The following is a 56,374-nucleotide window of genomic DNA, read 5'->3' on the forward strand; positions in this document are numbered from 1 at the left end:
TAGATTCGAGGACGTTCACACTCCACTCATCACGCGAACAGGACCACGATGCGCAGACTCCGCGCCGCAAGCCTCCTCGCCGTCGTCGCACTCGGAGCCGCCACCGCCGCTCCGATCGCCTCGGCCGCCCCTCTCGACGACGGCGTCGAGCTCACCCTGGTGTCGACGACCGACACGCACGGGCACGTCTACGACTGGGACTACTTCGCGAACGCGCCGTACCCGGCCGACGGTGCGCTCGGCCTCACCCGCGTCGCGACCGAGGTCGACCGCCTCCGCGCCGAGAAGGGCGAGGAGTCCGTGCTCGTCATGGACAACGGCGACGCGATCCAGGGCACGCCGCTCACCTACTACTACGGCCTCGGCGACGGCGCCGCGGGCGTCCTCTCCGGCGAGACGACGCACCCGATGGCCACCGCGTTCAACACCATCGGCTACGACGCGCAGGTCGTCGGCAACCACGAGTACAACTACGGGCTCGACATGCTCAGCGCGTACGAGGGCGACCTGAACGCCCCGCTGCTGGGCGCGAACGTCGTCGACGTCGCCACCGGCAAGCCGTACCACGACCCCTACACGCTGATCGAGCGCGAGATCGACGGGAAGACGGTCACCGTCGGCGTCCTCGGCCTCGTCACCCCCGGCGTCCGCGTCTGGGACAAGCAGTACGTCGACGGCGTCCTCGAGTTCCAGGACATGGTCGCCGCCGCGAAGCAGTGGGTCCCGATCGTGCAGGAGCAGGCGGACGTGGTCGTCGTCCTCGCGCACACCGGCCAGGGCACGGTGCCGGACGCCGAGTACGACGCCGCCGACCTCAACGAGGACGTCGTCAACAACATCGCGACGCAGGTCCCCGGCATCGACGTGGTCGTCGCCGGCCACAGCCACAAGGACCTGCCGCAGACGCTGTTCACCAACGTCGCCGGCGAGCAGGTGCTGGTCACCCAGCCCGAGTTCTGGGCGCAGGGCCTCACCGAGGTCACCCTGAACCTGGTGCCGGACGCCGCGGGCGGCCTCGAGGTCGACTGGTCGGCCGGGAACGCACCCGTCACGCAGCCCGTCTACGCGAAGGACATCGCCGAGGAGTCGCCCGCACTGGTCGACGCCCTCGCCGAGCAGCACGCCGCCACGATCGAGTACGTGAACACCCCCGTCGCCGACTCGGTCGAGGAGCTCTCGGCCGCGACCTCGCGCTACGAGGACACCCCGATCATCGACTTCATCAACACCGTCCAGGCCGAGACCGTCGAGACGGCTCTCGAGGGCACCGAGTGGGCCGACCTGCCGGTGATCTCGCAGGCGTCGCCGTTCTCGCGCACCGCCGTCTTCCCGAAGGGGCAGGTCAGCATCCGCGACATCGCGGGCCTGTACATCTACGAGAACACCCTCCGCGGAGTGGAGCTGACCGGAGCCGAGGTGCGCGACTACCTCGAGTTCTCGGCCCGCTACTTCGTGCAGACCGCCGAGGGCGCCGTGTTCGACCCCGAGACCGGCACCAACGCGACGACCGAGGACCGCCCCGACGGCATCCCGGACTACAACTACGACGCGATCTCGGGCCTGGACTACGTGATCGACGTCTCCCAGCCCGCCGGCTCGCGGATCCGCGGTCTCGCCCACGCCGACGGCACCCCGGTCGCCGACGACGAGCGCTTCGTGATGGCGGTCAACAACTACCGCCAGAGCGGCGGAGGCGCCTACCCGGCCGTCGCGCAGGCACCGCTCGTCTACGACGAGCGTCTCGAGATCCGCCAGCTCCTCATCGACTGGTCGACCGCCCGCGGCGTGATCGACCAGGCCGACTTCTACGACCCCAACTGGTCGCTGACGACGGAGCCCGCCGCCGAGGTCCCGGTCACCCCGGCGCCGACCCAGCCCGGCACCCCGACGGAGCAGCCCACCACCGCTCCGTCGCCGCACCCCACCACCACGGCGGCCCCCGTCGCGGGAGGCTCCGGCCCGGGCTCGCTCGCGAACACCGGCGCCGACGCGGCCGGCCTGATCGGCGGAGCCCTCGTGCTGCTGCTGTCGGGTCTCGCGCTGGTCGTCGCGCGACGCCGCCTCGCGGCCTAGCCGAGCAGGGCACGGGCGGCGGTCGGCGGGGTCTCCCGCCGGCCGCCGCCCGTCGTTCCGGAGGATCGCGGGACGATCGGGCCGCGGACCGGCGGCTCAGTCCCCGCGGCGTCGCGACCGGCGGGCCCGCCAGGCCGAGAACGCCCCGGTCGACCAGAGCGCCCAGACCACCAGCAGGGGCTGGAAGACGAGCCGCACCGCGCGCGCCGCGTCCGTCTCGAGGCCGAACGCCGGCGTCCGCGTCACCAGCTGCGAGATGTTCCCCGGGAAGACCGCGACGAAGAACGCGGCCACCACGACTCCCACGATCACGCGCCACCGCACGAGCACGACGAGCGCGAGTCCGAGCGCGATCTCGACGACGCCCGACGCGACGACCACCAGGTCCGGGTCGGCCGGCAGCCACGGCGGGACCTGCGCCTGGAAGGCCTGACGCGCGACCGTCAGGTGCGCCGTGCCGGCCGTGACGAGCACCAGGCCCAGGAGGATGCGGGCGAGAGTGCGCGGAACGGAGCGGCGTCCTCCGTCGGGCGCTGTGGCGGCGGTCATGCCCCCAGTCTGCGCTCGGAGCCCGCTCGCGCCGACCGCGCGCGCGTTCCGGCGGCGCCCCGTATCCTCGTTACCGCCCCGTCCGCAGACCGTGAAACGAGTTCCATGAGCACCCTGCCCCGCCTGATGGCCTTCGACCTCGACGACACCCTCGCCGCCTCGAAGTCCCCCGTCGACCCGGCGATGGCCGACCTCTTCGTGAAGCTGCTCCAGGCCACCGAGGTGTGCATCATCTCGGGCGGCCAGATCGGCCAGTTCCGGATGCAGGTGCTCGACCGCCTCGAGGGCGCCGACCCCGAGGTGCTCGCGAAGCTGCACCTCATGCCCACCTGCGGCACGCAGTACTACCGGTACGAGAACGGCGACTGGGCGCAGATCTACGCCGAGAACCTCACCGAGGACGAGAAGTCGCGCGCGCTCGCCGCCGTCGAGGAGAAGGCGAAGGAGCTCGGCTACTGGGAGTCCGAGACCTGGGGCCCGATCCTCGAGGACCGCGACTCGCAGATCACCTTCTCGGCCCTCGGCCAGTCCGCGCCCGTCGAGGTCAAGCAGGCCTGGGACCCGGACGGCGAGAAGAAGAACACCCTCCGTGAGGCCGTGCAGGCCGTGCTCCCCGACCTCGAGGTGCGCTCCGGCGGCTCGACGTCGGTCGACATCACCCGCAAGGGCATCGACAAGGCGTACGGGATGAACAAGCTCACCGAGCTGACGGGCATCCCTCTCGACGACATGATCTTCGTCGGCGACCGCCTCGACCCCGACGGCAACGACTACCCCGTCAAGGCGATGGGCGTCGAGTGCTTCGCCGTCGAGGGCTGGCACGACACCGCCGCGTACCTCCGCTCCTACGGCCTGTAGCCGCTCCGCGAGCGACGTTCCGGGATCCCCTGCTGCGGCGGGGGATTCCGTGCATCCGGGGGTCGTCGCAGGCCTCGGGCGCTGGACGTCGTGGGCGGTGCGCGTCCAGCTGCCGTCAGGCGTCGGCGCCCCCTCGCGGGTCCTGTGCACCCGCCAGGCGCTGCGCAGGCGGGCACCGTCAGGCGTCCGGTGCTCCGTTTGGGCCTCGGGCACAGCGCGTCCATGCTCGGCCGGTTCGGGAGTCTGCGCGTCCGGGTCCTCGTGTCCCGGCCGCTGTCAGACGTCCTCGTTCAGCGATCCGGACGCCGTGCCGTCGAGGGCGAGGCGGAGCCGTTTCGGCAGGTTCGCGACCACGATCGCGTGCGACTCCTCGATGAGCTCGAGCACCAGCTCGGGCTCCACGGTCCCGCCGGCCTCGACGGTGACCCAGTGCTTCTTGTTCAGGTGGTAGCCGGGCTCGATCCCGTCGACCCCCGCGACCAGGTGCACCACGTTCTCGGGCAGCGCCTTCACGCTCACGACCGGCCGCCCGAACCGCTCCGACTCGAGCGCGAACACCTTCCCCGCGACCTTCCACACCCGGATCCCCTCCCCGAACGGGAATCCCGCCTCCGCTCCCGGAAGCCCCTCGAGAAGCCGCTCCACCGCCCCGCCGTCCATCCCCCCATCCTGCCGCAGCCCTCACGCGCCGCCGAGATCACCCGCCACCCGAGGCCGGCCTCGCGCCGAACGCACGTCCTACGTCCAGGGCCCGAAGCGGCTCGCGCCGAAGGCACGGCCCGACCCTCCAGCACCCGCACCACGCTCGCGCCGCAACCACGGCCCGACTCCTCCCCCCGACCAGGCTCGCGCCGCAGGCACGGCCCCCGCACTCCCCCCGACCAGGCTCGTGCCGCAGGCACGGCCCCTCGCTCAAGCCCCCCACGGCCGCTCGTGCCCCCGGCACGGCGCCCCGCGCTCGTGCCGCAGGCACGGCGCCCACCCCACCAGCACAGGGCTAGGCGGCGTCCGGGTGCGGTTCTGGCAAGGCGGAGGAGGAAGCCGTAGCGGCGTTACGGCGCCCGACGACAACGCCGCCAGAACCGCACCCGGGCGCCGCCTAGTCGTTGCCGAGGATGATGATGGCGGCGGTAGGGGGTAACGCGTCCTCGTGGTACCGCTCGATCTCCTCGATGGCGATCGGGTCGGCCTGCTGGAGGAACTGGGTGAGGCGGGTGACCTCCTCGGTCTCGCCGAGGGAGTCGGCGGCGCGGCGGAGGGCGTAGAGGGAGAGCAGGAATCCGCGGTTGGGTCCGTGGCGCCAGGGGATGGGGCCCTGGCCGCGCCAGCCGGCTCCGCGGAGGAGGTCGAGGCCGCGGTGGTAGCCGACGCGGGCGTAGGCGTAGGAGGGGAGGGCCGCGTCGATGCCCCAGACGCTGTCGGCGAGCAGTGCCCAGGCCAGCGGGGAGCGCGGGTGGGCGGCGGCGAGGGCGGCGAATTCGACGGCTCCCGGGTTCGCGTGCTTCGCGAGGGCCGCGGTGACCGCGGGCTCGTCGGGGAGGAGGGTCGGTTCGGGGCCCAGCAGGTTCTCGCCACTCATGCCTCCCAGGCTATCCCGCTCGCGGCTGTGCGGGTCCGGGGTCCGGCCGTCCGGCGCACGGCGGTCGTCCCTCCACAGGGGCGTCAGCGGAGGGAGCCGGGCGGTTCGCCGGTCGTCGCCGTCGTGCGCGGGGGTGCCGCCGATAGCATCGACCCATGGCGACGAACCGCAGTGAAGTCGAGGCCTGGCTCACGGACATGGACGGCGTGCTGGTGCACGAGAACAAGGCGCTCCCCGGCGCGCCCGAGCTGATCCAGGAGTGGACCGATTCGGGCACGCCGTTCCTGGTGCTGACGAACAACTCGATCTTCACGCCGCGGGATCTGGCGGCGCGGCTGCGCGGGTCGGGGCTGCACGTGCCGGAGGAGCGGATCTGGACGAGCGCTCTGGCGACGGCGGACTTCTGCGCGTCGCAGAAGCCGGGCGGGAGCGCGTTCGTGATCGGCGAGGCGGGGATCACCACCGCGCTGCACGAGGCGGGCTTCATCATGACGGAGACGGCGCCGGACTACGTGGTCGTGGGCGAGACCCGCAATTACAGCTTCGAGGCGATCACGAAGGCGATCCGCCTGATCGTCGCGGGTGCGCGCTTCATCGTCACCAATCCCGATGCGACGGGGCCGAGCGCCGAGGGCGTGCTCCCGGCGACGGGGGCGATCGCGGCGCTCATCACGAAGGCGACGGGCAAGGATCCGTACGTCGTCGGCAAGCCGAATCCGATGATGTTCCGCTCGGCGATGAACAAGATCGGCGCGCACAGCGAGAACACCGGGATGATCGGCGACCGGATGGACACCGACATCGTCGCGGGCATCGAGGCGGGCCTGCACACCGTGCTGGTGCTGACGGGGATCAGCGACGAGGCCGAGATCGAGCGCTATCCGTTCCGCCCGGACGAGGTGCTGAGCGGGGTGCACGAGCTCCTGTCGTCGGAGCCGCTGGAGTCGGAGTTCCCGCCGGATTCAGCGGTCTGAGTCCCGGCGGCCCGGCAGCGGGCCGGGCGCCGGTTCCTGACACGGCACCGCGGCTCGCGGGGGGTCAGAAGCGGACGTGCTGCAGCACCCAGGCGTGCATCGCGACGGCTGCCGCCGCCGAGGCGTTGATCGACCGGGTCGAGCCGAACTGCGTGATCTCGAGCACGGCCTCCGAGGCGGCGATCGCCTCCTCCGAGAGGCCGGGTCCCTCCTGCCCGAACAGCAGGAGGCAGCGCTCGGGGAGCCGGTAGGTCTCGAGCGGAACGCAGCCGGGGACGTTGTCGACGGCGAGGAGGGGCACGTCCGCCTCCCCGGCCCACTGCACGAGGTCGGCCACCGTCTCGTGGTGCTGGACGTGCTGGTAGCGGTCGGTGACCATCGCGCCGCGCTTGTTCCAGCGCCGCCGGCCGACGATGTGGACGCCTTCCGCGCCGAACGCATTGGCGCTGCGGACGATCGAGCCGATGTTCATGTCGTGCTGCCAGTTCTCGATCGCGACGTGGAACGGGTGCCGCGTGCGGTCGAGCTCCGCGACGATCGCGTCCATCCGCCAGTAGCGGAAGCGGTCGACCACGTTGCGCGCGTCGCCGCGCTCCAGCAGCTCCGGGTCGAGGCGGTCGTCCTCGGGCCACTCCCCCTGCCAGGGGCCGACGCCGTTCGTGGTGAGCTCCACGGAGGCGGTGGGTCCGGTCGCGGGGGTCGCCTCGTTCTCCTGCACGACGAGCGATCCTACTGGGCGCTCCGCGGCTCGGCCGGGTGCACCGGGCCGGTGCCCGGCGGCATCCTCCGAGGCCCGAGCGACGGCGCGCGTCAGGCCGCGGGAGTGCCGGCGAGGGAGCCGGTCAGCTCGCCGCCGCCCGCCCGGTCGACGAAGCAGTAGTAGCTGCGCTCGCCCGCGTCCCACTGCTCCTGTGTGACGGGGAACGCACCGGCGACCTGCACGTCGCCGTAGGTCTCGGCCGCGGCGACGTCCACGACGCCCTGCGCCTGGCAGAGCGAGGAGACGGTGACGGCCAGGGCGTCCTGGCCGGGGAACGCCGCGTCTGTCAGCTCCGCGGTGGCGACGAGCTGGGCGGAGTGAGCTCCCGCGCAGTCCACGACGGTGAACTCCTCCGCCCAGACGGAGTCGAAGGGCTCGACGCACTCGCCGCCGAGGAGCGCGCTCCAGGCCCAGGTGCCGACGGGCAGCGGTCCGACGGTAGGAAGGGTCGCGGTCGGCGTGGGCGAGGGGGTCGGCTCCGCCGTGGGCGTCTCGCTGACGACCGGGGCGGCCTGCGGCTCGGCCCGGCCGCCGGCGCTCCCGACGGCGATGCCGATCGCGAAGAGCCCGGCGAGGAGGATCACCGCACCCGCAGCGATCAGGCCGATCAGGAGCCGGCGTCGGCTGAGCGTGCGCCATGCGGGCGCTCCGGCGGGCGCCGAGTCGCGCTCGCGGCTCTCGGGTCGGGACCGGGCGGAGCGGCGCTTCCGTGGCGGAGCGGCGTTGACGTGGGCGGCCGCGGGAGCGGTGCGGAAGGGCGCGGGCGCGGCGCGGTCGGCGGGCTCGGCGGCCGGCTCGAGGTTCCACGAGTAGGCGCCGGCGGTCTCGCGCCACAGCTCCTCGTCGCCGCCGTCCTCGTCGGGCTCGTCCTGCGGAGCGACGACCTGCTCCCACACGGGCGGCTGGTCCCAGTCCCCGCGCGGGTCGGGCCACTCGTAGACGGCGGGCGGAGTCGGCTCGCGCGGAGTCGGCGGGGTGGCGCCGACCGGGCGTCCGTCGGCGGGGGAGGGGACGCCGGAGCGGCCCGCCGGGTCGACGTCGGTCGAGGATCCGGCATCGGGCTCGTCGTCCGGCCGGTGCGCGCTGCGCAGTCCGGCGGGGGCGGTCGGCAGGTCGGCGGGAGGGTCGGTGTGCGGCAGGACCGGGCGCACGGAGTCCGCCCCGCGGCGGTGCACCTCGGTGCGGCCGGCATCGGTGGAGGCGTCGGAGCCGGAGCCGTCGGCGTTGTCGTCGCGGAGGGGGGCGAAGAACGCGTCGAAGGCGTCCTCGTCGGAGTCGTCCTCGTCGGAGGCACTCGTCTCGCGGGCAGTCGTCCCACCGGCACCCGCCTCGCGGACACCCGTCTCGCGGGCACCCGTCTCGCGGGCACTCGCCTCGCGGGCACCCGCCTCGTGCACTCCCATGGCGCGGGCTCCCGTGTCGGAGACTCCCGTGTCGTCGCCCGGAGAGCTCCGTCCCTCGGCGGAGACGCCGTCGCGGTCGGAGGAGCGCTCCGGCTCCACGACCGTTCCGCGGTCGGCGTCGGCGTCCTGCTCCTCCACCCGAGCGGAGTCGTCCGCGGGGTTCGGGAGGTCGCCGTCGGCCTCCTCGGCGGCGGGCGTCGCGCTCAGCACGGGCTCCCCCGGCCACAGGCCGACCGGAGCGGCAGGGGCACGGCGCGGCGCAGTGTCGGAGTCGCGGTCGCTCGAAGACGGTCCGGCCGCGTCGGCGGAGGAGGCCGACTCGCTCGCAACGCTCCGCTCCTCCGCTGACGCGTGGGCCTCGTCGGCTGCGGACTCAGCAGGACCGGACGTCCGCTCCGCGCGCGACTCCTCCACGGGAGGGACGGGGCGGGGCGAATCGAAGATGCTCTTCAGGCGGCCGCCGCTGAGCTGCTGCAGCAGCCACTCGCTGCTGCCGACGGGACGCTCCGGCTCGGGTCGCTCCGGCTCGGGTCGCTCCGGCTCGGAGGTCTCCGATCCGGCAGGCTCGGGCTCGCGGCCCTCCGGCTCGCGGCCCTCGGACCCGCGGCGCTCCGGCTCCGGGTGCTCGCTGCCTCCCGGGCCCCCGCCGCGTCCCCCCTCGTCGACCATCAGCTCAGGCCGAGGTCGGCCAGACCGATCGCGGCGAAGTACGGGTAGCCGGCGTCCTCGATGATCTCGCGGGCACCGGTCGCGCGGTCGACGACGACGGCGACTCCTGCGATCTCGGCGCCGACCTCGAGCAGGGCCTCGATCGCCTTCAGCGGCGAGCCGCCGGTGGTGGACGTGTCCTCGACGACGACGACGCGCTTGCCCTCGAGGTCGGGGCCCTCGACCTGCCGGCCGCGGCCGTGGTCCTTGGGCTCCTTGCGCACGACGAACGCGTCGTAGGCGAGACCGCGGGCGGCGCCCTGGTGGAGGATCGCGGCGGCGATCGGGTCGGCTCCCATGGTGAGGCCGCCGACGGCGTCGACGCGCTCGATGGGCGCGATGAGGTCGAGCATGACCTGCCCGATCAGCGGTGCGACGCGGTGGTCGAGGCTCACGCGGCGGAGGTCGACGTAGTACGACGCCTTCTTGCCGCTGGTGAGGGTGAAGTCCCCGTGGAAGACGGCGTCGGAGCCGATGTACTCGATGAGCTGCTGGCGTGCGTCGGTCACGCGCCTACTCTACGGGGCGACCCCTCCCCCGCTCGGGAGCGCGCCCGCTGCGGCGTGCTCGCCCGCCTCGTCGCCCCCTCCGCGGAACTGTGTCATGTAGAGCTCGTAGTAGGCACCGCGCTGCTTCAGGAGCGCCTCGTGCGCGCCCTGCTCGACGATCCGGCCCGACTCCATCACCAGGATGGTGTCGGCGTCGCGGATCGTGGAGAGCCGGTGCGCGATGACGAACGAGGTCCGGTCGGTGCGGAGCGCGTTCATCGCATGCTGCACGAGCAGCTCCGTGCGGGTGTCGACCGAGGAGGTGGCCTCGTCGAGGATCAGCAGCGACGGGTTCGCGAGGAACGCGCGCGCGATCGTGATCAGCTGCCGCTCGCCGGCCGAGACGCTGCCGCCGTCGGCGTCCAGCACCGTGTCGTAGCCGTCGGGCAGCTGGCGCACGAAGCGGTCGACCATGGTGGCCTTCGCCGCGTCGACGATCTCCTCGTCGGTCGCGTCCAACCGCCCGTAGCGGATGTTCTCGCGGATGGTGCCCTGGAAGAGCCACGCGTCCTGCAGCACCATGCCCACGCGCGAGCGCAGATCGCCGCGCGCGAGGCTCGTGATGTCGACGCCGTCGAGCAGGATGCGCCCTCCGGTGAGCTCGTAGAAGCGCATGACCAGGTTGACCAGCGTGGTCTTGCCCGCCCCGGTCGGACCGACGATGGCGACCGTCTGCCCGGGCTGCGCCGAGAAGGTCAGGTCCTCGATCAGCGGCTGCTCCGGGTCGTACGAGAACGAGACGCCCTCGAACTCCACGTGGCCGTCGGTGCGCTGCGGGAGCGACGCGGTCGCCGTCTCCGGCTCCTGCTCCTCGGCGTCGAGCAGCTCGAACGTGCGCTCGGCCGAGGCGACGCCGGACTGCAGCATGTTCGCCATGCTCGCCAGCTGGGTCACCGGCTGCGTGAACTCGCGCGAGTACTGGATGAACGCGGTCGCGTCGCCGAGCGTCAGCTGACCGGAGGCGACCCGCAGGCCGCCGACCACGGCGATGAGCACGTAGGAGAGGTAGGAGACGAAGGTCATCGCGGGCATGATCATGCCCGAGACGAACTGGGCGCCGAACGAGGCGGTGTAGAGGCTGTCGTTGCGGCGGTCGAACTCCTCGAGCATCTCGCGGTCGCGGCCGAAGGCGCGGACGATCTCGAGCCCGGAGAAGGTCTCCTCGATGTGGCCGTTGAGCGCGCCCGTGTTCTTCCACTGGGCGGCGAAGAGCTTCTGGGAGCGGGCGCCGATCACTCCCGCGATCACGCCCGAGAGCGGGATCGAGATCAGCGCGATCAGCGCGAGCTGCCACGAGACGATGAACATCATCGCGGCGATGCCGATGATGGTGAGCACCGACTGCACCAGCTGCGAGAAGGCCTGCTGCAGCGCCGTCTGGATGTTGTCGACGTCGTTCGTGACGCGCGACATCACGTCGCCGCGCTGCCGGGTGTCGAAGAAGCGCAGCGGGAGGCGGTTGAGCTTGGCCTCGATGTCCTGGCGGAGGTCGAAGACCACCCGCATCACGAGGCCGTTGAGGATGTAGCCCTGCGCCCACATGAGCACCGACGCGACGACGTACATCAGCAGCACGATGATGATCAGGCGGCCGAGGACCACGAAGTCGATGCCCGCGCCGGGCACGATGTCGGTCTTGGCCAGCATGTCGGCGAAGGTGCCGTTGCCCGAGGCGCGCTGCTGCTCGATGATCTGCTCGAGAGGGACGCCGGCGGGGAGCTGGGAGCCGATCACGCCGTTGAAGATCGTGTCCATCGCCTGCCCGAGGATCTTGGGCGCGATGACGGTGAGGACGACCGACAGCGAGACCAGGGCGACCACGAGGACCATCCGGGCGCGCTCGGGGCCGAGCAGCGAGAAGAGGCGCTTGGCCGAGGGCCAGAAGTTCTGCGCCTTGCGGGCGGGCGGCCCGTCCCCGAACATGCCGCCGTCGCCCTCGCCGGGCTCGAACTCGGGCTCGGGGGAGGTCGTCTCCTCGGGGGCGGTGGTGTCGCGTGTGCGCGCCATCTCAGGACACTCCTTCGACGCTCAGCTGGGATTCGACGATCTCGCGGTAGGTCGCGTTCGTCTCGAGGAGCTCGTCGTGCGTGCCGCGGCCGACGACGCGGCCCGCGTCGAGCACGACGATCTGGTCGGCGTGGCGGATGGTCGACACCCGCTGGGCCACGATGATCACGGTCGCGTCGGTGGTGGCGTCGGCCAGCGACTCCCGCAGCCGCGCATCGGTCGCGACGTCGAGCGCCGAGAACGAGTCGTCGAACAGGTAGACCCGCGGCTTCGCGACGAGGGCGCGCGCGATGCAGAGCCGCTGGCGCTGCCCGCCGGAGACGTTGGTGCCGCCCTGCGAGACCGGCTCGTCGAGCCCGTGCTCCTTGCTCCGCACGAAGTCCTCGCCCTGGGCGATGCGCAGCGCCTCCCACAGCTCGGCGTCCGTCGCGTCGGGGCGGCCGAAGCGCAGGTTCGAGGCGATCGTCCCCGAGAAGAGGTAGGGGCGCTGGGGCACGAGCCCGATCACCTCGGCGAGCTGCGCCCGGTCGAGGGAGGGGACGGGCACGCCGTCGATCGTGACGCTGCCCTCCTGCGGGTCGAACAGGCGCGGCACGAGGCCGAGCAGGGTCGTCTTGCCGGCGCCGGTGGAGCCGACGACGGCCGTGGTGCGGCCCGGCTCCGCGACGATGTCGATGCCCGAGAGCACGGGGCGCTCGGCGCCCGGGTAGCCGAAGACGACCCCGGAGAACTCGACGCGGCCGCGCGCGGGCGTCGGGACTCCGCCCTCGGGTGTGGTGAGGCTGGTGCGGGCGTCGAGCACCTGCTGGATCCGCTCGGCGCAGACGACCGCGCGCGGGATCATCATCACCATGAAGACGCCCATCATCACGGCGGTGAGGATCTGGAGGAGGTACTGCAGGAACGCGGTGAGCGAGCCCACCTGCATCTGACCGGCGTCGACCCGCTGCCCGCCGAACCACAGCACGGCCGCGGTGGCCAGGTGCAGGATCATCATGATCGCGGGGAACATCAGCACGAAGATGTTGCCGACCTTGATCGACACCTCGGTGATCGCCGCGTTGGCCTTGCGGTACCGCTCGGACTCGAACGGCTCGCGCACGAAGGCGCGCACCACGCGGATGCCCGTGATCTGCTCGCGGAGCACGCTGTTGATCCCGTCGATCCGGTCCTGCATGAGGCGGAACAGCGGCAGCAGCAGGAACACCAGGAAGCCGACCACGACGAACAGCAGCGGCACCGACACCCAGACCAGCCAGGAGAGGCCGGCGTCCTCGCGCAGGGCGAAGACGATGCCGCCGACGCACATGATCGGCGCGGAGACCATGAAGTTGAGGGTCATCAGCACGAGCATCTGCACCTGCTGCACGTCGTTCGTGCCGCGGGTGATCAGGGTGGCCGTGCCGAAGCCGCCGACCTCGAGCCCGCTGAGCGAGTCGACGCGGCGGTAGACGTCGCGGCGCAGGTCGCGGCCGACGGACATGGCGGTGCGGGCGCCGAAGTAGACGGCTCCGATCGCCGCGGCGACCTGCACGACGCAGACGCCGAGCATGGTCATGCCGGTTCCCCAGATGAAGTCGGTGTCGCCGCGGCCGATGCCCTGGTCGATGATCTCGGCGTTGAGGCTCGGGAGGTAGAGCGCGGCGAGCGTCGCGACGAGCTGCAGCACGACGACGGCGGCCACCCAGCGCGCGTAGGGCTTCGCGTAGGCGGAGGCGAGGCGGAGCAGGATCATGGGTCCTCCGGAGGGGCGGAGCAGGAGCGGGAGGGGAGGGGACCGGGCTGGGGAGCGCGGAGCGCCGGGGAGCCCGTCGGGCCCGCACGGCGCGGGCGACGGCGGCGTCCGGACGGCGCGACGAACGGCCGGTCGGGACGGCGCTAGACAACCATCGACCACCGACACCGGTTCCGCAATCCGCCGAGGGGATGACTCCCCCGGCCCGCGGCCGCCGGGACGCGCGGAGGACGCGCAGGAGACGTGTCGGCGGCGGCTCCTACACTTCCAGGATGCGCATCGCCACCTGGAACGTGAACTCCATCCGGGCCCGCACCGGCCGCGTCGTCGACTGGCTCGTGCGCGAGGACGTGGACGTCCTCGCCATGCAGGAGCTCAAGTGCAAGCCCGAGCAGTTCCCGCACGAGGCCTTCGCCGACGCCGGCTACCACTTCGAGATGGTCGGGCTCAGCCAGTGGAACGGCGTCGGCATCGCCTCGCGCCTGCCGATGGAGGACGTGCAGATCGGCTTCCCGGGCATGCCCGGCTTCGCGAAGGAGGCGGCGGCCGACGGCTCCTACCCGCTCGAGGCCCGCGCGATCGGCGCCACGGTCGACGGCGTGCGCGTCTGGAGCCTCTACGTCCCGAACGGCCGCGCGGTCGACGACCCGCACTACCTCTACAAGCTCGAGTGGCTCGCGGCCCTCGAGGCGAGCACCCGCGAGTGGCTGGCCGCCGAGCCCGACCTGCCGCTCGCCCTGGTCGGCGACTGGAACGTCGCGCCGCTCGACAGCGACGTGGGCGACCCGAGCCTCGGCCCCGGATCCACGCACGTCTCGATCCCCGAGCGCGCCGCCTTCGCCGCCTTCGAGGACGCGGGCCTGCGCGACGTCGTCCGCCCGCTCGTGCCCGAGGGCTACACCTACTGGGACTACAAGCAGCTCCGCTTCCCGCGCAACGAGGGGCTGAGGATCGACTTCGTGCTCGGCTCCCCCGCGTTCGGCGACCTCGTCACCGGCGCCTCGATCCACCGCGACGAGCGCAAGGGCGACGCCCCGAGCGACCACGTCCCGGTGGTGGTCGACCTCGACCTCGAGACGACCCTCGACGACGACCGCCCGATGATCTTCTGAGCATGGCCTCGTCGAAGAAGAAGCGCGCGCGGGCCGAGGCCGCCTCGGCCGGCGCCTCCCGCCCCGCCGCCCGACCCGCGACGGCACGCCCTGCGACCGCCCGTCCTGCGACCGCCCGTCCCGGAGCCGCGCACGACGAGTTCCGGTCCGACGCCTACCGCTCAGTGGGCGAGATCATCGCCGCCGGGAAGCCGCGCCGGCGCCGCTGGGACCTCGTGCTCTCGATCCTCGGCTGCCTCGCCCTCGGCCTGCTCACGATCGCACTCGGCTACCTCGCCGCGATCCTCTCGGTCTTCCCCGCGCAGTGCGAGGGCCAGAACTTCGCCTGCGACTTCGACCGGATCGACTGGGGCGTCTCGATCGCGCTGATCGGGCCGCCCGCGCTGACGCTGATCGCCGTGGCCGTGACGGTCGTGCGCTACCTCGTGGGCCGACGCGCGTTCCTCGTGCCGGTCATCGGGTTCGTGCTCTGCATCGCCACCGCGTTCCTCGCCTCCTCGCTCGTGACGAGCTCGATCCCCGGCTCGGCGCTGGTCTAGCACCGACCCGGGGGCGCGTCAGCGGTCGGCGCTGGTCCAGCACCGACCCGGGGGCGCGTCAGCGGTCGGAGCGGTCGGCGCTGGTCCAGCACGGACCCGGAGGTGCGTCAACGGTCGGCGTGCTCGGCGCTGGTCCAGCACGACCCGGGGCGCCGACCGCCGGCGAGGTCAGCCGCAGGCGGGCTCGTCGTTCAGCGTGACCGCGGTGGGGTTGATCATCGGGGTCACCCGCACGGTCTGGCCGCCGAAGCCGGAGGCGTCGCCGGCGCTGAACTGCACGTCGAACGTCTCGGACTGGCCGGGCGAGAGCTGCACGGCGACCTTCGAGACGGGACGGCCGAGGTCGTCGAGGCTCTCGGGTCCGTAGCCGGTGCCGTCGGTCCACGCCGCGCTCGACACCGTGGTCCCGGGAGGGCCGTAGACGTAGATGTTGGTGACGAAGTCGCCCAGGGGGTACGCACCCCGCCCGCCGGCCGCGGCGACGTAGCCGGGCAGCGTCCGAGCGACCGCCTTCGAGATCGTGTTGGTCACGGTGACGGAGGTGGTGAAGACCGCGCCGGAGGCGGCGCACCGGCCAGAGCTCGACTGCGTGACCGCCGTGCTCAGGTAGTAGTCCATCTTCGAGCCGCCCGAGGCGTCCTGGAAGAACACTCCGGTGGTCGTGCCGTCGGTCGTCGTCTGCGGCAGGACCCCCGCGATCGGCGTGGGCGCGAGGAGCGCCTGCTCGTCGGCGTCGGAGCTGTAGGCGAGGATGCGGCTCTCGTCGACCGCCTTCACGATCGCCGGGAGCATCTTCGTGGGCTCCATCTCCCCGCCGAGGATCTTGCCCAGGACCGTCGCGCTCGCCTCCGAGAAGAACTCGTCGGTGCGCTCGGCCACGACCGACTCCGGGTAGCGGAAGTAGACCTCGTTGAGCAGGGTCGAGACGGTGTTCTCGCTCGTGAGGACCGTGCCGTCGGTGAGGGTCACCGGCCCGGTCGAGCCGAGGAGGTAGGAGAGGGCGACGGGGTCGATCGCGAGGACGCCGTCGATCCTCTGCTCGGGGAACTTCTGCGCCCAGAACTGCGAGGCGATCGAGGCGGCCGTCGGGAAGTCGGGGCGGCTGGTCGAGACGTTGAAGGTCGTCGCCATGTTCTCGCCGATGGTGTCGAGCGCGCTCTGGTCGACGGTGACGGGAGCCAGACCGCGGAAGTCGCCGCTGCCCAGCTGACGGCCGATCGAGATCGCGCCGCCGTCGACGTCGAGCTGCATCACCGACGACGCGCCGCCGCCCAGAGCCTGCGACTCCGCCAGGTTCTGGAACATCACCAGGTAGTGGCGCGGGCCGGAGGCTCCGAGGGAGTCGGGGAGGATCGCGGTGAGCGGCTCGACCTGCTCCATCGCCGCGGTCGCGGTGGCCAGCTGCGGAGTGAAGGAGTCGAGGGCCGAGGCGACCTGCGGCACCAGCGGACCGCGGTCGATGCCCTCGACGCGGGTCTGCGCCGCGTCGACGACCTCCTTGGCGACGGTGATCTTCTGCGACAGCTCGGTGATCGCCGCGAGGTCTACCCTGCCGTCGACGGGCTTGAGGATGTCGAGCGAGGTCGTGGAGAGCGGCGTGACGATCCGGCCGGAGACGTCGTCGGCGATCTCGGTCGCGGCGCGGACCGCGGACAGGTTCGGCCCGAGGACGGGCACCACCTCCATCACCCGCCACACCGGGTCCTCGGTCTCGTCGCGCGCCTCGCCGGTGAGGGTCGCGATCCGGCCCGCGGTCTCCTCCGCACCGGAGGTGTCGAACGTCGTCAGCCTGTCCGTCACCTGCGACACCAGCGGGATCGCCTCGGTCAGCTTGTCGCGGACGGTCATCGCCTTGTCGTAGGTGCGCACGCCGAGGAGCACCGCGACGACGGCGCCGATCAGCAGGACCAGGAGGACGATCAGCGTGATCCAGAGGCCGCGACGGCGGCGCGGCCTGCCGCGGGCGGAGCGGTCGGCGGACGTGGTGGTGCTCATTCGAGAGAGCCTAAGCGACGGTCGGCGGAGTGCGACCGGGCCCGCGCCACCGGCCCCGTCCCAGGACGAGGGACACGCGACGCGGATGCGCGGGCCGTCCGGCGCCTCCGCCGGGACCGAGCGGGAGGCGGGGATGCTGCTCCGCTCAGCCCAGCAGGAGGGACACCCCGATGAGCACGGGCACCGCGGCGACCGTGGTCACGAGGGCCGTGTCGCGGGCGACGGCGATGCCCCGGTCGTAGCGCGAGGCGAAGGTGAAGATGTTCTGCGCGGTCGGCAGCGCGGCGGTCACCGTCACCACGAAGAGGTGCTCGGAGTCGAGGTGGAACGCGAAGCGCCCCAGCAGCAGCGCGACCGCCGGCATCACCAGCGACTTGAGCACGGAGGCGACGACCACCTCGACCCGCGCCGGCCCCGCCTCCAGCGGCCGCTGCCCGCGCAGCGACATCCCGAAGGCGATCAGCACCAGCGGGATCGACGCGTTGCCGATGATCGAGAACGGCTGCAGCACGGGCGCGGGAAGCTCCACGCCGGTGAGGGCGACGACGAGGCCGAGGGCGGAGGCGATGATCATCGGGTTCCGCAGCGGCTGCGTGAGGATCGCGCCGACCGAGGTCCGCCCGCTCGTCGAGACGTCGAGCAGCGTCAGGATCGTCGGCGCGAGGACGATCAGCTGCAGGAGGAGCGTCGGGGCCACCCACTGCGGATCGCCCAGCACGTAGATGGCGACCGGCAGTCCGATGTTGTTGGCGTTGACGTAGGAGGAGGCCGCGGTCCCGATCACCGTCTCCGGCAGCGGGCGGGGGAAGAGCAGCCGCGAGGCCAGCACGTAGAGCAGGGCGACGGTCAGCACCGTCAGGAGCGAGACGAGCAGGAACGAGGAGAAGAGGACGGAGACGTCGGCCCGCGACAGCACGGTGAACAGCAGCGCCGGCGTCGTGACGAAGAAGGCGATCCGCGACAGGATCAGCCGGCTCTCGGGCGGGACGATCCGGAACCGCGCGATCAGGTAGCCGACCGCGATGACGACCCCGATGATCGAGAAGCCGGTGAGCACGCCCTCCACGCCGCCGCCTCCCCGCCGCGGCCCGTCCGCTGTCGCGCCTCCACCCTAGGCAGTGGCCGGGGCGTTGCAGCGCCGGCGCGACGCGCCTACGGTGTGCGGCATGCCGCATCTCGAGGTCCCCGGCGCGAGCCTCCACTGGGAGGCGGACGGCCACGCCTCCGCGCCCGCCCTGCTGCTCGTGCACGCGGGCATCGCCGACCTGCGGATGTGGGACCCGCTCGTCCCCGACCTCTCCCGCGACCGGCTGGTGGTCCGCTACGACGTCCGCGGCGCGGGCGGAACGAGCACGGAGGACGTGGAGTACGACCCGCGCCGGGACGCCCTGGACGTGCTCGACCACCTCGGCGTCGAGCGCGCGGTGGTCGTCGGCTGCTCGCGGGGCGGAACGCTCGCGCTCGACCTGGCGCTCGAGTATCCGGAGCGGGTGACCGGCCTGGTCGTGATCGCCCCGGGCCTGGCGGGCTTCGACTACCCCGCGCTGACGGCGGAGGAGGAGCGGCGCTTCGGGGAGGTCGAGGCGCTGGAGCTCGCGGGCGAGCGGGAGGCCGCGGCGATCGTCGAGGCGGAGCTCTGGGCCGTGGGTCCCGACCGCTCCGCGGACGACGTCGCTCCGGAGTTCCTCGCGCGGGTCCGGGAGCTCGCGCTCACGGGCGTCGGCCACGAGGCGGAGGCCCCCCGCCCGATCGAGCCCTCCGGGCCGGCGGGCGAGCGGCTCGGGGAGATCGCCGTGCCGACCCTCGTCGTGGCGGGCGCGCACGACCTCTCGGAGTCGCTGCCGGTCTGCGAGCACCTCGCCGCCGAGGTGGGCGGTGCCGAGCTGCACGTGCTCGAGGACGCGGCGCACCTGCCCGGCCTCGAGCACCCCGAGGAGTTCCTCGCGGTGCTGCGGCCGTGGCTGGAGCGCCACGGGATCTGATCAGGCCACGGCGGCCAGGTCGAACGCCCAGTCCACGTAGAGCTCCGGCGGCTCGCCCTGCTCGACGAGGTCGATCCGGTCGAAGCCGGCCTCGACGCAGGTCGCGCCGGCGTCCAGGTCGCTCTCCGCCACGAAGGCGTGGACGAAGCGGGGCACAGGGAACGCCGCCGCCTCCTCGAGCAGCATCCGCACGGAGTCCGCGGTGATGCCGCGGGCGTGCGGAGCGATGCTCCACGCCGCCTCGTAGGCGACGACGCCGCGCGAGCAGCCGTACCAATAGCCGATGGAGCCGACGGCGAGTCCGTCCAGCTCGACCACGTAGAAGAACGCGTCGCCGTCCGCCCAACCGCGCAGGTAGCGGTCGTGGCGCACGAGGATCTCGCTCTCGCTCTCGAGTCCGCCGCCCGCGTGCGCGAGGGTGTCGCGCAGGACGGAGGCGTCCGCCTGCGGCCAGGGGAGCAGGCGGAGGTTCTCGGGGTGGTGGTCGATGCTGGCTGTTCTCTGGTCGCTTCCGGGTTCGGGTCCCGTCACGCGCTCCGATCCTCTCTCTCAGGATGGCTCGCCGATCGAGCGCGCCGCCAGGGTGTTCGGCGCGCCTGTCCGATCGGATGTCTCCGCACTCGGGATGCGGACACGGTGTCGCCCCATCTTCGACCCGATGAGGGGAGGGAAACGGAAGCGGTGAGGAATCTAGCCCCGGACGGGGGGTGGCACCTGCACAACACCTGGGCAACCGCTGACCGCGGGGCCGGAGAGGGGCGGCGGAGACGTGCGCCCGCCCCTGCGAGATCGCCGCTTCGCTCCGCCGAGACGCAAGAAAAGCGCGCGCACGAGCCCATACGCTCGGAGTCGGAGCGCGTTCCGCTCCTGCAGCCCCGTATCACCAGCGTGAGGAGGATCACCATGTCGCAAGCCGTGCAGAGCACCGTCGTCGGAGAACCCGAGGTCGTCGAGGACCGCGTGGAGGACTCCGCCGCCTGGCTCGACCTGAAGGCCGCCGCCGCCGCGCTGCAGCCGCTCCAGTCCCAGGACGGCTCGCTCGCCGAGCCCGAGCGGCTCGAGGAGGCGCGCATGCTCGTCGAGCGGATCGTCGCCGGCGTCCGCACCCTCGCCCCCGCGTTCCCGCACGACGCCGCGTACCTCGACGCGCTGGTCGTCGACCTCGAGCGCTGGAGCGCCGGCGGCCTCGGCCTGCCCGACTTCCTCGACTCGCTCACCGCGTTCCAGCCGCAGCTCGAGCGCGTCGACGGCCGCCGCCACCTCGTCGTCTTCCCCATGTACACCCAGAACGGCAGCCGCGACCGCCACGTCGAGGCCGTCCTCGTCGAGGTCGTCTGGCCGCGGTTCGTCGCCGAGCTGGAGGCGGGGGACTACTCCAACGCCCTCTTCGTGCCCGTGCGCTTCGTCGACTTCACCGCCGGCTACGACACCGACAGCGCCGTGCTGTTCCCCGAGACGGTCGCGATGCGCTCCGTCCCGTCCTTCACCTGGGGTGCGATCTTCGCCGACCGCGAGGCGGCCCGGTTCCGCCGCGTCGTCACGGAGGCGGCCCGGATCACCCGTCTCGAGCTCCCGGAGGAGGCGCAGCGCCTGCTGGCCGACCAGCGCCTGGCGGAGGAGTCCTTCGTGATGTGGGACCTCATCCACGACCGCACCCACATGCGCGGCGACCTGCCGTTCGACCCGTTCATGATCAAGCAGCGGATGCCCTTCTTCCTCTACTCGCTGGAGGAGCTGCGGTGCGATCTCACCGCCTTCCGCGAGGCCGTCGCCATCGAGCGCCGCCTCGGCGCGCTGGACCGCCGCGACGACGAGGAGGAGGCGCTGGCCGAGCGCTCGCGCTTCGTGCAGTACGCGATCCTGTTCGACCGGCTCTTCCGCTTCCCGCTCACCGGGTCGCGGGTGCGCAACTACGACGGCCTCGGCGGCCAGCTGCTCTTCGCCTGGCTGCACCAGCACGGCGTCCTGCACTGGACCGACACCCGGCTGGCGTTCGAGTGGGACGGCGTCGCCGACGTGGTCGTCGCCCTCTCGGACGCGATCGACGAGCTCTACTGGCGCTCGATCGACCGGCCGAAGACGGCGCACTGGCTTTCCGCGCACGAGCTGATCGCGGCCACTCTCACTCCGCACCCCGCCTCCGCCTGGGCCCGCGGGCTCCCGGACGAGGTGCTGCTCGGCGCCCCGCGCGGCCTCACCGACGCGGTGCTGGACGACGAGTTCCCGCTGTCGATGTTCTACGAGGCCCTCGGGAAGAAGATGGGCGACGTCATCGCCTCGACCCGGGGCATCACCGGCCGGGACTGACGTCGTGCCCGGGAGGCGGCGGGGTGCGCTCCTCCGCCTCCCGGGGCCCCGTCCGACCGGCGTCGGTTAGCGTGGGGCGCATGCCCTCAGGTGACGGAGCCGCGGACCCGCTCGACGCGGGCTGGATCCGGCGAGCGCCGAGCCGGGCCGGATACGTGCGCGACGCGGTCACCGCGGGGATCCTGCTGGTGGCGACGATCGTCTCCGTCGCGCTGTACTCCTCGGCGGGATTCCCGGACGCGGCGCACCCCGTCGTCAGCGCCCACTGGGCCGTCCTGATGACCCTTCCCCTCGCGCTGCGCCGCCGGTTCCCCGCGAGCGTGGCGGCCGGGCTCTCCGTCGTCTACGCGCTCGGGATCGTGCTCCAGGTGCCGGAGTCGCTCTTCGGCCAGATCTGCCTGTTCCTCGCGCTCTACACGGTCGGCGCGTGGGGCCGGAACCGGCGTACGGCGCTCGTCGTCCGAGTGGCGATCGCGGTCGGGATGCTGGGCTGGCTGCTCACCACCCTCGCCACGGGCGAGTACTTCGGCAGCTCCGTGCCGGTCGACGACTCCCCCGGCCTGCTCTCGCCCTACGCGGCGGAGTCGGCCCTCGCGGTCGTGTCGAACCTGCTCTACTTCGGCAGCGCCTACGTCTTCGGCGAGGCGTCGTGGCAGTCGGCCCGCCGGCTGGAGGCGCTCGAGACGCGCACGGCCGAGCTCGACGACGAGCGGGAGCGCTCCTCGCGGCAGGCCGTGTCCTCCGAGCGGCTGCGGATCGCGCGCGAGCTGCACGACGTGGTCGCGCACCACGTCAGCGTGATGGGCGTGCAGGCGGGAGCGGCGCGGCGGGTGCTGGCGCGGGATCCGGAGCGGGCGGCGGCCTCGCTCAGCGCCATCGAGGGCGACGCGCGCTCGGCGATCGAGGAGCTGCACCGCATCCTGGTCGCGCTGCGCGCCGAGGACGCGGTCCCGAATCCGCTCACCGACGCCGCGTCCACCCGCGGCGTGGCCCAGCTCGAGGAGCTGGTCGCGGCGTCCAGCGGGTCGGGCCTGCCCACCGTCTTCCTCACCCTCGGCACGCCCCGCGAGATCCCCGCGACGGTGGGGCTCAGCCTCTACCGCATCGCGCAGGAGTCGCTCACGAACGTCCGCAAGCACGCGGGGCGCGGCGCGCACGCCGAGGTGCGCCTCCGCTACGCCCCCGACGCGGTCGAGCTCGAGATCGCCGACGACGGCGGGTCCGGCCCGCACCCGAGCGCTCCCGCCTCCTGCGGGCTGGGGCACACCGGCATGAGCGAGCGCGCGGCCGCGGTCGGCGGCTGGATCGAGATGGGGCCGAGGGGCGCGGGCTACCTCGTGCACGCCCGGGTGCCGCTGTCCCCCGTCCGGGCGAGCGTGCCGGACGCCGGCGACCCGGTACCGTCGTCGGAGACGTCGCGGGGGCGTCAGGAGCGAGCGAGCGGGGGCCGCCCATGACCGAGCACGTGCGCGTGCTGCTCGTCGACGACCAGGAGCTCGTCCGCGTGGGCTTCCGCATCATCCTCGAGTCGGAGCCGGGGATCGAGGTGGTCGGCGAGGCCCGCACCGGGCTCGAGGCCCTGCAGCGCGCCTCCGAGCTGCGCCCCGACGTGATCTGCATGGACGTGCAGATGCCCGGGCTCGACGGCCTGGCCGCGACCCGCGAGATCGTGGCCGACCCGCGCCTGTGCTCGCGGGTGCTCATCCTCACCACCTTCGACCGCGACGACTACCTCTTCGAGGCGCTCTCGGCCGGCGCCAGCGGGTTCCTGCTCAAGAACGCGTCGCCGGAGGAGCTGGTCGAGGCCGTGCAGGTGGTCGCCCGCGGCGACGCGATGCTCGCCCCCGACGTCACCCGGCGCGTGATCGAGCGGTTCGCGTCCGTGCCCGAGCGCACGCCGGCCGCCGCCGACCACTCCGGAGTGGCCGATCTGACGGACCGCGAGCGCGAGGTGCTCGTGCACCTGGCGCGGGGCTGGTCGAACGCCGAGATCGCGGCCGAGCTGTTCGTGGGCGAGGCGACCGTGAAGACGCACGTCTCGAAGATCCTGATGAAGCTCGGCGTGCGCGACCGGATCCAGGCGGTCGTGTTCGCCTACGAGCACGGGATCGCGGTGCCGGGGCGCCCCTGAGCGGTGGGCCGGGGCGGTCAGCGCCGGGGCTGGCTCGAAGCCGGGCGCGGCGGGGTGCGGCGGACGAACTCCATCCGGATCTCCGGCACGATCTTCCGGTCGAGCACGACCGTCATGTAGCGGCCGTCGACGCGGGCGCCGATCGCGACCACGTCCGGATCGGTGTCCACGCGGTAGCCGCGCAGCGCCTCCCCGTCCACGATCACCGGGACGCCGCGCACGACGTCCTCGTCGCGGAGGGCGGCGGCGACCACCGGCATCCCGCCGCGGCGGCTGCGCACGCGGCCCGGGAAGGTGTTGCGGAGCACGTCGCCCATGTGAGCCGCGAGGCGGGACTCCAGGGGCCGGCTGCGCTCGGCGGGGATCGGCACGGAGGTGCGGACCGCCTCCCAGAGCACCGGGTACCGCATCCGCGTCACCTGGTCGACCATCCACGGCGGCAGGTGGTCGTTCTCGGCGCGCTCGATCGCGCGCTTCTGCTCGGGGGACAGCGGGACGTGGTTGACGGGGTCGGCGCGGTTGCGCGGGTTCTTGTAGACCGAGTACGAGAGCGAGATCTCGACGAAGCGGCCGAGCGCCATCGTCTGCGCCGCGGCGAACTCCTCCAGCCTCGGCTGGGGCGCGAACGCGAGGACGGGATCGCCGAAGCGAGCCGCGATCTCGTCCACCCCGGGAGGGGCGGGCATGTCGCGGACAGCTCCCGTCGTGTCCATGCGCATACGTCAAGAGTGGCCTGCCTCCCAGCCGATACCAACTTCTTGACGGAGATCGGCTTTCGGGTCGTCGTCCTTTCACCTGCCCGAAACATGCGGGAGGCAGGAGGGGCGCCTCCGGGGCTCCTCCGGGGCTCCTCCGGGCGGCGGGCTGCGAAGATGGAGGGATGAGCGCTCTGCACGATCCCGACGTCCGCGGCTTCGCCTCCGACAACTACTCCGGAGTGCACGACGAGGTCCTCGCCGCGATCGCCGCGGCCAACGGAGCGCACCAGATCGCCTACGGCGAGGACGTCTACACCGAGCGCCTGCAGGAGGCGTTCCGCCGCGAGTTCGGCGAGCAGGCCCAGGCCTTCCCCGTCTTCAACGGCACGGGCGCCAACGTCACCGGCCTGCAGTCGATGCTGCCGCGGTGGGGCGCCGTCGTCTCGGCGGGCACCGCGCACATCACCTCCGACGAGGGCGGAGCGCCGGAGAAGGTCGGCGGGATCAAGATCCTCACGGTCCCCACGCCCGACGGCAAGCTGACCCCGGCGCTGGTCGACCAGGAGGCGTGGGGCTTCGGCGACGAGCACCGCGCCCAGCCGCTCGTGGTCTCGATCACCCAGTCCTCCGAGCTCGGCACCGTCTACACCCCGGAGGAGGTGCGCGCGCTCGCCGACCACGCGCACGGCCTCGGCATGCGGCTGCACATGGACGGGGCGCGCATCGCGAACGCCGCGGCCGCCCTCGGCCTGCCCCTGCGCTCCTTCACGACCGACGCAGGCGTCGACGTGCTCTCGTTCGGCGGCACCAAGAACGGCATCCTGCTCGGCGAGGCGATCGTCGTGCTCGACCCGGCGGCCTCGACCGGGCTGACCTTCCTCCGCAAGACCAACATGCAGCTGTCCTCCAAGATGCGCTTCATCTCGGCGCAGCTGCTCGCCCTGCTCGGCGACGGCGGCGAGGAGGAGCCCCTGTGGCTCCGCTCGGCCCGGCACGCGAACGCCATGGCGGCGCGCCTGCGCTCGGGGCTCGAGGAGGCGATCGCCGCCGGACGGATCACCGGGCTCGAGTTCACGCAGCAGACCCAGGCCAACGCGGTGTTCGCGACGCTGCCGCCCGGAGTCGCGGACCGGCTCCGCACCGCCTACCGCTTCTACGACTGGAACCCGGCGACCGGCGAGGTCCGCTGGGTCTGCTCCTTCGACACGACGGAGGACGACATCGACGCGTTCACGGCCGCGATCGAGCGCGAGCTGGCCGCGTGAGGGCCCGCCTCCCGCGCCTGGCGACGGTCGGCGCCGCGCTCGCCGTTCTCGTCGCGCTGACGGGCTGCACGTCGGCCGAGCGCTCGGACGTCGCGGCCACCCCGTCGGCGTCCGAGACCGCCGCTCCGACTCCCTCCGCGACTCCGACGCCCTCGCCCACGCCCACGGCCTCGACCCGCCTGGGCTGCGACTCCCTCCTCCCCGCCACGCGGGCGGCCTCGGCGCTGGGGGTCTCCCGCAGCGCTCTCGAGGGCAGCCGCGAGGTGACGACGCGCTCCTCGGGCGAGCTGATCCGCGAGGCCGCGGAGGAGAACGGCGGAGTGCTCCGCTGCGCCTGGTACGACGAGGACGCCTCGATCACCGCGGCCGCGGTCGACGACGCCGCCGAGGCCTTCGCCGGCCGTCCGGGCCCGCGCCTCGAGACCGCCGTCGAGGCCTACGGCTCCTGCACCGACGGCAGCTGCGACCTGGACCTGCTCGCCGGCGCCACCTGGGTGACGCTGCAGCTGCGCGGCGCCCCCGCGGCCGTCGACCTCGCCGCGCTGGCGACCGGCACCGCCTCCGCCGCGCTCGGCACCCTCGACGAGCCGGTCACCGCGACGGCGCCCGTCTGCACCGAGGTCCTGACGGCCGAGCAGCTGTCCGGTGCCGCCGGTCTCGCGCAGGCGACCGCGGGGACGGGGACCGGGACGCCGACCACCGCGTCGGCCGCTGCCGCCGCCCGGGCCGGGTACGCCTCCTGCAGCTGGAGCGACGCCTCCAGCGCCGCCTACTCGGGCGTGACGGTCGACGCGCTCCCGAACGGCGACGACGGCTGGCGGAACCTCTCGCTGACCTCGGGCCTGGCGATCCCGCTCGAGCCGCTCGACGGCTTCGGCGAGAAGGCCCTCACCGGCTGCGCGGCGGGCGTCTGCGAGATCGACGCGCTGGCCGACGACGTGTGGTGGCGCGTGACCGTCACCGGCGACGCGGCGAAGGCCGAGGCCGTCGCCCGCGCCGTGCTCGCGAACGCCTGACCCGGGCGCCCCGCTCCTCCTCCGCGAGCGGGTCAGCGCCAGTACTCGTACCAGGACGACTCGCGGCAGCCGAGGGACGCGTAGAGGCGGCGGGCGCCGGCGTTCTCGGCGAGCACCTGGAGCCAGAAGCGCGCGACGCCCCGGCCGGACGCGTCCTCGAGGAGAGCGCGGATCACGGCGGAGGCGAGCCCGCGGCGCCGGGCGTCCGGGCGGGTCGCCAGGGCGAAGAGGCCGCCCCAGAGCTCGCCGTCCGGCGCCGTGACGAGCGCGAGGCGGCCGATCGCGGCCGGGCCGTCCCCGTCGACGGCGAGAGCGTAGGAGGAGGGGCAGCCCGCGAGGATGCGCTCGGCGACCGCACGCTCCTCCGCTCCACCGCGACCGTCCACCGACCACCAGAGGGCGAGCCAGTCCTCGTCGGGAGCCGGGGAGAGGCGGACGCGAGGCCGCGGCGCGGGCCTCGACGGCGCGGATCCCGACGTCGCGAGCAGGGCGGCGAGCGCCTCCTGCACCGATCCCGTCAGCACGAGCGTCCGGTCGATCGGCGCAGCGCCCCGCTCGGCGAGCAGCCCGGTCAGACCGGCGGGGCTCGGCGGACCGATCTGCACGAGGGGCGCGATCCCGTGCTCGCGGGCGAACGCCTCCGCCGCGTCGAGGGCCGCCTCCTGGTCGACGACGTCGCCGGACGCGAGCACCGAGTTCGCGCGCTTGGTGACCCCTGCGGAGGCGCGCAGCTCCCATGGGCCGAGGGGGCGCCGCACGAGCGCGGGCCAGGCGTCGGCGGCGAGGCGGTCGAGCAGGCGCGGATCCATCGGCCCACGGTAGCGGGAGCGTCGCCGGAGCCCGGCGGGCACCCCCGGAGACGGCTCCGGCCCGCCGGATCCGCCACGGACGAGCCGAGCGGGATCCTGCGGGCCGGAGGCCGTGGAGGGACGAGCCCTACATGTTGATCATGTGCCCCTTGAGGCCGTGGAAGCCCTCCTGCAGCGCCTCCGACAGCGTCGGGTGGGTGTGCACGTTGCGGGCCAGCTCGGTCGCGGTGAGGTCCCACTTCTGGGCGAGCGTGAGCTCGGGGAGCAGCTCCGAGACGTCCGGGCCGATCATGTGGGCGCCGAGGAGTTCGCCGTACTTCTTGCTCGCGATGAGCTTCACGAAGCCGGTGGGCTCGCCGAGGCCGTGGGCCTTGCCGTTCGCCATGAAGGGGAAGGTCGAGACGGTGATCTCGTGTCCCTCGTCCGTCGCCTGCTTCTCGGTGAGGCCGAAGGAGGCGATCTGCGGCTGGCAGAACGTCGCGCGCGGCATCATCCGGTAGTCGCCCAGGGTCTGGGTCTCGGCACCGGCGAGGGTCTCGGCGGCGACGACGCCCTGCGCCTCCGCGACGTGCGCGAGCTGGAGCTTCGCGGTGACGTCGCCGATGGCGTAGATGTGCGGCACGTTGGTGCGCATGTGGTCGTCGATCGCGATCGCGCCGCGCTCGGTGAGCTCGACGCCCGTCTTCTCGAGGCCGAAGCCCTCGGTGCGGGGGACCCAGCCGATGGACATGAGCACCTTGTCGACCTCGAGGGTCGACTGCGTGCCGTCCTTCGCGGTGTAGGTGACCGTGACGTAGCCGTCCTTGTCGACGACCGACTCGACCTTGGTCGAGGTCAGGATCTCGACGCCGAGCTTCTTGTACTGCTTCTGGATCTCCTTGGAGACGTCCGGGTCCTCGTTGGGGAGGGCGCGGTCCATGAACTCGATGATCGTCACGTCGACGCCGTAGTTCTTGAGGACGTAGGCGAACTCCATGCCGATCGCGCCCGCGCCCACGATGGCCATCGTGTCGGGGAGCTCGCGGGTCATGATCTGGGTCTCGTAGGTGACGACGTTCTCGGAGAGCTCGACGCCGGGGAGGAGGCGGACGCTCGCGCCGGTCGCGATGATCGCGTCGTCGAAGGTCAGCGACTCCGTGCCGCCCTTGCTCAGCTGCACGTCGAGGCCCTGCGGGCCGGTGAAGGAGCCGACGCCGTCGAACTCGGCGATCTTGTTCTTCTTCATCAGGAAGTGGACGCCCTTGGTGCGGCCGTCCGCGACCGAGCGGCTGCGGTCGAACGCCGCGCCGAAGTCGAACGAGACGTCGCCCGAGATGCCGAACTGCTTCGCCTGGGTGTGGAAGAGGTGGGCGAGCTCCGCGTTGCGCAGCAGCGCCTTGGACGGGATGCAGCCGACGTTGAGGCAGACACCGCCCCAGTACTGCTTCTCGACGACGGCGACGGACTTGCCGAGCTGGGCGGCGCGGATCGCGGCCACGTATCCGCCGGGGCCTGCCCCCAGGACGACGACGTCGAAGTGCTGGGCCATGGATGATCCTCCAGAGTCGTGGATGGTGGTGCGCGGGGTGACCACGCCGTCTCCCACCGTACCGTTCCGGGGCTCGGAGGCGGCCCGCTCCTCCGTGGGCGAACGCGCGCGCGGGCGCCTGCCGTGCGCGCGCGGGAATGCCCGCGGGGCGGGGACGGTTGGGCTCCACGGGCGACGGAGCCCCTCCCCCAGTCCCCCGCACGGAAGAAGCCCCGCGATGTCCGCCACCGCCTCCCGCACCGCCAGCACCAGCGCCCCGATCCTCGACGTCCTCGCGGAGCGCTGGAGCCCCCGCTCCTACGACGCGACCGCGACCGTCTCCGACGAGACCCTCGCGTCCCTCCTCGAGGCCGCGCGCTGGTCCCCGTCCGCCAGCAACTCGCAGCCGTGGCGCTTCATCGTCGCCCGCCGCGGAACCGACGAGTTCGACCGCATCGTCGCGACGCTCGCCGGCTTCAACGGCGCCTGGGCCGGCTCCGCCGCCGTCCTGGTCGTCGCGCTCGCCGAGACCGTCGACTCCGAGGGGAAGCCGCGCCCCTGGGCCGTCTACGACCTCGGCCAGTCGATCGCCCACCTCAGCGTCCAGGCGCACCACGAGGGCCTGCACGTGCACCAGATGGCCGGCTTCGACAAGGACGCCGTCCGCGCCGCGTTCGGCGTCGACGAGCGCTTCGACCCGGTGACGATCGCCGCGGTGGGAGTCGCGGCCGACGCCGACGCGCTGGCGAACGAGACCCTCCGCGAGCGCGAGACCGCGCCGCGCACCCGCCTGCCCCTCGAGGAGCTCGTGCTCGTCCAGGCGTAGCCCTCCGGCAGAAGGCCTCCCCCGTCCACGGACCGGGGAGGCCTTCCGCGTCCCACCCCCTGTGTTACTCCCCGTGTCGGTCCCCGCTGTGCCGCCGGGAGCCTCTCCGTACGATCGGACGATCCGCCCGTCCGTCCCGCTGCCCGGAGAGACATGCCCGCCACCCCCGCCGCCCGCACGAGCCTGGCCTTCGACGCCGAGCTCGGCCAGTCGGCGTTCCCCGTGCGCTTCGAGGGGGTCGGCCGCACCTTCGCGCCCGGGTCCCCCGTGCTGACGGACGTGACGCTCGAGGCCGCCGCGGGCGAGGTCATCGCGATCCTCGGCCCGAGCGGCTGCGGCAAGTCGACGCTGCTGCGCATCGCGGCGGGCCTGGACACCGCCTCCGAGGGGTCCGTCCTCATCGACGGCGCCCCCGTCTCCGGCATCGACCCGCGCTGCGCGGTGGCGTTCCAGGAGCCGCGGCTGCTGCCCTGGCGGAGCATCGCCGACAACGTCGCGCTCGGACTGCCGCGCGGCACCCCGCGCCCGGCCGCCCGCGCCGCCGTCGACGAGCTGCTCTCGCTGGTCGGCCTCACCGCACACGCCCGCTCGCGGCCCCGCGAGGTGTCCGGGGGGATGGCCCAGCGCGCCTCCCTCGCCCGCGCCCTCGCCCGGAACCCCGGCGTGCTCCTCCTGGACGAGCCCTTCGGGGCGCTCGACGCGCTGACCCGCCTGCGGATGCAGGACCTGCTGCTCGACGTGCACGCGGCGGCTCCGGCGACGATCCTCCTCGTCACCCACGACGTCGACGAGGCCCTCCAGCTGGCCGACCGCATCGTGCTCCTCGGGCGCGACGAGCCCGGAGGCGTCTCGCGCATCCAGCGGATCGTCACCGTCCCCGGAGCACGCCCCCGCGACCGCGGCTCGGCGGAGCTCGCCGAGCACCGGGCCGAGCTCCTCGCGGGGCTGGGCATCGAGCGGCACTGACCCCGGGCGGATCGACCCGCGTCCCTCCACCCGGGCGGCACGGTCCGGGCGGCACGACCTCCCTCCCCAGCCGCCTCCTCCTCCCGCTCTCCACCGCACGAGCACCTCCCCGCACCGCCCCTCCCCTGCAGCGTCCACACTCGCTGTCACCGCATCCCCGAAGCCGAGGCCCCCATGTCGTTCACCAGCTCCCCGCTCACCCGCCGCACCGCTCTCGCCGGTCTGCTCACCGCCGCCGCCGTCCCGCTCCTCGCGGGCTGCGTGCAGGGCGAGGGCGGAGGAGGAGCGGCGGCCGCGACCGCCGACGCCGCCTCCGGAGGAACTCAGGGCGGCACGCTCACGCTCGACTTCGCGACGTACAACCCGCTGAGCCTGGTCATCAAGGAGAAGGGCTGGCTCGAGGCCGCCCTCGCCGAGCAGCAGGTCACCGTCGCCTGGGTGCAGTCGGCCGGCTCCAACAAGGCCAACGAGGCCCTGCGCGCCGGAGCGATCGACGTCGGCTCCACCGCCGGCTCGGCCGCACTGCTCGCCCGCTCGAACGGCTCGCCGATCAGGACGATCGACATCTTCTCGCAGCCGGAGTGGTCGGCCCTCGTCGTCCCCGCCGGCTCGGCGATCACGTCGGTCGAGCAGCTCAAGGGCAAGCAGATCGCGGCCACCAAGGGCACCGACCCCTACTTCTTCCTGGTGCAGGCGCTCGAGGCCGCCGGGCTGGGCATCGGCGACGTGACGGTGCAGAACCTGCAGCACGCCGACGGCTGGGCGGCGCTGCAGAACGGCTCCGTCGACGCCTGGGCGGGCCTGGACCCGATCATGGCCGGCGCCGAGGCGGCCGGGGCGACCCTGCTCTACCGCAACGTCGACTTCAACTCCTACGGTCTGCTCAACGCGACCGAGAGCTTCCTCGCCGAGAAGCCGGACCTCGCGCAGACCGTCGTGAACGCCTACGAGCACGCCCGCGCCTGGGCGCTCGAGAACCAGGACGAGACGGCGAGCATCCTCGCCTCCGTCGCCGGCCTCGACGTGGCGGTGGCGACGACGGTCATCACCGAGCGCAGCAACCTCGACGTCGACAACGTCCCCGGCTCCGCGCAGACCGACGTGCTCGCCGTGATCGGCCCGATCTTCGTCGAGAACGGCGACGTCGCCTCACAGCAGCAGGTCGACGACGCGCTCGACTCGCTGCTCGACGACACGTACGCCTCGGCGGCCGACCCGAGCGCCATCGGCGCCTGAGGGTCCGGCCCTCCGCCCCCGACCCCGTGATCCGAGGAGACCGACGATGACGATCCGCGACGACGACACCGCGACCGACGCCGATGTGCTGCGCCGGAGCGCGCTGTCCGCGCCGATGCCGGGTGCGCCCGGACTCGCGACGGCGGGCCCATCGGTCGCGGCCTCCCAGCGCCGCCTCCGCGAGGACCGCACCCACCCGCTCACCACGCGAAGGTGGTTCGTGGTCGCGGGAGGCGCGGTCCTGCCCGTGCTGCTGCTCGCCGCCTGGCAGATCGCGACGACGACCGGGATGGTCTCGGTGGCGGTCTTCCCCTCGCCCGCGATGGTCTGGGCGGCCGGCGTCGACCTCGCCCAGCGCGGCGACCTCGGCCAGGACGTCGCCATCTCGACGCAGCGCGTGCTCATCGGGTTCGCGCTCGGCTCGGCGCTCGGGCTCGTGGTCGGCGCGCTCTTCGGGCTCTCCCGCGTCTGGGAGGTCGTCCTCGGCCCGACCCTCGGCGCGATCCGGGCGGTCCCGTCGCTGGCCTGGGTCCCGCTGCTGCTGCTCTGGATGGGCATCGGCGAGGAATCGAAGATCACCCTGATCACGATCGGCGCGTTCTTCCCCGTCTTCACCACGGTGGCCACGGCGCTCGGCCATGTCGACCGGCACCTCGTCGAGGCGGGCCGCGCTTTCGGCCTCTCGGGCGTCCGGCTCTTCACGACGGTGCAGCTGCCCGCGGTGATCCCGTCCGTGATCTCCGGGCTGCGCCTCGCGCTCGCCCAGTCGTGGCTGTTCCTGGTCGCCTCCGAGCTCATCGCCTCCTCGATGGGCCTCGGCTTCCGCCTCATCGACAGCCAGAACAACGGCCGGATCGACCGGGTGTTCCTGGCGATCGTCCTGCTGGCCGTGCTGGGCAAGCTCACCGATGCCGTCGTCGGCGTATTCCAGCGCTACGCCGTGAGGAAGTGGGCGTGAGCGCCGGGGAGGGAGCTCCGAGCGTGAGCGGGACGATCGCCAACCTGCTCGACGAGCACCGCCGGTTCCCCCCGCCCGCGGCCTTCGCCGCGCAGGCGAACGCGGGCGCGGAGGAGTACTCGCGAGCCGCCGCCGATCCGGTCGCGTTCTGGGAGGAGGCGGCCCGCCGCCTCGAGTGGGCGGAGCCGTGGCACACCGCCCACAGCTGGGAGCCTGCCGCTCCGCTGCCCGACGGCTCGCTCTCGGTGCCGCGCACGACCTGGTTCGAGGGTGGACGGCTGAACGTGGCCGTCAACTGCGTCGACCGCCACGTGGACGCGGGACGCGGCGGGAAGACCGCCCTCCACTTCGAGGGCGAGCGCGGCGACCGGCGGTCGATCACCTACGCCGAGCTCCAGCGGGAGGTCTCCCGCGCCGCGAACGCGCTGACCGCGCTCGGGATCGGGAAGGGCGACCGCGTCGTCGTCTATCTCCCGGTGATCCCCGAGACCATCGTCATCACGCTCGCGATCGCGCGGATCGGAGCGATCCACTCGCTCGTCTTCGGCGGCTTCTCCGCCGAGGCGGTGCGGTTCCGCGTGGAGGACACCGGCGCGAAGCTCCTGGTCACCACGGACGGGCAGTTCCGGCGCGGAGCGGCGGTGCCGGTCAAGGCGAGCGCCGACCGGGCGGTCGCGGGCGTCGCGTCGATCGAGCACGTCCTCGTCGTCCGCCGCACCGGTGAGACCGACGTCCCGTGGACCCCGGGCCGCGACGTCTGGTGGCACGAGCTGGTCGATGCGCAGAGCGACGTCCACGAGGCCGAGGCCTTCGACTCCGAGACGCCGCTGTTCATCATCTACACCTCCGGCACGACCGGGAAGCCCAAGGGGCTGGTGCACACCAGCGGCGGCTACCTCACGCAGGCCTCGTGGACGCACTGGGCCGTGTTCGACGCGAAGCCGGACGAAGTGCACTGGTGCACCGCCGACCTCGCCTGGGTCACCGCGCACACCTACGAGATCTACGGACCGCTCTCGAACGGGCTCACCCAGGTGATCTACGAGGGCACCCCGAGCACCCCGCACACGGCCCGGCACTTCGAGATCATCGAGCGGTACGGGGTGACCGTCTACTACACGGCGCCGACGCTGATCCGGACGCTGATGACCTGGTTCCCCGAGGGCGTGCCCGACCGGTACGACCTGTCGAGCCTGCGCCTGCTCGGCACCGTCGGCGAGTCCATCAACCCCGAGGCCTGGGTCTGGTTCCACGAGGCGATCGGCGGCGGGCGCTGCCCGATCGTCGACACCTGGTGGCAGTCCGAGACCGGCGCCGCGGTGATGTGCCCGCTGCCGGGCGTCTCGACCCTCAAGCCGGGCTCGTCGCTCGGAGCCCTGCCCGGGCTCGGCGTCCTCGTGGTGGACGAGCACGGCGAGCGGGTGCCGAACGGCTCCGGCGGCTACCTCGTGGTCGACCGGACCGGGCCGGCGCTCGCCCGCACCGTGTGGGGCGACCCGGAGCGGTACCGCGACTCCTACTGGGCCCGCTACGCGTCCCAGGGGTGGTTCTTCTCCGGGGACGGCGCGAAGTACGACGCCGACGGCGACGTCTGGGTGCTCGGCCGCGTCGACGACGTCATCAACGTCTCCGGGCACCGCCTGTCCACGATCGAGATCGAGTCGGCACTCGTCGCCCATCCGGCCGTCGGCGAGGCCGGAGTCGTCGGAGTCGCCGACGCGACGACCGGCCAGGCCATCGCGGCGTTCGTCATCCCCTCCGACGAGGCCGTCGACCGCGCCGAGGAGGACCCGGCCTACTGGGCCGCTCTCGGCACGACGCTCTCGGCGCTCCTGCGCGACCACGTGGCGGTCGCGATCGGTCCGATCGCCAAGCCGCGCGACGTGGTGGTGGTGCCGGATCTGCCCAAGACCCGCTCCGGCAAGATCATGCGGCGGCTGCTCGGCGACATCCGCGACGGCCGCCCGCTCGGAGACGTGACGAGCCTCCAGGACGACACCGTCCCGGCGCGCATCGCCCGCATCGTCGCCGAGCGCGGGTAGGCGCCGCGCCGAGCGGACGCGGCGGGCGGCGCCTGTTTCGGGGAGGCGTCGGGAGCCTGCGCGTCCGCGGCGAGGAGGGGCCGCCGGGGAGCATCCGGAGTAGCGTGAAGCCGTGCGCGACGTCCAACAGCAGATCATCTCCGAGCTCCACGTCTCCCCCGCCGTCGATCCGGCCGTCGAGGTCGAACGGCGCAGCGGATTCCTCGCCGACTACCTCCGCAGCACCGGCGCGAAGGGCCTCGTCCTCGGCATCAGCGGCGGCCAGGACTCGAGCCTCGCCGGGCGCCTCTGCCAGCTCGCGGTCGAGCAGGTCCGCGCGAGCGGCGGCGACGCCTCCTTCATCGCGGTCCGCCTGCCGTACAAGGTGCAGGCCGACGAGGAGGACGCCCAGCGCGCCCTCACGTTCATCCGCCCGGACCGCCAGGTCGTCTTCGACATCCACCAGGGCGTCGACGGCGTGGCCGCGGCGTTCGGTGACGCGGTCGACGAGCCGATCAGCGACTTCGTGAAGGGCAACGTGAAGGCGCGGATGCGGATGATCGCGCAGTACGCGATCGCCGGCCAGGCCGGGATGCTCGTCGTCGGGACCGACCACGCGGCCGAGGCGGTCACCGGCTTCTTCACGAAGTACGGCGACGGCGGCGCCGACGTCCTCCCGCTCACCGGTCTCACCAAGCGGCAGGGCCGCTCGCTCCTCGAGCACCTGGACGCACCGGCCCGGCTCTACGAGAAGGCGCCGACGGCGGACCTGCTCGACGACAACCCCGGCCAGACCGACGAGACGAACCTCGGGCTCACCTACGCCGACCTCGACACGTACCTCGAGGGTGGCGAGGTCGACCAGGCCGTCGCCGAGGCCATCGAGGCGCGGTACGCCGCGACCGAGCACAAGCGCCAGGTGCCGCTGTCGATGTTCGACGACTGGTGGCGCTGAGCCGCCGCTGACCGCTTCCAGCGGCCGGCAGCTCAGGACCGCACGGGGCCCCGCTGAGGCGGGGCTCCCGTGCGTCCGGCGCGGAACCGGCGCGAGGTCAGGAATGGGCGCGAGGTCAGGAATGGGCGCGAGGTCAGGAACCGCCGCGCGGTCCGGTCCCGCCGCGGTATCAGGAGTCGGCGCGGGCGTTGTAGACGAGCACCTCGCCGGAGTCGACGGAGGCGCGGTAGGCGCGGAACACGTCGAGGGCCTCGTCGCGGAGCACGCCGTCGACGACCTCGATGCCGCGGGCCTCGAACTGGGCGGCCCAGTCCTCGCGCATCGGCCCCTCGTCGAAGGTGCTGATCTCCTCGAGCTCGGGGCCGGAGCCCGCGACGACCAGCCGGCGCACCCCCGACCACATCGTCGCTCCGTAGCACTGCACGCACGGGCGCCAGTTGACGACCAGGTCGTGCGCGGGGAGGCCCTCGCCGCCGAGGTCCCAGGTGCCGAGCGCGGTCTGCGCGAGACCGAGCGCCGTCACCTCGGCGTGGCCGGACGAGACCCCGCTGCCGAGCACGACGTTCACTCCGACCGAGACGAGACGACCGGAGTCGCGCTCGACGACGATCGCCGCGAACGGGCCGCCGTTCCCCTCGCGGAAGTTGCGGTCGGCGAGCGCATGCACGAGGGCCATCCGGTCCTCGAGGCTCGGGAGGACCTCGGGGACGTCGCGGAGGGCCTCACCGATCCAGGCGGGCAGGGCGATCTCGTAGCGGGTGGCGAGGCGGTCGATGTCCATGGGTCCTCCGGGAGACGGGGCGGGGCGGGGCGGCGGGGCGACGGAGCGGAGACGGATGCGCGGCAGGCACGGCACGGGTGACGCGCGGACGGCGGCGGCCGTCGCCCCTCAGCCTCGCAGTGCCGAGCGCCGGAGACGGAATCGGCCCGGCGCGTCGACGCGGAGGTCAGGCGAGGAGGGCCTCGCCGAGCGCCGCGGCCTGCGCCGCCCAGAAGCGCCTCGCCACACCGGTCCGGCGGAACAGGGCGTCGAAGCCGTGGAAGGCGCCCTCCACGATCTCGAGCCCGCACGGCACTCCGGCCGCGCGCAGGCGCTCGGCGTAGCGGACGTCCTCGTCATGGAAGAGGTCGAGGCCGCCGACGCCGATCCAGGCCGGCGGCAGGCCCGTGAGGTCGTCGCGGCGGGCGGGGGCGGCGTAGGCCGTGACGCCGGGGCCGCCGGGCTCGCCGGCGAGGTAGGCGGTCCAGCCGAAGCGGTTGCTGCCCGGGGTCCAGACGCGGACTCCGCGCGGAGGAGGACCGGGCCGGGTGACGGTGCGGTCGTCGAGCATCGGGTAGACGAGCAGCTGGAACGCGGGCTGCGCTCCTCCGCGGTCGTGGGCGAGGAGGGTCGCACCCGCGGCGATGCCGCCGCCCGCGCTCGCGCCTCCGACGGCGATGCGCGCCGGGTCGACGCCGCTCTCCTGCGCGTGCTCGACGAGCCAGTCGAACGCGGCCAGCACGTCCTCGACGGCAGCCGGGGCCGGATGCGCGGGCGCGAGGCGGTAGTCGACGGAGACGACCGTGATACCCAGGGTGCGGGCGAAGTCGATGCAGGACGCCTCGTCCTGGAGGTGGCTGCCGAGCACCATGCCGCCGCCGTGCACCCAGAGGAGCGCGGGAGCGGTACCGCGGAGGATGCGCGGCCGATAGCTGCGGGCCCGGACGGGAGCGGCTCCGGCGACGGGGATCTCGACGTCGTCGACCACGATGTCGGGCGGAGCCTCGCCTCCCTCGGCGGCGCGTCGCGTGGCGAGGCGCAGCAGTCGCGGGCCGAGGACGATCGGCGGGAGGAAGCGGCCGAGCGCGAGGTCGGGGTGGAAGAGGGGCGCCGTCGCGGCGGTGCGGGCTGACGCGGTCATGCGCGGGAGGCTACTCCTCGCGACCGTGCCGGCGCCCCTCGGCGGGACTACGGACGCACGAGGGTCTTGATCGCGCGGCGCTCGTCCATGGCGGCGTACGCCTCGGCGATCTCCTCGAGGGGCAGCTCGAGGTCGAAGACCAGACCGGGCTCGATCGCGCCGCTGAGCACGTCGGGCAGCAGCTCGGCCATGTAGCCGCGGACCGGCGCGACTCCGCCGTTGACGCCCACGTTCGAGCCGAACATCTGGCGGACGGGCAGCTCGGGGCCTCCGTTGGGGACGCCGACGTAGCCGACCATGCCGCCGGGGCGGGCGGAGTCGAGGGCCTGCTGCATCGACTCCTTGGTGCCGACGCACTCGAGCACGCAGTCGGCGCCGATCCCGCCGGTCAGCTCGCGGACGCGCGCGACGCCCTCGTCGCCGCGGGTCTCGACGATGTGGGTCGCCCCGAAGCGTCGGGCGAGGTTCTGCCGCGACTCGTGCCGCGACATCGCGATGATCGTGGTCGCGCCGAGGCGCTTGGCCGCCAGGACGGCGCAGAGGCCGACCGCGCCGTCGCCGACGACCGCGACGGTCGAGCCCGCGGTGACGCCGGCCGAGACCGCGGCGTGGTGGCCGGTCCCCATCACGTCGGCGAGGGTGAGCAGGCTCGGGATGAGCGCCGGATCCGGATCGATGCCCACGCGGAAGAGCGTGCCGTCGGCGAGGGGCACGCGCACCTTCTCGCCCTGGGCGCCGTCCGCGAAGCCCTCCTCGCGGACCTCGGCGCCCCACCAGCCGCCGGTGAGGCACGAGGTGGAGACGCCGTTGGCGCAGTTCGCGCAGGTGCCGTCGCAGACGTAGAACGGGGCGATCACGAAGTCGCCGACCGCGACGTCGTGCACGTCGTCGCCGATCTCCTCGACGACGCCGACGAACTCGTGGCCGATGCGGTGCGCCTCCTTGGTGGGAGTGACGCCGCGGTAGGGCCACAGGTCCGAGCCGCAGACGCAGGCCGCGGTGACGCGGACGATCGCGTCGCGCCCCGTCGAGAGCTGCGGGTCGGGGACCTCCTCGAGTCGGATGTCGCGCTCGCCGTGGATGAGTGTTGCTCGCATGGGTGCTCCTGGTCGGGAGGGGGATGGGGTCGGCGTCCACGGTACGCCCGCGACCGGCCGCGGGCGCCGGAGAGGCGGGGGCTTGCACGAACGCGCGCCGACGCGGCCTAGGTGGAGAGCCGGGGCGCGGCCGGGGGCGGTCCGGCGCCGGGCGGGAGGCGTCCTGCCGGAACGGAGGGGCCCCGCAGCAGCCCTGCGCCGCGTCACGGCCGCGCCTCCGCCCAGCCGTCGCGCCCGATCACGACGTGCGCGAGGAACCGCAGGCCGCACGCCTCTGCCCCCTCGGCGATCGCCCGCGTCGCCGCACGGTCGGAGGGGAGCACCACGGCCTCGCCCGCGTGGCTGTGCGCCAGGCCGATGCCCGCCGCGCCGCGCGCCAGCACCTCGGCGAGCACGGCGGCGACGGGGATCTCGGCGTGCGCCGGGGCTCCGTCGGCCAGCGTCAGGACGTCGCGGACGGCTCCGGACTCGGCGAGCGCCACCGCCAGCACGGTCTCGACCGGCCGGGCGGCCAGCAGCGGAGCGACGAGCCCGGCCAGGCCGGCGGCGTCGGTCACCCGGGCGGCGCGCGAGGCGCGGTTCATCCTCCGCCGCAGCTCGAAGGAGGCGACCAGGCGGCAGGCGGCGACCTCGCCGACTCCGCGGTGCCGCATCAGATCGCCCACCCCGGCCCGGGCGACGGCGTCGATGCCGCCGAAGCGCGCGAGGAGGCGCTGCGCGACGACGGTCGCGTTGGCGCCGCGGACGCCGGCCCCGATGAGCACGGCGAGGGTCTCGGCGTCAGTGAGCGCCTCCGGTCCGTAGGCGCGGAGGCGCTCCCTCGGCCGCTCCTCGGGAGGGAGGTCGGCCATGCGGGGGCCGGGCGTTTCGAAGGACATGCCGCCGACGATACGGAGCCCGCCGGACGCGCCGCCCGCGGATCCCGCCACTGTGGACGAGTACCGCCCGCGAGCGCCCTGTGGAGGGACCTCCCGTCACCGCCGGCGCGCTCCTTCCCGTCCCCCTGCGAGAACGCAGACGTCGGACTCGCGACAGGGGTCGAGCACCCCGGTCAGTCCGACGCGGGCATCCCGGCCGTCACCGACAGGCTCTCGCCGTCCGGCGCCACGTCCACCAGCACCACGTCCCCGTCGCGCACCGTGCCGCCGAGCAGCGCCGTCGCCAGCTGGTCGTCGATCGCCCGCTGCATCAGCCGGCGCAGCGGCCGCGCGCCGTACTGCGGGTCGTAGCCGCGCTCGGCCAGCCACCCGCGGGCCGCGGGCGTCACCGCCAGGTCGAGCCGTCGCTCCGAGAGCCTCCTCGACAGCCGGTCGACGTACAGCGACACGATCTCGCCGAGCTCGGTGCGGTCGAGCGCGTCGAAGATCACGATGTCGTCGAGCCGGTTCACGAACTCGGGCTTGAAGGCCTGGCGCACCATCTGCTGGACCGCCTCCTCCTTCTGCGGCCGCGACAGCGCCGGGTCCACGAGGAACTGCGACCCCAGGTTGGAGGTGAGGATGAGGATCGTGTTGCGGAAGTCGACCGTCCGCCCCTGGCCGTCGGTGAGCCGGCCGTCGTCGAGCACCTGGAGCAGGACGTCGAACACCTCGGGGTGCGCCTTCTCGATCTCGTCGAGGAGCACCACCGAGTACGGGCGGCGGCGGACCGCCTCCGTGAGCTGGCCGCCCTGCTCGTAGCCGATGTAGCCGGGAGGGGCGCCGACCAGCCGCGAGACGGCGAACTTCTCGCCGTACTCCGACATGTCGATGCGGACCATCGCCTTCTCGTCGTCGAAGAGGTGGTCGGCGAGCGCCTTCGCCAGCTCGGTCTTGCCGACGCCGGTCGGCCCGAGGAAGAGGAAGGAGCCGGTCGGCCGGTCGGGGTCGGAGATGCCCGCGCGGGTGCGGCGCACCGCGTCCGCGACGGCCGACACCGCCTCGTCCTGGCCGATCAGTCGGCGGTGCAGCTCGGTCTCGAGGTGCAGCAGCTTCTCGGTCTCGCCCTGCAGGAGGCGCCCGACGGGGATCCCCGTCCAGGCGGCGATCACCGCGGCGATGTCGTCGGCCGTCACCTGCTCGTTGACCATGCGGCCCTCGGCCGGCTCCTCCTCCGCCTCGGCGGCCGCGAGCTCGCGCTCGATCACCGGGATGTCGCCGTAGAGCAGCTTCGACGCGCGCTCGAGCTTGCCCTCGCGCTGCGCCCGCTCGGCGGCGATCCGCAGGGCGTCGAGCCGGTTCTTGAGCTCGCCGACGCGGTTGAGGGAGGCGCGCTCGCGCTCCCAGCGCTCCTGCAGCTCCTCGAGCTGGGCGCCGCGGCGGGCCAGGTCCTCGCGCAGCTTCTCCAGCCGCGCCTTCGAGGCCTCGTCCTTCTCCTTCTTCAGCGCCAGCTCCTCGAGCCTCAGCCGGTCGACGGAGCGGCGCAGCTCGTCGATCTCGACGGGAGCGGAGTCGATCTCCATGCGCAGCCGCGACGCGGCCTCGTCGATCAGGTCGATCGCCTTGTCCGGCAGCTGGCGGGAGGTGATGTAGCGGTTCGAGAGCGACGCGGCGGCGACCAGGGCGGAATCGGCGATCGCCACCTTGTGGTGCGCCTCGTAGCGCTCCTTCAGCCCGCGGAGGATCGCCACGGTGTCCTCGACGGTCGGCTCGCCGACGAAGACCTGCTGGAAGCGGCGCTCGAGAGCGGCGTCCTTCTCGATGTACTGGCGGTACTCGTCGAGCGTCGTCGCGCCGATCATCCGCAGCTCGCCGCGCGCCAGCATGGGCTTGAGCATGTTCGCGGCCGCCACCGACCCCTCGCCGCCGCCCGCGCCCATCAGCGTGTGCAGCTCGTCGATGAAGGTGATGATCCGGCCGTCGGACTCCTCGATCTCCTGGAGCACGGCCTTCAGCCGCTCCTCGAACTCGCCGCGGTACTTCGCTCCGGCGATCAGGGCCGAGAGGTCGAGGCTGACGAGCTGCTTGCCCTTGAGGCTCTCGGCGACGTCGCCCGCGACGATCCGCTGCGCGAGCCCCTCGACGACGGCGGTCTTGCCGACGCCGGGCTCGCCGATGAGGACGGGGTTGTTCTTGGTGCGGCGCGTGAGCACCTGGCTGACGCGCCGGATCTCGGCATCCCTCCCGATCACCGGGTCGAGCTTGCCGCTCGCCGCGATGGCGGTCAGGTTGACGCCGTACTGCTCGAGTGCGGACTTCTCGTCCTGCTGGGGCATCCGACCGGCCTGCATGATGGTGGTCTCCTCCGTGGCTCGAAAGTTGAGTTCGACGGACTCAACTTTACTCCCGCGACGGCTCCGGCGGTCAGGCCGTCAGAAGATCGCTGTCGCGACCCTGGAGCGCCTCGAGCGCGTTCCGGAGGATCGAGCGCAGCCGGAACTCGTCGATCCCGGTCAGCGCCGAGATCTCGGCCTGCGAGAAGCCGCCGGCCGCAGCCAGCAGCAGGAGCTCGCGGTCCGGGCAGTCGAGGGCGAGCAGGCCGCTGCCGAGCGGACGCCGGGCGAGCTCGTGCGCGGACCCGAGGGTCTCGCAGAGGACCTCGAGCACCCAGAGCACGGGCTCCGGCGAGCGGGCACCCTCGCGGGCGCGGCGCCAGACGGCGGTGAAGACGTCGGTGCAGAGCCGGTCGCGGCCGGCCGGGTCGGCCTGGACCGTGCCGACGCACGCCGAGACGAGGCCGCCGAAGCGGTCGACGAGCTCTCCCAGAGCGGAGGCGTCCCCCGTGGCGGAGCGGGTCAGCAGACGTGCGGCGTCCTGCGTCAGCGGCGGACGCACCCGTCCACCGGTCGCGTCCTCGCCTCCAGCACTCACAGGCCTCAGCGTGTCACCGACTCCGGGACGGCGGGACCAGTTGCGCGGAAGGGGGGTGACAGGTATAGAGCTGATCCGCTATCCGACATCAGAGGCGCGGCCAGCGCGCGCGGGCGAAGCAGAAGAGCCCGTAGGCGATGAGCCCGACCGCGACGAAGCCGAGGAGGAGCACGCCCGCCGGCAGCTCCACGAGCGACTTCAGCGCCTCGTCGAGCCCGCCCGCCTGCTCCGGATCGTGGGTGACGGCGGCGACGATCAGCAGCACGCCGAGAGCGCCGAGGACCACGCCCTTGGCGACGTAGCCGGCGATGCCGAGCACGGTGACGACGGTGCCCGCCGTGCCGCCCGGCTCCGCGACGTTCTCGAGGAACTTCCTGCTCGCTCCGCGGTACACGAAGACGCCGCCGACCGCGAGGACGGCCAGTCCCGCGATCACGAGCAGCACGACTCCGCCCGGCGCCGAGAGCACCTGCGCGCTCGCGCTCTCGGACGACTCGGACGAGCTCGACCCGCCGCCCGTCGCGAACTTCAGCGCCGTCACGCCGAGGGCGCCGTAGACGACGGCCTTGCCCGCCTCCTTGAGCCGGCTGCCCCAGGTCTTCAGGGCGCTCTCGCGCGGGCGGACGAGGAACGCCTCGAGCAGCCCCCACAGCGCCAGGCCGAAGAGGCCGACCGTGCAGATCCAGAGGACCACCAGACCGCCGGGCTGCGCCGCGAGGGCGCCGAGAGCACCGCTCTGGTCGGCCTCGCCTCCGCCGCCGCGGGCCACGCCGAGCGCGATCACTCCGATCAGGAGGTGGACGAGGCCGTTCGCCGCGAAGCCGCCGCGGGCGAGGGTCCGCACCGCCCGGGAGTCCTGGATGTCGTCGGCGGTGCGCTGGGCGTCGGCGGTGCTCGGAGTGTTCACAGGGTGGACGCTACGCGTTTCCACACCCCCGCGCCCGGCGCTCCGCCGTTCGGAGCTGCTTCCGGAGCCGGTTCTCCACACCTTTCCACAGGGTTGTCCACAGCTGTGGAATCGCTGGAGGGACGAGCGGATCACACGTCGACGGCGCGGACGAGCCCGTCCTGCACGCCGCCCAGCCAGTCGTAGACGCTGCGGATCGCGGCCGCACTCCCCTCCTCCGGGACGACGTCGTCGGTGTCGTCGATCCCCAGCCGCACGGCCAGAGCGAGCCGCATGTCGGTCAGTGCGCGGAGCCAGGCGATCGCCTGCGGCTCCTCGAGACGAACCGCGACCTCGCCCAGCCCCTCGAAGATCCGGCCGTGACTCGTGCCGTCGCCGGCGTCGAGGGCCGCCGTGACGGCGCGGGCGTCGTCCATCTTGCGGGCGGCGAGGTCCGGAGCGGTGAAGCGGCGGAACTCGTCGGCCGCCTCGGCGTCGTCGCGGTAGGCGTCGGGCAGGAGGCGGGCGAGCGCCGGATCGGATCGGGCCTCCTCCGAGGACGCCCCGCGATCGAGCAGCTCGAGCATCTCGCCGGCCAGATGGCGGAGGATCCCGGCCTCCTCGCGGTCGAAACGGGCGACGGCCGCTCCGGAGGCGTCGCGGCGGAACGCGCGCATCAGCCGAGTCCTCGGATGCCGCGAGCGGGGTGCTCTCCGGTCTCCGCGGCCGCGGGGCGCAGCGGGGCGCTCACGCGTCGGCCTTCTGCAGCGTCGCCCACAGGCCGTAGCCGTGCATCGCCTCCACGTGCCGCTCCATCTCCTCGCGGTTGCCGGTCGCGACGACCGCGCGCCCCTCGGTGTGCACCTGCAGCATCAGCCGCTCCGCCTCGGCTCGGCCGAAGCCGAAGTAGCTGCGGAAGACGTACGAGACGTACGACATCAGGTTGACCGGATCGTCCCAGACCAGCACGATCCACGGGACCTCGGCCGCCGAGCGGGTCGCCAGGCGCTCGTCCGCGCGCTCGATCGTGTCCGCCATCCCTCCAGCGTAGGCCGCGGCGCGGGCGGACGCCCGGGCGCGCAGGCCGGAGCGTGCTGCCCGCAGCCCGCGAGTGACCAGGAGTCGTCGCACTCGGCGCGGAGCCGCGAGGACGAGATCGCGAGAAGCCAGGAGTCGTCGCAGTCGAGCGCGAGTGCGACGACTCCTGGACGGTCGACGTGGAGTCGGCGCCAGCGCCGCCCGCCCTAGGCCGACAGGCGCGGCAGGACCTCCCGGGCGAAGAAGTCGAGGTGGTCGAGGTCCTGCAGGTCCATGAACTGCAGGTAGACGCGCTCGCAGCCGGCCTCGCGGAGGGACTCGAGGCGGTCGACCGCCTCGTCGACGCCGCCGGCCACTCCGTGCTCGCGCAGCTCGGCGGGCTCGCGGCCGATCGCCGCCGCACGACGCGTGAACTCCGCCTCGTCGCCTCCGCCGACCGCGATCAGCGCGACCGAGTGCACGAGCGACGAGGGCTCGCGCCCGATCGCCCGGCACGCCTCGTCGACGCGCTCGAAGGCCCCCGGGATCGCGTCGAACTCGGGGAAGGGCAGATTGAACTCGCTCGCGAACCGCGCCGCGAGCGCCGGGGTCCGCTTGGGGCCGCCGCCGCCGACGATCACCGGCAGCGGCAGGCGGGCGGGCTTGGGCAGGGCCGGGGAGTCGGTCAGCGTGTAGTGCTCGCCGGCGAAGGAGTAGCGCTCGCCGACCGGCGTCGACCACAGGCCGGTCACGATCTCGAGCTGCTCCTCGAGGAGGTCGAAGCGGCGCGGAGGGAAGGGGATGCCGTACGCGGCGTGCTCCTCCTCGAACCAGCCGGTGCCGAGGCCGAGCTCGGCACGGCCCCCGGACATCGCGTCGACCTGGGCGACCTGGATCGCGAGGATCCCCGGCGGCCGGTAGGTGACGGAGGAGACGAGGGTGCCGAGCGCGATCCGCTCGGTCTCGCGGGCGAGGCCGGCTAGCGTCGTCCACGCGTCGGACGGGCCCACGCCGGGATCGCCGTCCCCCATCCGGAGGTAGTGGTCGGAGCGGAAGAAGCCGTCGTAGCCGAGGCTCTCGGCGGCCTGCGCGACGGCGAGGAGGTCCTCGTAGCTCGCGCCCTGCTGGGGTTCGGTGAAGACTCTGAACTGCACGGGTCCAGCCTCCCGCACCGGGGCCGGATCATGCCAGCCCGGCTCCCCCGGCCGGGGCCGCCGACGGGCCCCCGTGTACCGTGGACGGTTTCCGCCGACGAGAGGACCCCATGTCCGAGCACCCGTCCTCCCCGGACACCGCCCCCGCCACCGCGGGCACGACCGCCCCTCCGCACCGCCTCGCGCGGTGGGTCTTCTGGCCCGCCGCCGTCCTCACGCTGTCGATCGCGGCCTTCGCGATCCTCGCGCCCGACGCCGCGACCTCCGTGTTCTCGACGCTGCAGACCACCGTCGTCAACACGTTCAGCTGGTACTACGTGCTGATCGCCGCGGTCTTCGTGGCCTTCGCGATCTGGATGGGGGTCAGCCGCTTCGGCGACATCAAGCTCGGCGCCGACGACGACGAGCCCGAGTTCTCGATGCTCGCCTGGATCTCGCTCCTCTTCGCCGCCGGCATGGGCATCGGCCTCGTCTTCTACGGCGTCGCGGAGCCGCTCACCCACTTCGCCACTCCGCGCCCGGGCGTCACCGGCACCGAGACGGAGCTCGCGCAGAGCGCCATCTCGCAGACCTACCTGCACTGGGGCGTCCACGCCTGGTCCATCTACGTGGTGGTCGGCCTCGCCCTCGCGTACGCGATCCACCGCCGCAAGCGGCCGGTGTCGATCCGCTGGGCGCTGGAGCCGCTGCTGGGCCGCCGGGTCCGCGGCGGCTGGGGCAACGCGATCGACGTGGTCGCCCTGGTCGGCACCATGTTCGGAGTCGCGACCTCGCTCGGCCTGGGCGTCACCCAGATCTCGGCGGGCCTGGAAGCGAGCGGCATCGTGGAGTCGTCGCTCACCGTGCAGATCGTGGTCATCGCCGTGGTCACGGGCCTGACCGTCTTCTCGCTGATCTCGGGCGTGGGCAAGGGCATGAAGTGGCTCTCGACCGGCAACCTGCTGCTCGCCGCCGCGCTCCTCGTCTTCGTGCTCGTCGCCGGCCCGACCCAGTTCCTCCTCCGCGAGTTCGTGCAGTCGCTCGGCAACTACCTGCAGAACTTCATCGGCCTGACCTTCACGGTCAGCGCCTACGCCGGCCGCGAGGGCGAGCAGTGGCAGGCCTCGTGGACCACGTTCTACTGGGGCTGGTGGATGTCGTGGGCGCCGTTCGTCGGCATCTTCATCGCCCGCGTCTCGAAGGGCCGGACGGTCCGCGAGTTCGTCGGCGGCGTGCTGCTCGTGCCGACGATCATGACCTTCCTCTGGTTCAGCGTCCTCGGCGGCACGGCCATCTACCGGGAGCTCTACGGCGACGGCGGCCTCGTCGGCGCCGACGGCTCGGTCGACACGAACCTGGCGCTCTTCTCAATGCTGCAGGGCCTGCCCGCGGGCTCGGTGCTGACGATCGGCGCGATCCTCCTGATCGGCGTCTTCTTCGTGACCTCCGCCGACTCCGGCGCCCTGGTGATGTCGATGATCGCGACCGGCGGCGAGCCGGAGCCGCGCAACCGCATCCGCGTGTTCTTCGCCGTCGCGACCGCGCTGCTCGCCCTGTCGCTCCTGGTCGCCGGCGGCCTCGACGCCCTGCAGACCGCGGCGATCCTCTCGGCCCTGCCGTTCAGCGTCGTGATGATCCTGATGTGCGTCGCGACGGTGATCGCCTTCCGCCGCGAGATCCGCGCCTACGACAAGGCCCGCCGCAAGGCGTTCGTCGGCGACATCGGCACGTTCTACGGCCTCGAGGTCGAGGATCCGGCGGAGCGCGAGCCCGCCCACCCGATCAAGCGCCTCGCGAACCGCCTGAAGCCGGGGTCGAAGGAGTAGTCGGCTCGGAGGAGTAGCCGGCTCGGAGGAGCAGCCAGGTCGGAGGAGGCCGGGCGCCGCTGGGGCGCCCGGCCGGCCGATCAGCTGGGCGACGGGATGAAGGGGTGCTCCGGCGGGTCCTGGTCGTCGCCGAGGCGGGCGTCGGCGCCCTGGTCGAGCGCCTCGTCGATCGACTCGGGGTCGTCGATCTCGGCCGGGTCCTCCGGCGGGACCGGCAGGGAGTCGCCGTCGGGGCGGGTGGTGTCGGTGACGTCCTCGGGGGCGTCGAAGCCGAAGCTGCTCATGGTTCCCTCTCCGCGGTGCGCCCGGGAGGCGGCGCCGCTGCGGGCAGCCTAGGTCGCGCCCCCGGAGGCGGTCACGGACTTGACGGGGCACCCGAGGGGTTCCGCGGGGTCGGCCTGCTCCGGAGGAGCCTCCGCCCCGGCAGCCGTCAGTGCACGTACTCGAGCAGGTCGGCTCCGAGGGTGCGCATGCCCTCCAGCACCGCGAGGCGGTAGTGCAGGGTCGTGTCGTCGAACTGCGTGGCGACCGCGTAGGCGACTCCGGCGCGCGGGCCGCGGAGGACGCCCGCCTCGGCGCGGACGCCGACGTCGGTGCCGGTCGCGTTGACGAGCAGGACCCCGTGGTCGGGGTGGCGGTGCGCGAGCGGGTCGAGCCCGAACGAGGCGGCGACCATCGAGAGGTCGGTGCCGAGCGAGAGCCAGCCGATCACCCGCGAGCTCACGGCGGCGTCGACGATCTCGCCGTTCGCGAGGGTGGCGAGCAGCCAGGTCAGCTCGCGGGCGGAGCCGATCGAGAGCTGCGGCGCGTCGTCCGGGCCGCGCTCGTCGCGCACGACGTCGAGCAGGGCGGTGCGGGAGAGGCCGAGCGCCTCCGCCCGCTCGCGCACGGCATCGAGGCCGACGCGGCGCAGCAGGACGTTGGTCGCGAGGTTGTCGCTGGAGGCACCGACGAGGGCGGCGAGGTCGGCGATCGGCATCGACGGCACCTGGAGGTGCTGCCAGAGCCCGGAGCCCGAGACCGCGTCCGCCGCGGTCCGGTCGACCAGGCGCAGGTTCTCCTGCGGCTCGTTCGCCAGCCGGGCGGCGACCTCGATCAGCAGCACGACGGTGCCGAGGGAGGCGGTGGGCATCGAGACGGAGTCGTCGACCGCGAACAGGGTGCGGCCGGTCGCCAGGTCGACGGCGCGCGCCGAGACGACGACCCCGTCGATCGCGAGACGGCCGAGGGCGTCGAAGCCGCGCTGGAAGTTCTCGCGGTCACCGCCGCCCTTGTGGCGCCCCCGGCGGTTGCGTCGGCTCTCACGGCGGGTCTCGCTGGTGGGGATCACCACGGTACGGCCCCTCTACGGGTCGGGAGTGCGGTCGTGCGGAGGGGGACCTGGGTCCTCACGCGCCGGCAGGACGCGCGATCGGCGGACGACCCCGCTGCATCGGTCGGCTCTCGATGCCCGGGGCTCCTCGTCCGTGGTGCGGAGGTGGTCGGCGGCGACTACCAGATGGTGACGCGCTCGCTCGGGGAGAGCCAGAGGGCGTCGCCTTCGGAGACGTCAAAAGTAGCGTAGAACTCGTCGATGTTCCGGACGATCTGGTTGCAGCGGAACTCGGCCGGAGCGTGCGGATCGATGGCGAGGAGGCGGATCGTCTCCTCGTCGCGCGACTTCTGCTGCCAGGCCTGCGCCCAGGAGAGGAAGAAGCGCTCGGCGCCGGTCAGGCCGTCCACGACGGGCGGCTCCTCGCCGTCCAGCGAGAGCAGGTACGCCTTCCAGGCGATGCCGAGACCGCCGAGGTCGCCGATGTTCTCGCCGATGGTCAGGGCGCCGTTCACGTGGTGCCCGGGCGTGGTCGCGGGAGCGAGCGCGTCGTACTGCGCGATGAGCGCCTTCGTCCGCTCCTCGAACGCGGCCCGGTCCTCCTCGGTCCACCAGTCGGTGAGGCGGCCGTCGCCGTCGAAGCGCGAGCCCTGGTCGTCGAAGCCGTGGCCGATCTCGTGACCGATGACGGCGCCGATCGCTCCGTAGTTCGCGGCGGGGTCGCGGGCCTCGTCGAAGAAGGGGAACTGCAGGATCGCGGCCGGGAAGACGATCTCGTTGAAGCCCGGGTTGTAGTACGCGTTGATCGTCTGCGGGGTCATGAACCACTCGTCGCGGTCGAGCGGGCGGCCGATCTTGCCGAGCTCGCGGGCGAACTCGAACTCGGCCACGCGGCGGGCGTTGCCGAGCAGGTCGGCCGGGTCGATCGAGAGGGCGGAGTAGTCGCGCCAGCGCACCGGGTAGCCGATCTTGGGCGTGAACTTCGCGAGCTTCTCGAGCGCGCGCTCGCGGGTGGCGGGGCTCATCCACTCCAGGTCGACGATGGAGCGGCGGTACGCCTCGATGAGGTTCGCGACCAGCACGTCCATCGCGGCCTTCGCCGTCTCGGGGAAGTGGCGGGCGACGTAGGTGCGGCCGACCGCCTCGCCGAGCGAGCCCTCGACGAGCGAGACGGCGCGCTTCCAGCGCTCCCGCTTCTGCGGGGTGCCGGTGAGGGTGCGGCCGTAGAAGTCGAAGTTGGCGTCGACGAAGCCGCTGGACAGGTAGGCCGCGGCTCCGCGGATCACCTGCCAGGACAGCCAGTCGCGCCAGGCCGGGAGCCGGTCCTCGGTGAGCAGGCCCGCGAGACCCTGGAGGAAGCTCGGCTGGCGGACGACCACCTCGGCGAGCGCCCCCTCCGGAGCGCCCATCGCGGTGAGCCAGACGCCGAGGTCGACGCCCGCGGCGAGCTCCTCGACCTCGGACCAGGAGCGGAGGTTGTAGGTCGCCTGGCTGTCGCGGCTGCGGACCTTGTCCCAGTGCGCGGCAGCCAGGTCGGTCTCGAGGGCGACGATGCGCTCGGCGCGGGCCTCGGCGGCGTCGATGCCGGCCAGCGCCAGCATCCGCGCGACGAACGGCGTGTAGGCCTCGCGGACGGAGGCGAACTCCTCCTCGCGGTAGTAGCTCTCGTCCGGCAGGCCGAGGCCGCCCTGGTTGACGAAGACGAGGTAGCGCTCGGGGCTGCCCGGGTCGTTGTCGACGAAGAGGCCGAAGAGCCCGGGGACGCCGGTGCGCTCGAAGGCGCCGACCGCGCGGAGCAGGCCGGGGATCGAGTCGACCCGCTGCACGGCGGCGAGGTCGTCGGCGATCGGGGCGGCGCCGAGCTCCTCGGCCCGCTCCTCGTCCATGAAGGAGGCGTAGAGGTCGCCGAACAGGCGCTCCTCGGTGCCGTGCTGCGCGGTCTGCGCCTCGACGATGATGTCGCGCACGGCCTTCTCCGCCTCCTCCTGGAGGACGTGGAAGGAGCCGTAGCGCGCCTTGTCGGCGGGGATCTCGGTGCGGTCGATCCAGAGCCCGTTGACGTGCCGGTAGAGGTCGTCCTGCGGGCGCGTCGCGGGGTCGAGTTCGGAGCGGTCGATACCGGAGCGAGGCGTCGTCGAGGTCATGGCGGACAGCCTACGTCGGGGCGCCGACACGGTGGCGCGAGGTGCGGCGGGTCGAGCGCGGAGCCGCGGAGGGCGGGCGCGGAGCCGCGGACGGGAGTGCCCGGCGCGGTGCCGCGGGAGGGCCGGGCGCGCCACCGTCCGGCTCGCGGGAGCGGGGTGCTCCTGCGAGCCGGACCCGGCCGACGGGGACGCCGGAGCGTCAGCGCCCGAGCTGCTCCTCGACGTACGCGCGGATCGGCGTGGTCGGCCGCCCGATCAGGCGGGCGAGCGAGCCGTCGGTCCCGCCGAGGAGGCCGTCGGCGATGTTCGCGTCGAGGCCGACGACGAAGCCGACTCCGCCCTCGGGGACGCCGGCGCCGGTGAGGACGCGGGCGTGCTCGTCGGAGGAGACGTGGCCGATCGCGGCGTCGCGTCCGGCGACCTCGGCGACGATCGCGGCCAGCTCGTCGAAGCTCCAGGCGGTGTCGCCGGAGAGCTCGTGCACGGTGCCGACCAGGGACGGGTCGGTCAGGGCGACCGCTGCGGCCTCGGCGTAGTCGGTGCGCGCGGCGCTGGCGACGCGGCCCTCGCCGGCGCTCGAGAGGGTGCTGCCGGTGGAGGCGAGCTCGGCGACGGTCTGCTCGTAGTTCTCGTTGTACCAGCCGTTGCGGAGGACGACGGCGGGGACGCCGCTGGCGGCGATCGCCTCCTCCGTGGCCTTGTGCTCGGGGGCGAGGATGAGCGCGCTCGTGGTCGCCTTCGGGGCGCTCGTGTAGACCAGGCGCGCGCCGGCGCGGACGGCGGCGTCGATCGCGGCGGTGTGCTGCGCGACGCGCCTGCCGACCTCGGAGCCCGAGACGAGGAGGACGGCCTCGGCGCCGGAGAAGGCGGCGTCGAGCGAGGCGGGGTCGTCGAAGTCCGCGACGGCGGTGCGGACGCCGAGGTCGGCCGCGAGCGCCTCGAGCTTCGCGGCGTCGCGGCCGGTGGCGACGATGTCGGAGGCGGCGGTGCCGCGGGCGAGCAGGTGCTCGACGGCGAGACGGCCGAGGTGGCCGGTGGCTCCGGTGACGACGAGGGTCATGAGGGGTCCTTCCTGACGGGTGGGGCGGGCGGGGTCCGCCGCCAGGAGGGTGCAACCGGCGCATCCTCCTCCTGCTTCCCGGAATGCAGTACCCACTATTTCGTTAGTACAGTCACCACCCCTGTCCCGAGGAGCACCCATGACGATCGCCGACTCCCCCCTGCTCGCCGGGGACGTCTACTCCGCCGACTGCCCGAGCCGCGAGGTCTTCGGGCACGTCACCAGCAAGTGGGGCGTCCTGGTGCTCGCGGCGCTCGCTCCGGGCACGCTGCGCTGGGGCGCTCTGCGCCGCCGGATCGGCGGGATCAGCGAGAAGATGCTCGCCCAGACGCTGCGGATCCTGGAGGAGGACGGCTTCGTGCACCGCGAGGCGCGGCCGGTCGTCCCGCCGCACGTCGAGTACCGGCTGACGCCGCTGGGAGCGGAGCTGGCCGAGCGGCTGCTGCCGGTCGTCGAGTGGATCGCGGGGAACGTCGGGGCGGTCCTGGAGGCACGCTCGGAGGGCCGCAGGGAGGGAAGGTGAGCCTCACCTTCTTGTGAGAACGTTCACATTCCGTTCAGGGAGGAGCCTCCACCCGGCGGCATCGGCGCCCCCTCCCCCTGCTTGCCTCGATCGCGTCTCCTGCTCGTGATCGAAGGACCTCCATGTCAGACACCGCCCGCCGCCCGCTCCTCCTCCCGATGGCCGGCCACGTGCGCGGCAAGCGCAGCCCCGTCACCTGCGCGCTGAAGTGCGCCAATGCCTGCTCCACCGCGACCTGCAACACGTCGCACAACAGCTACTTCCGCGACATCGTCTCGTCGCAGCTCTCCCGCCGCAGTGCCCTCGGCCTCGGCCTGGCCGGCGCGGTCACCGTCGCCGTCGCCTCCGCCGGAGGAGCGCCCACCGCCGAGGCGGCCGTGGCGACCGCGGCCGACGGCTCGCCGCTCGCCTTCACTCCGATCGCTCCGGTGCCGTACACGGTCGACCGGTTCACCGTCCCCGAGGGCTTCGCCTGGCAGCCGATCATCCGCTGGGGCGACCCGCTCTTCGCCGACAGCCCCGCCTTCGACATCGCCGACCAGACGGAGGTCGCCCAGGCCGCGCAGTTCGGCTACAACAACGACTACACCGACATCGTCGAGATCCCGGGCTCGAAGCGCCTCCGCGCCCTGCTCGTCGTGAACCACGAGTACACGAACGAGAGCATCATGTTCCCGGCCGCGCAGCTCGAGGCGGAGCCGGAGCGCGTGCGCGCCGTCGGCCGCGCCGCCCACGGCCTCAGCGTCGTCGAGCTGGTCCGCACCGCGGTCGACCGCCCGTGGGCCTACGTCCGCGGGGGCGAGCGCAACCGCCGCTACCTGCTCGACACCCCCTACGAGGTGACCGGCGCCGCCGCCGGCACCGACCTGCTGAAGACGGTCGCCGACCCCGAGGGCCGCACCGTGCTCGGCACGCTCGGCAACTGCTCCGGAGGCACGACGCCGTGGGGCACGATCCTCTCGGGCGAGGAGAACTTCAACGGCTACTTCCGCGCCGTCGGCACGAGCGACGCCGAGAAGCGCTACGGCCTCGCCGACTCCGAGACCTCGCGCCTCTGGGAGCTCGACGACCCCCGCTTCGACGCCCGCACCCCGGGCTACGAGAACGAGCCGAACCGCTTCGGCTGGATCGTGGAGTTCGACCCCTTCGACCCCGACTCCACGCCGAAGAAGCACACGGCGCTCGGCCGGCTCAAGCACGAGGGCGCGAACGTCATCATCGCCCCGGACGGCCGCGTGGTCGCGTACCAGGGGGACGACGAGCGCTTCGACTACCTCTACAAGTTCGTCTCGACGAAGCGCTACATCGAGGGCGACCGCGCCCACAACAAGACCCTGCTGGAGGAGGGCGACCTCTACGTCGCCCGCTTCGCCGGCGACTCCCCCGTCGCCGAGATCACCGGCACCGGGGCGGTCCCCTCGGACGGCGGCTTCGACGGCATCGGCGAGTGGCTGCCCCTGGTGCTGAACGGCGCCTCGACGATCGCCGGGATGAGCGTCGCCGAGGTGCTCGTGCACACCCGCCAGGCGGCGGACGCCGCGGGCGCGACCAAGATGGACCGCTGCGAGGACGTGCAGCCCAGCCTGGTCAGCGGCCGGATCTACGTGGCCTGCACCAACAACTCCGCCCGCGGCACCGAGGGCGCCAAGGAGGGCGCGACCGAGGTCAACCCGCGCACCGAGAACCGCGACGGCCACATCGTCGAGATCATCGAGGACGGCGGCGACCAGACCGGCCGCACCTTCACCTGGAACCTGCTGATGCTCTGCGGCGACCAGGCGCAGGGCGACGTCGTCTACTTCTCCGGCTTCCCGGCGGACCAGGTCTCGCCGATCTCGTGCCCGGACAACCTGGCCTTCGACTCGGTCGGGAACCTCTGGATCTCGACCGACGGCGCCCCGAGCGGCATCGGCTACAACGACGGGCTCTTCAAGGTCGCGCTCGAGGGCGCGACGCGCGGCAGGGTGGAGCAGTTCCTCTCGGTGCCCCGCGACGCCGAGACCTGCGGACCGATCGTCCACGACCTCGACCAGCACGTGTTCGTGGCGGTGCAGCACCCGGGCGAGGAGGGCACCTTCGAGGCGCCGACCTCGTTCTTCCCGGACTACGGATCGACGGCGGCGGGAGCGGTGGCGGCACCGCGTCCGACCATCGTGCAGATCCTGCCGGCGTCGCAGGTGGTGGCGCCGACTCCGACGCCGACCGCCGGGCCGACCACGGCACCGACGACCCCGCCGACCACCGCGCCCACGGCGACTCCCACCACGGCACCGACCGCCGGGCCGACCGCGGCGCCCACCGCGGCTCCGTCCCCGGTGCCCACGACCGCGCCGACCGGCACGCCGACCCCGCTGCCCGTCGGCGGCTCGGGCGGCGGGCTGGCCTCGACCGGAGTCGAGAGCGTCGGCCTGATCGCGGGCGCCACCGCGCTCCTGGCCGCGGGCGCCACCGCGCTCGGACTCGGAGCGCGCCGCCGCGCGGCCGCTGAGGGCGAGGACGACCAGCAGGCGTGAGGCCGGACAGGGCCCGGGACCGATCACAGGATCGGGGCCCGGGCCCTGCCACGCTCGGGGACCCGCCGCTCAGGCCCCCGGGACCGGCGGGCCGGTGCGCCAGCGGAGGATCGCCGCGGCGTCGGCGTCGTGCGGCAGCGTCACCACGTCGACCCCCTCCGGGGCGGTGCGGGAGTCGGTGACGAGCACGCGCGCGTCCGTGAGCACGGCGGCGCGGGCCAGCGCGAGGGCGGCGTCGACGGAGTCGATCACCTCGCCGCCCAGCGCCTCCTCCGGGGCCGACGCGACCCACGGCTCCGCGGCGAGCGCCAGCAGAGCGCGCTTGCGCAGTCGGCCGGGGTCGAGCACCAGCGTCTCGACCTGCGCCGAGGCCAGCGCCGTGACGATCGCGCCGAGCGAGTACTCGACGATGCGGCGCGGCTCCCCGGTGCGCAGGGCGTCGAGCACGTCCTCCTTCTCGCGCAGCAGGATGCGGTCGAGCTGCTCGTCGACGAACCGCTCCAGCGCCCCCTCCTCGCTGCCGGCGGCCCGCGTGTTCACGGGCTCGACGGCCAGGATCGCGGCGCTGCTCGGCGAGAGCTGCTGCGCGAGCAGCTGCCGGGCGTGGATGTCCCCCGCGACGACCAGCAGGCACGGCCGGTGCACGCGCACGAGCTCGTCCACCGCGGCGGCGAGCTCGGCCTGCGTGCGCCGCCAGATCTCCTCCGCGTGGTGGTGGAACCGGTCGTGCCGCCAGCCGCCGGCCTGCGCCTTGTGGAGGGTGTCGGTGCGGCCCTGCACGGCCTGCTCGGCCTCGGGTCGCTGCGCGCCCAGGCGGTGCAGGCGGATCTCGCCGCCGTCCCGCGAGGTCTCGACGACGAGGACGCGCAGGTCGGGCCGGTGCTGCAGCAGCGGCACGATGTCCGGGATCGGGCTGTAGGAGACGCCCTCGGGCGCGACCGGCCGACCCGGCAGCACCTCGTTCAGCACGACCCTCCCGTCCACGGCGACCGCGAAGAGGCAGCAGCCGCCCTGGGGGCGCCCGGCCCCCTCGAGCAGAGCGGTGAGGGCCTGGATGTCGGCCTGCGGCGCACCCTGGCGGGCGAGCTCGTCTCCGAGGGACGTGGCGCGCTCGAGCGAGATGTCCGGCGGATCCCCGGAGTCGATCGCGAGGTCGACGTAGAGCTGCGACACGGGCCGGGAGTCGCGGAGGAGCTCGGCCAGGGTCGGGAGAGCGGGGGTGGTGGTCACCATCGGTCGTCCTTTCCTGTCGGTCCCGACAGTGTCGGACGGCAGGAGCGGGAGGAGGGACGGGGTTGACTGCTCGCGCGCGCCTCAGAGCAGGCGGCGCGCGGAGGCCCAGGCGGTGAGCTCGTAGCGGGAGGAGAGCTGCAGCTTGCGGAGGACGGCGGAGACGTGGGACTCGACCGTCTTGACCGAGATGAAGAGCTCGGCCGCCGCCTCCTTGTAGGCGTAGCCGCGGGCGATCAGGCGCATCACCTCGCGCTCGCGGGCCGAGAGCCGGTCGAGCTCGTCCACCGACTCCGCCTGCTCGCCCGCCAGCGCCCCGAAGGCGTCGAGCACGAAGCCGGCCAGGCGCGGCGAGAACACGGCGTCCCCGCCCGCCACCGCGAGCACGGCCCGGCTCACCTCGGCTCCGGAGCTGGCCTTGGTGATG

49 protein-coding genes and 1 pseudogene (1 of these 50 cut by a window edge) are annotated in these 56,374 nt (G+C 73.2%); 20 read left to right on the forward strand and 30 right to left on the reverse strand.

The window, feature by feature from the left end; all coding sequences use genetic code 11:
- The first annotated feature begins 48 nt into the window (after positions 1–48).
- On the forward strand, positions 49–2,073 hold the full coding sequence (locus C5B92_RS08510) for a bifunctional UDP-sugar hydrolase/5'-nucleotidase (protein WP_104274508.1): 2,025 nt from the start codon (positions 49–51) through the stop codon (positions 2,071–2,073).
- Between the two features lie 96 nt (positions 2,074–2,169).
- On the opposite strand, the gene C5B92_RS08515 is transcribed toward C5B92_RS08510, so the two are convergent.
- Entirely contained in the window at positions 2,170–2,622 is a 453-nt protein-coding gene (locus tag C5B92_RS08515) for a DoxX family membrane protein (protein WP_104274509.1), read from the reverse strand.
- Between the two features lie 105 nt (positions 2,623–2,727).
- On the opposite strand from C5B92_RS08515, the gene C5B92_RS08520 reads away from it, so the two are divergent.
- Complete coding sequence (locus C5B92_RS08520) at positions 2,728–3,480, forward strand: HAD-IIB family hydrolase (RefSeq protein WP_104222786.1); 753 nt, start codon at positions 2,728–2,730, stop codon at positions 3,478–3,480.
- 276 nt (positions 3,481–3,756) lie between these two features.
- On the opposite strand, the gene C5B92_RS08525 is transcribed toward C5B92_RS08520, so the two are convergent.
- Positions 3,757–4,140 (reverse strand): MmcQ/YjbR family DNA-binding protein, encoded by a 384-nt coding sequence (locus tag C5B92_RS08525; RefSeq protein ID WP_104274510.1) that lies wholly within the window; start codon positions 4,138–4,140, stop codon positions 3,757–3,759.
- A gap of 439 nt (positions 4,141–4,579) precedes the next feature.
- Positions 4,580–5,059, reverse strand: coding sequence for a DUF3151 domain-containing protein (locus tag C5B92_RS08530; protein ID WP_104256003.1), 480 nt, complete (start codon positions 5,057–5,059; stop codon positions 4,580–4,582).
- Between the two features lie 155 nt (positions 5,060–5,214).
- On the opposite strand from C5B92_RS08530, the gene C5B92_RS08535 reads away from it, so the two are divergent.
- Positions 5,215–6,033, forward strand: coding sequence for an HAD-IIA family hydrolase (locus tag C5B92_RS08535; protein WP_104225721.1), 819 nt, complete (start codon positions 5,215–5,217; stop codon positions 6,031–6,033).
- A 64-nt stretch (positions 6,034–6,097) separates the two neighbouring features.
- On the opposite strand, the gene C5B92_RS08540 is transcribed toward C5B92_RS08535, so the two are convergent.
- From C5B92_RS08540 to C5B92_RS08560, 5 genes are all read right to left on the reverse strand, one after another.
- The gene (locus C5B92_RS08540; RefSeq protein ID WP_104256004.1) at positions 6,098–6,751 is read right to left on the reverse strand and encodes a TrmH family RNA methyltransferase; all 654 of its coding nucleotides are present in this window, start codon (positions 6,749–6,751) and stop codon (positions 6,098–6,100) included.
- Between the two features lie 92 nt (positions 6,752–6,843).
- Positions 6,844–8,865 (reverse strand): septum formation family protein, encoded by a 2,022-nt coding sequence (locus C5B92_RS08545; protein ID WP_104256005.1) that lies wholly within the window; start codon positions 8,863–8,865, stop codon positions 6,844–6,846.
- Complete coding sequence (gene pyrE / locus C5B92_RS08550; protein ID WP_104256006.1) at positions 8,865–9,413, reverse strand: orotate phosphoribosyltransferase; 549 nt, start codon at positions 9,411–9,413, stop codon at positions 8,865–8,867. Before pyrE ends, C5B92_RS08545 begins: the two co-directional genes overlap by 1 nt.
- A gap of 9 nt (positions 9,414–9,422) precedes the next feature.
- A complete protein-coding gene (locus C5B92_RS08555; protein WP_104273943.1) occupies positions 9,423–11,459 on the reverse strand; it encodes an ABC transporter ATP-binding protein in 2,037 nt (678 codons plus the stop codon).
- A 1-nt stretch (position 11,460) separates the two neighbouring features.
- On the reverse strand, positions 11,461–13,194 hold the full coding sequence (locus tag C5B92_RS08560; protein WP_104256589.1) for an ABC transporter ATP-binding protein: 1,734 nt from the start codon (positions 13,192–13,194) through the stop codon (positions 11,461–11,463).
- 272 nt (positions 13,195–13,466) lie between these two features.
- Here C5B92_RS08560 and C5B92_RS08565 point away from each other — a divergent pair, with 272 nt between their 5' ends.
- Together C5B92_RS08565 and C5B92_RS08570 are read left to right on the forward strand one after the other, a co-directional pair.
- Positions 13,467–14,306, forward strand: coding sequence for an exodeoxyribonuclease III (locus C5B92_RS08565; protein WP_104256590.1), 840 nt, complete (start codon positions 13,467–13,469; stop codon positions 14,304–14,306).
- Positions 14,307–14,308: 2 nt separating this feature from the next.
- Complete coding sequence (locus tag C5B92_RS08570; RefSeq protein WP_104256591.1) at positions 14,309–14,845, forward strand: hypothetical protein; 537 nt, start codon at positions 14,309–14,311, stop codon at positions 14,843–14,845.
- 168 nt (positions 14,846–15,013) lie between these two features.
- On the opposite strand, the gene C5B92_RS08575 is transcribed toward C5B92_RS08570, so the two are convergent.
- Positions 15,014–16,840: a DUF4012 domain-containing protein gene (locus C5B92_RS08575; protein ID WP_104256592.1), complete on the reverse strand. Its 1,827-nt coding sequence runs from the start codon at positions 16,838–16,840 to the stop codon at positions 15,014–15,016.
- A gap of 145 nt (positions 16,841–16,985) precedes the next feature.
- Positions 16,986–17,906 carry an AEC family transporter gene (locus C5B92_RS08580; RefSeq protein ID WP_104256593.1) on the reverse strand — a complete coding sequence of 307 codons (921 nt, stop codon included), beginning with the start codon at positions 17,904–17,906 and terminating at the stop codon, positions 16,986–16,988.
- Positions 17,907–18,006: 100 nt separating this feature from the next.
- Between C5B92_RS08580 and C5B92_RS08585 the strand changes: the two genes are divergently transcribed.
- On the forward strand, positions 18,007–18,822 hold the full coding sequence (locus C5B92_RS08585) for an alpha/beta fold hydrolase (RefSeq protein WP_104256594.1): 816 nt from the start codon (positions 18,007–18,009) through the stop codon (positions 18,820–18,822).
- On the opposite strand, the gene C5B92_RS08590 is transcribed toward C5B92_RS08585, so the two are convergent.
- Positions 18,823–19,353 (reverse strand): hypothetical protein, encoded by a 531-nt coding sequence (locus tag C5B92_RS08590; RefSeq protein ID WP_104256595.1) that lies wholly within the window; start codon positions 19,351–19,353, stop codon positions 18,823–18,825.
- Between the two features lie 372 nt (positions 19,354–19,725).
- Here C5B92_RS08590 and C5B92_RS08595 point away from each other — a divergent pair, with 372 nt between their 5' ends.
- The 3 genes from C5B92_RS08595 (at position 19,726) to C5B92_RS08605 (ending at position 23,260) form a co-directional block, all read left to right on the forward strand.
- Positions 19,726–21,129: a DUF6421 family protein gene (locus C5B92_RS08595; RefSeq protein WP_104256596.1), complete on the forward strand. Its 1,404-nt coding sequence runs from the start codon at positions 19,726–19,728 to the stop codon at positions 21,127–21,129.
- 80 nt (positions 21,130–21,209) lie between these two features.
- Positions 21,210–22,586, forward strand: a complete 1,377-nt coding sequence (locus tag C5B92_RS08600; RefSeq protein ID WP_104247975.1) for a sensor histidine kinase — start codon at positions 21,210–21,212, stop codon at positions 22,584–22,586.
- The gene (locus C5B92_RS08605) at positions 22,583–23,260 is read left to right on the forward strand and encodes a response regulator transcription factor (protein WP_104222814.1); all 678 of its coding nucleotides are present in this window, start codon (positions 22,583–22,585) and stop codon (positions 23,258–23,260) included. Before C5B92_RS08600 ends, C5B92_RS08605 begins: the two co-directional genes overlap by 4 nt.
- A gap of 17 nt (positions 23,261–23,277) precedes the next feature.
- Here the strand turns inward: C5B92_RS08605 and C5B92_RS08610 are convergent, their stop codons facing one another.
- Positions 23,278–23,973 carry a hypothetical protein gene (locus C5B92_RS08610; protein WP_104256597.1) on the reverse strand — a complete coding sequence of 232 codons (696 nt, stop codon included), beginning with the start codon at positions 23,971–23,973 and terminating at the stop codon, positions 23,278–23,280.
- A 167-nt stretch (positions 23,974–24,140) separates the two neighbouring features.
- Here C5B92_RS08610 and C5B92_RS08615 point away from each other — a divergent pair, with 167 nt between their 5' ends.
- Both C5B92_RS08615 and C5B92_RS17285 read left to right on the forward strand, forming a co-directional pair.
- Positions 24,141–25,223, forward strand: coding sequence for a low specificity L-threonine aldolase (locus tag C5B92_RS08615; protein ID WP_104256598.1), 1,083 nt, complete (start codon positions 24,141–24,143; stop codon positions 25,221–25,223).
- Positions 25,220–26,239, forward strand: coding sequence for a hypothetical protein (locus C5B92_RS17285; protein WP_181027246.1), 1,020 nt, complete (start codon positions 25,220–25,222; stop codon positions 26,237–26,239). Before C5B92_RS08615 ends, C5B92_RS17285 begins: the two co-directional genes overlap by 4 nt.
- 32 nt (positions 26,240–26,271) lie before the next feature.
- On the opposite strand, the gene C5B92_RS08625 is transcribed toward C5B92_RS17285, so the two are convergent.
- Together C5B92_RS08625 and lpdA are read right to left on the reverse strand one after the other, a co-directional pair.
- Positions 26,272–27,048 carry a GNAT family N-acetyltransferase gene (locus C5B92_RS08625; protein ID WP_104350282.1) on the reverse strand — a complete coding sequence of 259 codons (777 nt, stop codon included), beginning with the start codon at positions 27,046–27,048 and terminating at the stop codon, positions 26,272–26,274.
- Between the two features lie 127 nt (positions 27,049–27,175).
- A complete protein-coding gene (gene lpdA / locus C5B92_RS08630; protein ID WP_104222818.1) occupies positions 27,176–28,576 on the reverse strand; it encodes a dihydrolipoyl dehydrogenase in 1,401 nt (466 codons plus the stop codon).
- A 217-nt stretch (positions 28,577–28,793) separates the two neighbouring features.
- On the opposite strand from lpdA, the gene C5B92_RS08635 reads away from it, so the two are divergent.
- From C5B92_RS08635 to nadE, 6 genes are all read left to right on the forward strand, one after another.
- Complete coding sequence (locus C5B92_RS08635) at positions 28,794–29,381, forward strand: nitroreductase family protein (RefSeq protein WP_104239204.1); 588 nt, start codon at positions 28,794–28,796, stop codon at positions 29,379–29,381.
- 153 nt (positions 29,382–29,534) lie between these two features.
- On the forward strand, positions 29,535–30,347 hold the full coding sequence (locus C5B92_RS08640) for an ABC transporter ATP-binding protein (RefSeq protein ID WP_104222820.1): 813 nt from the start codon (positions 29,535–29,537) through the stop codon (positions 30,345–30,347).
- A gap of 174 nt (positions 30,348–30,521) precedes the next feature.
- Positions 30,522–31,583: an aliphatic sulfonate ABC transporter substrate-binding protein gene (locus C5B92_RS08645; RefSeq protein ID WP_104250694.1), complete on the forward strand. Its 1,062-nt coding sequence runs from the start codon at positions 30,522–30,524 to the stop codon at positions 31,581–31,583.
- Positions 31,584–31,629: 46 nt separating this feature from the next.
- Positions 31,630–32,541, forward strand: coding sequence for an ABC transporter permease (locus C5B92_RS08650; RefSeq protein WP_258061316.1), 912 nt, complete (start codon positions 31,630–31,632; stop codon positions 32,539–32,541).
- 23 nt (positions 32,542–32,564) lie between these two features.
- The gene (gene acs / locus C5B92_RS08655) at positions 32,565–34,583 is read left to right on the forward strand and encodes an acetate--CoA ligase (RefSeq protein ID WP_104350291.1); all 2,019 of its coding nucleotides are present in this window, start codon (positions 32,565–32,567) and stop codon (positions 34,581–34,583) included.
- A 112-nt stretch (positions 34,584–34,695) separates the two neighbouring features.
- Positions 34,696–35,517, forward strand: coding sequence for an ammonia-dependent NAD(+) synthetase (gene nadE, locus C5B92_RS08660; protein ID WP_104350283.1), 822 nt, complete (start codon positions 34,696–34,698; stop codon positions 35,515–35,517).
- A gap of 169 nt (positions 35,518–35,686) precedes the next feature.
- Here nadE and C5B92_RS08665 read toward each other — a convergent pair whose 3' ends face one another.
- The 10 genes from C5B92_RS08665 to C5B92_RS08710 form a co-directional block, all read right to left on the reverse strand.
- Positions 35,687–36,298, reverse strand: coding sequence for a nucleoside deaminase (locus C5B92_RS08665; RefSeq protein WP_181028780.1), 612 nt, complete (start codon positions 36,296–36,298; stop codon positions 35,687–35,689).
- Between the two features lie 166 nt (positions 36,299–36,464).
- A complete protein-coding gene (locus C5B92_RS08670; RefSeq protein ID WP_104350284.1) occupies positions 36,465–37,418 on the reverse strand; it encodes an alpha/beta hydrolase in 954 nt (317 codons plus the stop codon).
- Positions 37,419–37,465: 47 nt separating this feature from the next.
- A complete protein-coding gene (locus C5B92_RS08675; protein ID WP_104222823.1) occupies positions 37,466–38,515 on the reverse strand; it encodes a zinc-dependent alcohol dehydrogenase family protein in 1,050 nt (349 codons plus the stop codon).
- 203 nt (positions 38,516–38,718) lie between these two features.
- Positions 38,719–39,393 (reverse strand): RadC family protein, encoded by a 675-nt coding sequence (locus tag C5B92_RS08680; RefSeq protein WP_146079285.1) that lies wholly within the window; start codon positions 39,391–39,393, stop codon positions 38,719–38,721.
- 173 nt (positions 39,394–39,566) lie between these two features.
- Complete coding sequence (locus C5B92_RS08685; protein WP_374952925.1) at positions 39,567–41,708, reverse strand: ATP-dependent Clp protease ATP-binding subunit; 2,142 nt, start codon at positions 41,706–41,708, stop codon at positions 39,567–39,569.
- Positions 41,709–41,796: 88 nt separating this feature from the next.
- Positions 41,797–42,303: an RNA polymerase sigma factor gene (locus tag C5B92_RS08690; protein WP_146079286.1), complete on the reverse strand. Its 507-nt coding sequence runs from the start codon at positions 42,301–42,303 to the stop codon at positions 41,797–41,799.
- Between the two features lie 88 nt (positions 42,304–42,391).
- Complete coding sequence (locus C5B92_RS08695; protein ID WP_104350286.1) at positions 42,392–43,210, reverse strand: DUF1206 domain-containing protein; 819 nt, start codon at positions 43,208–43,210, stop codon at positions 42,392–42,394.
- Positions 43,211–43,341: 131 nt separating this feature from the next.
- Entirely contained in the window at positions 43,342–43,866 is a 525-nt protein-coding gene (locus tag C5B92_RS08700) for a DUF2017 domain-containing protein (protein ID WP_104350287.1), read from the reverse strand.
- Between the two features lie 70 nt (positions 43,867–43,936).
- Positions 43,937–44,227 carry an ATP-dependent Clp protease adapter ClpS gene (clpS, locus tag C5B92_RS08705; protein WP_104222829.1) on the reverse strand — a complete coding sequence of 97 codons (291 nt, stop codon included), beginning with the start codon at positions 44,225–44,227 and terminating at the stop codon, positions 43,937–43,939.
- 206 nt (positions 44,228–44,433) lie between these two features.
- Positions 44,434–45,360, reverse strand: a complete 927-nt coding sequence (locus tag C5B92_RS08710) for an LLM class F420-dependent oxidoreductase (protein ID WP_104234367.1) — start codon at positions 45,358–45,360, stop codon at positions 44,434–44,436.
- 110 nt (positions 45,361–45,470) lie between these two features.
- On the opposite strand from C5B92_RS08710, the gene C5B92_RS08715 reads away from it, so the two are divergent.
- The gene (locus tag C5B92_RS08715; protein WP_104350288.1) at positions 45,471–47,165 is read left to right on the forward strand and encodes a BCCT family transporter; all 1,695 of its coding nucleotides are present in this window, start codon (positions 45,471–45,473) and stop codon (positions 47,163–47,165) included.
- 80 nt (positions 47,166–47,245) lie between these two features.
- On the opposite strand, the gene C5B92_RS08720 is transcribed toward C5B92_RS08715, so the two are convergent.
- The 4 genes from C5B92_RS08720 to C5B92_RS08735 form a co-directional block, all read right to left on the reverse strand.
- Positions 47,246–47,449 (reverse strand): hypothetical protein, encoded by a 204-nt coding sequence (locus C5B92_RS08720; protein ID WP_104222832.1) that lies wholly within the window; start codon positions 47,447–47,449, stop codon positions 47,246–47,248.
- A gap of 146 nt (positions 47,450–47,595) precedes the next feature.
- Positions 47,596–48,498: a serine hydrolase gene (locus C5B92_RS08725; protein WP_104222833.1), complete on the reverse strand. Its 903-nt coding sequence runs from the start codon at positions 48,496–48,498 to the stop codon at positions 47,596–47,598.
- Between the two features lie 158 nt (positions 48,499–48,656).
- Positions 48,657–50,621: a M13 family metallopeptidase gene (locus tag C5B92_RS08730; protein WP_104222834.1), complete on the reverse strand. Its 1,965-nt coding sequence runs from the start codon at positions 50,619–50,621 to the stop codon at positions 48,657–48,659.
- Positions 50,622–50,820: 199 nt separating this feature from the next.
- Entirely contained in the window at positions 50,821–51,681 is an 861-nt protein-coding gene (locus tag C5B92_RS08735) for an NmrA family NAD(P)-binding protein (protein WP_104256662.1), read from the reverse strand.
- 139 nt (positions 51,682–51,820) lie between these two features.
- Here C5B92_RS08735 and C5B92_RS08740 point away from each other — a divergent pair, with 139 nt between their 5' ends.
- Positions 51,821–52,204, forward strand: coding sequence for a helix-turn-helix domain-containing protein (locus tag C5B92_RS08740; protein WP_104256663.1), 384 nt, complete (start codon positions 51,821–51,823; stop codon positions 52,202–52,204).
- Positions 52,205–52,326: 122 nt separating this feature from the next.
- Positions 52,327–54,366: pseudogene (locus C5B92_RS08745) on the forward strand (PhoX family phosphatase); the annotation flags it as partial.
- Between the two features lie 420 nt (positions 54,367–54,786).
- Here the strand turns inward: C5B92_RS08745 and C5B92_RS08750 are convergent.
- On the reverse strand, positions 54,787–55,950 hold the full coding sequence (locus C5B92_RS08750) for a Vms1/Ankzf1 family peptidyl-tRNA hydrolase (protein WP_104327008.1): 1,164 nt from the start codon (positions 55,948–55,950) through the stop codon (positions 54,787–54,789).
- Between the two features lie 81 nt (positions 55,951–56,031).
- A protein-coding gene (locus C5B92_RS08755; RefSeq protein ID WP_104225749.1) for a response regulator transcription factor crosses the window boundary here: on the reverse strand, positions 56,032–56,374 show its 3' portion. The gene runs 299 nt beyond the window's last position; the window shows 343 of its 642 coding nt (coding positions 300–642); the start codon falls outside the window, past its right edge — the gene reads right to left on this strand; the stop codon is at positions 56,032–56,034.

This window comes from Rathayibacter sp. AY1A4, from assembly GCF_002930955.1.
Classification (GTDB): domain Bacteria; phylum Actinomycetota; class Actinomycetes; order Actinomycetales; family Microbacteriaceae; genus Rathayibacter.

What these genes read in the sequence shown, in the direction of transcription:
- C5B92_RS08510 (WP_104274508.1), top strand. Translation starts at nt 49, where the DNA reads ATGCGCAGACTCCGCGCCGCAAGCCTCCTCGCCGTCGTCGCACTCGGA.
- C5B92_RS08515 (WP_104274509.1), bottom strand. Translation starts at nt 2,622, where the DNA reads ATGACCGCCGCCACAGCGCCCGACGGAGGACGCCGCTCCGTTCCGCGC.
- C5B92_RS08520 (WP_104222786.1), top strand. Translation starts at nt 2,728, where the DNA reads ATGAGCACCCTGCCCCGCCTGATGGCCTTCGACCTCGACGACACCCTC.
- C5B92_RS08525 (WP_104274510.1), bottom strand. Translation starts at nt 4,140, where the DNA reads ATGGACGGCGGGGCGGTGGAGCGGCTTCTCGAGGGGCTTCCGGGAGCG.
- C5B92_RS08530 (WP_104256003.1), bottom strand. Translation starts at nt 5,059, where the DNA reads ATGAGTGGCGAGAACCTGCTGGGCCCCGAACCGACCCTCCTCCCCGAC.
- C5B92_RS08535 (WP_104225721.1), top strand. Translation starts at nt 5,215, where the DNA reads ATGGCGACGAACCGCAGTGAAGTCGAGGCCTGGCTCACGGACATGGAC.
- C5B92_RS08545 (WP_104256005.1), bottom strand. Translation starts at nt 8,865, where the DNA reads ATGGTCGACGAGGGGGGACGCGGCGGGGGCCCGGGAGGCAGCGAGCAC.
- C5B92_RS08555 (WP_104273943.1), bottom strand. Translation starts at nt 11,459, where the DNA reads ATGGCGCGCACACGCGACACCACCGCCCCCGAGGAGACGACCTCCCCC.
- C5B92_RS08560 (WP_104256589.1), bottom strand. Translation starts at nt 13,194, where the DNA reads ATGATCCTGCTCCGCCTCGCCTCCGCCTACGCGAAGCCCTACGCGCGC.
- C5B92_RS08565 (WP_104256590.1), top strand. Translation starts at nt 13,467, where the DNA reads ATGCGCATCGCCACCTGGAACGTGAACTCCATCCGGGCCCGCACCGGC.
- C5B92_RS08570 (WP_104256591.1), top strand. Translation starts at nt 14,309, where the DNA reads ATGGCCTCGTCGAAGAAGAAGCGCGCGCGGGCCGAGGCCGCCTCGGCC.
- C5B92_RS08575 (WP_104256592.1), bottom strand. Translation starts at nt 16,840, where the DNA reads ATGAGCACCACCACGTCCGCCGACCGCTCCGCCCGCGGCAGGCCGCGC.
- C5B92_RS08585 (WP_104256594.1), top strand. Translation starts at nt 18,007, where the DNA reads ATGCCGCATCTCGAGGTCCCCGGCGCGAGCCTCCACTGGGAGGCGGAC.
- C5B92_RS08595 (WP_104256596.1), top strand. Translation starts at nt 19,726, where the DNA reads ATGTCGCAAGCCGTGCAGAGCACCGTCGTCGGAGAACCCGAGGTCGTC.
- C5B92_RS08600 (WP_104247975.1), top strand. Translation starts at nt 21,210, where the DNA reads ATGCCCTCAGGTGACGGAGCCGCGGACCCGCTCGACGCGGGCTGGATC.
- C5B92_RS08605 (WP_104222814.1), top strand. Translation starts at nt 22,583, where the DNA reads ATGACCGAGCACGTGCGCGTGCTGCTCGTCGACGACCAGGAGCTCGTC.
- C5B92_RS08610 (WP_104256597.1), bottom strand. Translation starts at nt 23,973, where the DNA reads ATGGACACGACGGGAGCTGTCCGCGACATGCCCGCCCCTCCCGGGGTG.
- C5B92_RS08615 (WP_104256598.1), top strand. Translation starts at nt 24,141, where the DNA reads ATGAGCGCTCTGCACGATCCCGACGTCCGCGGCTTCGCCTCCGACAAC.
- C5B92_RS08625 (WP_104350282.1), bottom strand. Translation starts at nt 27,048, where the DNA reads ATGGATCCGCGCCTGCTCGACCGCCTCGCCGCCGACGCCTGGCCCGCG.
- lpdA (WP_104222818.1), bottom strand. Translation starts at nt 28,576, where the DNA reads ATGGCCCAGCACTTCGACGTCGTCGTCCTGGGGGCAGGCCCCGGCGGA.
- C5B92_RS08635 (WP_104239204.1), top strand. Translation starts at nt 28,794, where the DNA reads ATGTCCGCCACCGCCTCCCGCACCGCCAGCACCAGCGCCCCGATCCTC.
- C5B92_RS08640 (WP_104222820.1), top strand. Translation starts at nt 29,535, where the DNA reads ATGCCCGCCACCCCCGCCGCCCGCACGAGCCTGGCCTTCGACGCCGAG.
- C5B92_RS08645 (WP_104250694.1), top strand. Translation starts at nt 30,522, where the DNA reads ATGTCGTTCACCAGCTCCCCGCTCACCCGCCGCACCGCTCTCGCCGGT.
- C5B92_RS08650 (WP_258061316.1), top strand. Translation starts at nt 31,630, where the DNA reads ATGACGATCCGCGACGACGACACCGCGACCGACGCCGATGTGCTGCGC.
- C5B92_RS08665 (WP_181028780.1), bottom strand. Translation starts at nt 36,298, where the DNA reads ATGGACATCGACCGCCTCGCCACCCGCTACGAGATCGCCCTGCCCGCC.
- C5B92_RS08670 (WP_104350284.1), bottom strand. Translation starts at nt 37,418, where the DNA reads ATGACCGCGTCAGCCCGCACCGCCGCGACGGCGCCCCTCTTCCACCCC.
- C5B92_RS08675 (WP_104222823.1), bottom strand. Translation starts at nt 38,515, where the DNA reads ATGCGAGCAACACTCATCCACGGCGAGCGCGACATCCGACTCGAGGAG.
- C5B92_RS08680 (WP_146079285.1), bottom strand. Translation starts at nt 39,393, where the DNA reads ATGTCCTTCGAAACGCCCGGCCCCCGCATGGCCGACCTCCCTCCCGAG.
- C5B92_RS08685 (WP_374952925.1), bottom strand. Translation starts at nt 41,708, where the DNA reads ATGCCCCAGCAGGACGAGAAGTCCGCACTCGAGCAGTACGGCGTCAAC.
- C5B92_RS08700 (WP_104350287.1), bottom strand. Translation starts at nt 43,866, where the DNA reads ATGCGCGCGTTCCGCCGCGACGCCTCCGGAGCGGCCGTCGCCCGTTTC.
- clpS (WP_104222829.1), bottom strand. Translation starts at nt 44,227, where the DNA reads ATGGCGGACACGATCGAGCGCGCGGACGAGCGCCTGGCGACCCGCTCG.
- C5B92_RS08715 (WP_104350288.1), top strand. Translation starts at nt 45,471, where the DNA reads ATGTCCGAGCACCCGTCCTCCCCGGACACCGCCCCCGCCACCGCGGGC.
- C5B92_RS08720 (WP_104222832.1), bottom strand. Translation starts at nt 47,449, where the DNA reads ATGAGCAGCTTCGGCTTCGACGCCCCCGAGGACGTCACCGACACCACC.
- C5B92_RS08730 (WP_104222834.1), bottom strand. Translation starts at nt 50,621, where the DNA reads ATGACCTCGACGACGCCTCGCTCCGGTATCGACCGCTCCGAACTCGAC.
- C5B92_RS08735 (WP_104256662.1), bottom strand. Translation starts at nt 51,681, where the DNA reads ATGACCCTCGTCGTCACCGGAGCCACCGGCCACCTCGGCCGTCTCGCC.
- C5B92_RS08740 (WP_104256663.1), top strand. Translation starts at nt 51,821, where the DNA reads ATGACGATCGCCGACTCCCCCCTGCTCGCCGGGGACGTCTACTCCGCC.
- C5B92_RS08750 (WP_104327008.1), bottom strand. Translation starts at nt 55,950, where the DNA reads ATGGTGACCACCACCCCCGCTCTCCCGACCCTGGCCGAGCTCCTCCGC.